This window comes from Ensifer sp. M14, assembly GCF_003355565.1.
Lineage (GTDB): Bacteria > Pseudomonadota > Alphaproteobacteria > Rhizobiales > Rhizobiaceae > Ensifer.
The window spans coordinates 1391556-1446677 of record NZ_QJNR01000004.1 but is presented as its reverse complement, the minus strand read 5'-3'; the positions used below and the strand labels follow the sequence as shown (position 1 = coordinate 1446677).

The 55122-nt window shown below is 62.5% G+C and carries 53 protein-coding genes and 1 tRNA gene (2 of these 54 running past the window's edge); 30 read left to right on the top strand and 24 right to left on the bottom strand.

Features of this window, described 5'->3' with window-relative positions; genetic code table 11:
- The 3 genes from BLJAPNOD_RS06860 to BLJAPNOD_RS06850 form a co-directional block, all read right to left on the bottom strand.
- Positions 1 to 489, bottom strand: partial view of a response regulator transcription factor gene (locus tag BLJAPNOD_RS06860; RefSeq protein ID WP_077502786.1) — the 5' portion only. It extends 192 nt beyond the left edge of the window; the window shows 489 of its 681 coding nt (coding positions 1-489); the start codon lies at positions 487 to 489; its stop codon lies beyond the left edge, outside the window.
- Positions 490 to 941: 452 nt separating this feature from the next.
- On the bottom strand, positions 942 to 2111 hold the full coding sequence (locus BLJAPNOD_RS06855) for a GTP-binding protein (RefSeq protein WP_115419324.1): 1170 nt from the start codon (positions 2109 to 2111) through the stop codon (positions 942 to 944).
- Positions 2112 to 2123: 12 nt separating this feature from the next.
- Positions 2124 to 3221: a D-alanyl-D-alanine carboxypeptidase family protein gene (locus BLJAPNOD_RS06850; RefSeq protein ID WP_115419323.1), complete on the bottom strand. Its 1098-nt coding sequence runs from the start codon at positions 3219 to 3221 to the stop codon at positions 2124 to 2126.
- 164 nt (positions 3222 to 3385) lie between these two features.
- Here BLJAPNOD_RS06850 and BLJAPNOD_RS06845 point away from each other — a divergent pair, with 164 nt between their 5' ends.
- Complete coding sequence (locus BLJAPNOD_RS06845) at positions 3386 to 4549, top strand: M20 aminoacylase family protein (protein WP_115421169.1); 1164 nt, start codon at positions 3386 to 3388, stop codon at positions 4547 to 4549.
- Positions 4550 to 4571: 22 nt separating this feature from the next.
- On the top strand, positions 4572 to 5036 hold the full coding sequence (locus BLJAPNOD_RS06840; RefSeq protein ID WP_077502818.1) for an Lrp/AsnC ligand binding domain-containing protein: 465 nt from the start codon (positions 4572 to 4574) through the stop codon (positions 5034 to 5036).
- A 57-nt stretch (positions 5037 to 5093) separates the two neighbouring features.
- Here the strand turns inward: BLJAPNOD_RS06840 and BLJAPNOD_RS06835 are convergent, their stop codons facing one another.
- Positions 5094 to 6143, bottom strand: coding sequence for an NAD(P)-dependent alcohol dehydrogenase (locus tag BLJAPNOD_RS06835; protein ID WP_115419322.1), 1050 nt, complete (start codon positions 6141 to 6143; stop codon positions 5094 to 5096).
- A gap of 221 nt (positions 6144 to 6364) precedes the next feature.
- Between BLJAPNOD_RS06835 and BLJAPNOD_RS06830 the strand changes: the two genes are divergently transcribed.
- A complete protein-coding gene (locus BLJAPNOD_RS06830) occupies positions 6365 to 7306 on the top strand; it encodes an AraC family transcriptional regulator (RefSeq protein ID WP_115419321.1) in 942 nt (313 codons plus the stop codon).
- 62 nt (positions 7307 to 7368) lie between these two features.
- Here the strand turns inward: BLJAPNOD_RS06830 and BLJAPNOD_RS06825 are convergent, their stop codons facing one another.
- Positions 7369 to 7851: an Lrp/AsnC family transcriptional regulator gene (locus BLJAPNOD_RS06825; protein WP_077502819.1), complete on the bottom strand. Its 483-nt coding sequence runs from the start codon at positions 7849 to 7851 to the stop codon at positions 7369 to 7371.
- Between the two features lie 80 nt (positions 7852 to 7931).
- Between BLJAPNOD_RS06825 and BLJAPNOD_RS06820 the strand changes: the two genes are divergently transcribed.
- Positions 7932 to 10988: an aminotransferase class III-fold pyridoxal phosphate-dependent enzyme gene (locus BLJAPNOD_RS06820; protein WP_115419320.1), complete on the top strand. Its 3057-nt coding sequence runs from the start codon at positions 7932 to 7934 to the stop codon at positions 10986 to 10988.
- A 110-nt stretch (positions 10989 to 11098) separates the two neighbouring features.
- Complete coding sequence (locus BLJAPNOD_RS06815) at positions 11099 to 12109, top strand: amino acid ABC transporter substrate-binding protein (RefSeq protein ID WP_115419319.1); 1011 nt, start codon at positions 11099 to 11101, stop codon at positions 12107 to 12109.
- Between the two features lie 375 nt (positions 12110 to 12484).
- Here BLJAPNOD_RS06815 and BLJAPNOD_RS06810 read toward each other — a convergent pair whose 3' ends face one another.
- The 4 genes from BLJAPNOD_RS06810 to BLJAPNOD_RS06795 all read right to left on the bottom strand — a co-directional run bounded on the left by BLJAPNOD_RS06810 (position 12485) and on the right by BLJAPNOD_RS06795 (position 17303).
- Complete coding sequence (locus BLJAPNOD_RS06810) at positions 12485 to 13372, bottom strand: branched-chain amino acid ABC transporter permease (protein ID WP_171986865.1); 888 nt, start codon at positions 13370 to 13372, stop codon at positions 12485 to 12487.
- Between the two features lie 27 nt (positions 13373 to 13399).
- A complete protein-coding gene (locus BLJAPNOD_RS06805) occupies positions 13400 to 14137 on the bottom strand; it encodes an ABC transporter ATP-binding protein (protein WP_244610884.1) in 738 nt (245 codons plus the stop codon).
- A gap of 90 nt (positions 14138 to 14227) precedes the next feature.
- Positions 14228 to 15391, bottom strand: coding sequence for an ABC transporter substrate-binding protein (locus tag BLJAPNOD_RS06800; protein WP_077502793.1), 1164 nt, complete (start codon positions 15389 to 15391; stop codon positions 14228 to 14230).
- A gap of 34 nt (positions 15392 to 15425) precedes the next feature.
- On the bottom strand, positions 15426 to 17303 hold the full coding sequence (locus BLJAPNOD_RS06795) for a branched-chain amino acid ABC transporter ATP-binding protein/permease (RefSeq protein WP_115419318.1): 1878 nt from the start codon (positions 17301 to 17303) through the stop codon (positions 15426 to 15428).
- Between the two features lie 178 nt (positions 17304 to 17481).
- Between BLJAPNOD_RS06795 and BLJAPNOD_RS06790 the strand changes: the two genes are divergently transcribed.
- The 5 genes from BLJAPNOD_RS06790 to BLJAPNOD_RS06770 are packed head-to-tail and all read left to right on the top strand — an operon-like array spanning position 17482 to position 22607.
- Positions 17482 to 18363 (top strand): MurR/RpiR family transcriptional regulator, encoded by an 882-nt coding sequence (locus BLJAPNOD_RS06790; RefSeq protein WP_077502794.1) that lies wholly within the window; start codon positions 17482 to 17484, stop codon positions 18361 to 18363.
- Between the two features lie 42 nt (positions 18364 to 18405).
- Positions 18406 to 19068 carry an isochorismatase family cysteine hydrolase gene (locus tag BLJAPNOD_RS06785; RefSeq protein WP_115419317.1) on the top strand — a complete coding sequence of 221 codons (663 nt, stop codon included), beginning with the start codon at positions 18406 to 18408 and terminating at the stop codon, positions 19066 to 19068.
- Between the two features lie 36 nt (positions 19069 to 19104).
- Positions 19105 to 20451 carry a glutamine synthetase family protein gene (locus BLJAPNOD_RS06780; protein WP_115419316.1) on the top strand — a complete coding sequence of 449 codons (1347 nt, stop codon included), beginning with the start codon at positions 19105 to 19107 and terminating at the stop codon, positions 20449 to 20451.
- Positions 20452 to 20466: 15 nt separating this feature from the next.
- A complete protein-coding gene (locus tag BLJAPNOD_RS06775; RefSeq protein WP_115419315.1) occupies positions 20467 to 21291 on the top strand; it encodes an N-formylglutamate amidohydrolase in 825 nt (274 codons plus the stop codon).
- Complete coding sequence (locus tag BLJAPNOD_RS06770; protein ID WP_115419314.1) at positions 21288 to 22607, top strand: aspartate aminotransferase family protein; 1320 nt, start codon at positions 21288 to 21290, stop codon at positions 22605 to 22607. Before BLJAPNOD_RS06775 ends, BLJAPNOD_RS06770 begins: the two co-directional genes overlap by 4 nt.
- Before the next feature lie 26 nt (positions 22608 to 22633).
- Here BLJAPNOD_RS06770 and BLJAPNOD_RS06765 read toward each other — a convergent pair whose 3' ends face one another.
- Positions 22634 to 25561 carry an aminotransferase gene (locus BLJAPNOD_RS06765; RefSeq protein ID WP_115419313.1) on the bottom strand — a complete coding sequence of 976 codons (2928 nt, stop codon included), beginning with the start codon at positions 25559 to 25561 and terminating at the stop codon, positions 22634 to 22636.
- Positions 25562 to 25624: 63 nt separating this feature from the next.
- Positions 25625 to 26368 (bottom strand): histidine utilization repressor, encoded by a 744-nt coding sequence (gene hutC / locus BLJAPNOD_RS06760; RefSeq protein ID WP_115421168.1) that lies wholly within the window; start codon positions 26366 to 26368, stop codon positions 25625 to 25627.
- A 138-nt stretch (positions 26369 to 26506) separates the two neighbouring features.
- Between hutC and hutF the strand changes: the two genes are divergently transcribed.
- From hutF to BLJAPNOD_RS06730, 6 genes are all read left to right on the top strand, one after another.
- Entirely contained in the window at positions 26507 to 27880 is a 1374-nt protein-coding gene (gene hutF, locus BLJAPNOD_RS06755) for a formimidoylglutamate deiminase (RefSeq protein ID WP_115419312.1), read from the top strand.
- Positions 27881 to 27915: 35 nt separating this feature from the next.
- Positions 27916 to 28950, top strand: coding sequence for an ABC transporter substrate-binding protein (locus BLJAPNOD_RS06750; protein WP_115421167.1), 1035 nt, complete (start codon positions 27916 to 27918; stop codon positions 28948 to 28950).
- 161 nt (positions 28951 to 29111) lie between these two features.
- Positions 29112 to 29969, top strand: a complete 858-nt coding sequence (locus tag BLJAPNOD_RS06745) for a proline/glycine betaine ABC transporter permease (protein WP_077502802.1) — start codon at positions 29112 to 29114, stop codon at positions 29967 to 29969.
- Positions 29962 to 30789 carry a betaine/proline/choline family ABC transporter ATP-binding protein gene (locus BLJAPNOD_RS06740; protein ID WP_115419311.1) on the top strand — a complete coding sequence of 276 codons (828 nt, stop codon included), beginning with the start codon at positions 29962 to 29964 and terminating at the stop codon, positions 30787 to 30789. The genes BLJAPNOD_RS06745 and BLJAPNOD_RS06740 overlap by 8 nt, the downstream gene beginning before the upstream one ends.
- Positions 30782 to 32269, top strand: coding sequence for a histidine ammonia-lyase (gene hutH, locus BLJAPNOD_RS06735; RefSeq protein WP_115419310.1), 1488 nt, complete (start codon positions 30782 to 30784; stop codon positions 32267 to 32269). Before BLJAPNOD_RS06740 ends, hutH begins: the two co-directional genes overlap by 8 nt.
- Entirely contained in the window at positions 32266 to 32850 is a 585-nt protein-coding gene (locus BLJAPNOD_RS06730) for a HutD family protein (RefSeq protein ID WP_115419309.1), read from the top strand. The genes hutH and BLJAPNOD_RS06730 overlap by 4 nt, the downstream gene beginning before the upstream one ends.
- 33 nt (positions 32851 to 32883) lie before the next feature.
- Here BLJAPNOD_RS06730 and BLJAPNOD_RS06725 read toward each other — a convergent pair whose 3' ends face one another.
- A complete protein-coding gene (locus BLJAPNOD_RS06725; RefSeq protein WP_115419308.1) occupies positions 32884 to 33324 on the bottom strand; it encodes an acetyltransferase in 441 nt (146 codons plus the stop codon).
- A 250-nt stretch (positions 33325 to 33574) separates the two neighbouring features.
- Positions 33575 to 34030 carry an SgcJ/EcaC family oxidoreductase gene (locus BLJAPNOD_RS06720; RefSeq protein ID WP_115419307.1) on the bottom strand — a complete coding sequence of 152 codons (456 nt, stop codon included), beginning with the start codon at positions 34028 to 34030 and terminating at the stop codon, positions 33575 to 33577.
- A gap of 186 nt (positions 34031 to 34216) precedes the next feature.
- Here BLJAPNOD_RS06720 and BLJAPNOD_RS35575 point away from each other — a divergent pair, with 186 nt between their 5' ends.
- From BLJAPNOD_RS35575 to BLJAPNOD_RS06690, 6 genes are all read left to right on the top strand, one after another.
- Positions 34217 to 34576: an energy transducer TonB gene (locus BLJAPNOD_RS35575; RefSeq protein ID WP_199565905.1), complete on the top strand. Its 360-nt coding sequence runs from the start codon at positions 34217 to 34219 to the stop codon at positions 34574 to 34576.
- A gap of 248 nt (positions 34577 to 34824) precedes the next feature.
- Positions 34825 to 34983, top strand: a complete 159-nt coding sequence (locus BLJAPNOD_RS35320; RefSeq protein ID WP_156408099.1) for a hypothetical protein — start codon at positions 34825 to 34827, stop codon at positions 34981 to 34983.
- Positions 34984 to 35077: 94 nt separating this feature from the next.
- On the top strand, positions 35078 to 35305 hold the full coding sequence (locus BLJAPNOD_RS06710; RefSeq protein WP_147294528.1) for a hypothetical protein: 228 nt from the start codon (positions 35078 to 35080) through the stop codon (positions 35303 to 35305).
- A gap of 415 nt (positions 35306 to 35720) precedes the next feature.
- Positions 35721 to 36782 (top strand): DMT family transporter, encoded by a 1062-nt coding sequence (locus tag BLJAPNOD_RS06700; protein ID WP_115419304.1) that lies wholly within the window; start codon positions 35721 to 35723, stop codon positions 36780 to 36782.
- 115 nt (positions 36783 to 36897) lie between these two features.
- Positions 36898 to 37137 (top strand): class I SAM-dependent methyltransferase, encoded by a 240-nt coding sequence (locus BLJAPNOD_RS06695; protein WP_115419303.1) that lies wholly within the window; start codon positions 36898 to 36900, stop codon positions 37135 to 37137.
- A 34-nt stretch (positions 37138 to 37171) separates the two neighbouring features.
- A complete protein-coding gene (locus BLJAPNOD_RS06690; RefSeq protein WP_115419302.1) occupies positions 37172 to 37819 on the top strand; it encodes a DUF2971 domain-containing protein in 648 nt (215 codons plus the stop codon).
- A 35-nt stretch (positions 37820 to 37854) separates the two neighbouring features.
- Here BLJAPNOD_RS06690 and BLJAPNOD_RS06685 read toward each other — a convergent pair.
- The 4 genes from BLJAPNOD_RS06685 to BLJAPNOD_RS06675 all read right to left on the bottom strand — a co-directional run bounded on the left by BLJAPNOD_RS06685 (position 37855) and on the right by BLJAPNOD_RS06675 (position 40301).
- A tRNA-Met gene (locus BLJAPNOD_RS06685) sits at positions 37855 to 37931 on the bottom strand.
- Between the two features lie 134 nt (positions 37932 to 38065).
- A complete protein-coding gene (gene mnmA, locus BLJAPNOD_RS06680; RefSeq protein ID WP_115421165.1) occupies positions 38066 to 39262 on the bottom strand; it encodes a tRNA 2-thiouridine(34) synthase MnmA in 1197 nt (398 codons plus the stop codon).
- Entirely contained in the window at positions 39243 to 39485 is a 243-nt protein-coding gene (locus BLJAPNOD_RS35145; RefSeq protein WP_147294527.1) for a hypothetical protein, read from the bottom strand. Before BLJAPNOD_RS35145 ends, mnmA begins: the two co-directional genes overlap by 20 nt.
- Positions 39486 to 39551: 66 nt before the next feature.
- The gene (locus tag BLJAPNOD_RS06675; protein WP_077502814.1) at positions 39552 to 40301 is read right to left on the bottom strand and encodes a LuxR family transcriptional regulator; all 750 of its coding nucleotides are present in this window, start codon (positions 40299 to 40301) and stop codon (positions 39552 to 39554) included.
- A 487-nt stretch (positions 40302 to 40788) separates the two neighbouring features.
- Here BLJAPNOD_RS06675 and BLJAPNOD_RS06670 point away from each other — a divergent pair, with 487 nt between their 5' ends.
- A complete protein-coding gene (locus BLJAPNOD_RS06670; RefSeq protein WP_003527546.1) occupies positions 40789 to 41064 on the top strand; it encodes a DUF1153 domain-containing protein in 276 nt (91 codons plus the stop codon).
- 216 nt (positions 41065 to 41280) lie between these two features.
- Positions 41281 to 41562, top strand: a complete 282-nt coding sequence (locus BLJAPNOD_RS06665; protein ID WP_065780887.1) for a GNAT family N-acetyltransferase — start codon at positions 41281 to 41283, stop codon at positions 41560 to 41562.
- A 156-nt stretch (positions 41563 to 41718) separates the two neighbouring features.
- Here BLJAPNOD_RS06665 and BLJAPNOD_RS06660 read toward each other — a convergent pair whose 3' ends face one another.
- A complete protein-coding gene (locus tag BLJAPNOD_RS06660; RefSeq protein WP_077502815.1) occupies positions 41719 to 42069 on the bottom strand; it encodes a flagellar export protein FliJ in 351 nt (116 codons plus the stop codon).
- Positions 42070 to 42511: 442 nt separating this feature from the next.
- Between BLJAPNOD_RS06660 and ctrA the strand changes: the two genes are divergently transcribed.
- The gene (gene ctrA, locus BLJAPNOD_RS06655) at positions 42512 to 43213 is read left to right on the top strand and encodes a cell cycle two-component system response regulator CtrA (RefSeq protein ID WP_025424706.1); all 702 of its coding nucleotides are present in this window, start codon (positions 42512 to 42514) and stop codon (positions 43211 to 43213) included.
- A 344-nt stretch (positions 43214 to 43557) separates the two neighbouring features.
- Here ctrA and BLJAPNOD_RS06650 read toward each other — a convergent pair whose 3' ends face one another.
- Both BLJAPNOD_RS06650 and BLJAPNOD_RS06645 read right to left on the bottom strand, forming a co-directional pair.
- Positions 43558 to 43920 (bottom strand): response regulator, encoded by a 363-nt coding sequence (locus BLJAPNOD_RS06650; protein ID WP_025424707.1) that lies wholly within the window; start codon positions 43918 to 43920, stop codon positions 43558 to 43560.
- 285 nt (positions 43921 to 44205) lie between these two features.
- A complete protein-coding gene (locus BLJAPNOD_RS06645; RefSeq protein WP_077500727.1) occupies positions 44206 to 44859 on the bottom strand; it encodes a histidine phosphotransferase family protein in 654 nt (217 codons plus the stop codon).
- Positions 44860 to 45136: 277 nt separating this feature from the next.
- Between BLJAPNOD_RS06645 and BLJAPNOD_RS06640 the strand changes: the two genes are divergently transcribed.
- Together BLJAPNOD_RS06640 and BLJAPNOD_RS06635 are read left to right on the top strand one after the other, a co-directional pair.
- The gene (locus BLJAPNOD_RS06640; RefSeq protein WP_115419301.1) at positions 45137 to 45727 is read left to right on the top strand and encodes an EipA family protein; all 591 of its coding nucleotides are present in this window, start codon (positions 45137 to 45139) and stop codon (positions 45725 to 45727) included.
- Positions 45728 to 45988: 261 nt separating this feature from the next.
- Positions 45989 to 47170: a hypothetical protein gene (locus BLJAPNOD_RS06635; protein ID WP_115419300.1), complete on the top strand. Its 1182-nt coding sequence runs from the start codon at positions 45989 to 45991 to the stop codon at positions 47168 to 47170.
- A 107-nt stretch (positions 47171 to 47277) separates the two neighbouring features.
- Here BLJAPNOD_RS06635 and BLJAPNOD_RS06630 read toward each other — a convergent pair whose 3' ends face one another.
- Positions 47278 to 48114, bottom strand: a complete 837-nt coding sequence (locus BLJAPNOD_RS06630) for an RNA methyltransferase (protein WP_115419299.1) — start codon at positions 48112 to 48114, stop codon at positions 47278 to 47280.
- 4 nt (positions 48115 to 48118) lie between these two features.
- On the bottom strand, positions 48119 to 48502 hold the full coding sequence (locus tag BLJAPNOD_RS06625) for a hypothetical protein (protein WP_115419298.1): 384 nt from the start codon (positions 48500 to 48502) through the stop codon (positions 48119 to 48121).
- A gap of 29 nt (positions 48503 to 48531) precedes the next feature.
- Here BLJAPNOD_RS06625 and BLJAPNOD_RS06620 point away from each other — a divergent pair, with 29 nt between their 5' ends.
- Positions 48532 to 49560 (top strand): RluA family pseudouridine synthase, encoded by a 1029-nt coding sequence (locus BLJAPNOD_RS06620; protein ID WP_077500722.1) that lies wholly within the window; start codon positions 48532 to 48534, stop codon positions 49558 to 49560.
- A 210-nt stretch (positions 49561 to 49770) separates the two neighbouring features.
- Entirely contained in the window at positions 49771 to 50676 is a 906-nt protein-coding gene (gene rpoH / locus BLJAPNOD_RS06615; RefSeq protein ID WP_077500721.1) for an RNA polymerase sigma factor RpoH, read from the top strand.
- Between the two features lie 86 nt (positions 50677 to 50762).
- Here the strand turns inward: rpoH and BLJAPNOD_RS06610 are convergent, their stop codons facing one another.
- The gene (locus BLJAPNOD_RS06610) at positions 50763 to 53054 is read right to left on the bottom strand and encodes a hypothetical protein (protein WP_115419297.1); all 2292 of its coding nucleotides are present in this window, start codon (positions 53052 to 53054) and stop codon (positions 50763 to 50765) included.
- Between the two features lie 63 nt (positions 53055 to 53117).
- Entirely contained in the window at positions 53118 to 54416 is a 1299-nt protein-coding gene (locus BLJAPNOD_RS06605; protein WP_057206594.1) for an adenylosuccinate synthase, read from the bottom strand.
- Positions 54417 to 54623: 207 nt separating this feature from the next.
- On the opposite strand from BLJAPNOD_RS06605, the gene BLJAPNOD_RS06600 reads away from it, so the two are divergent.
- Positions 54624 to 55122, top strand: partial view of a DMT family transporter gene (locus tag BLJAPNOD_RS06600; RefSeq protein WP_115419296.1) — the 5' portion only. It continues 386 nt past the right edge of the window; only the first 499 of its 885 coding nucleotides appear in the window; it begins with the start codon at positions 54624 to 54626; its stop codon lies off the right edge, out of view.

The window sequence follows — 55122 nt, the reverse complement described above, 5'->3', positions numbered from 1 at the left end:
GAGATGGCGAACGATCTGCTCTTCGCGCAGGCTCAGGCGTCGTTGTGCCTGAGACCGCCGGCGGATTTCCGCTGTTTTCATGGCCATGATGACCTTGGTCGCGAATCCCGCAGTGATGAACGTCTCGCCGTCATAGACGGTGCGTATGGCCTCATGCAGGTCGCTGGCGCTGCTGCCTTTCAGCACATAGCCAGAGACCCCGTAATTCAGGACTTGTATCGCGGTTTCAATGCTTGAATTTGCGGTGAAGACGATGATCCGCGTGTCTTTGTATTTTTGCGCAACCAGCTCGATAGCCGCAATGGCGTCGCCGGGCATGCTCAAATCGAGCACGAGAACTTCAGGTGAAAATTCTTCAACTATTTTCAAAGCATCGACCGCGTTTTCGCCCTTCGCGACGATTTCGAGGTCACTTTTTCCAGAATATAAACTGACCAGTCCTTCCAGAAGGATCGGATGGTCGTCAACAAATGCAACTGATATCGACATGGTCGTTGCTCTCCCTCCGCAACGAACATGCTAGTTCATCAGGTTCGCGTTTAAAAGAACACACTTAACTTCTAGTTAATTTAGAAAGTGAACGGATACCGTGCCGACACGGACGAAGGCACAGGTGGCACGTCTCAAACACAGCGAAGATATTCGCCTTGCGGTCTAAGAAATACACAAGCACTCCTTAGACGGGAACCTGCAAAAGCCAGACTATTTGCAATCTTTACAATTGCTTATGCGATTGAAAGGTCACTCAGTAGGGAGCAACCCGGAACAGGAGAAACGCGAGGCGGCGTTTTCTGGAGCATCTCGGTACATTTTAAGTAACGCCAGAATATTAGCCCAAAAATGTTTGCCGCCGCCGCCAAAGATCACCCGAAAGTACTACGGATTTTAACCTTCTTTCACAGAATCGGCAGAAAGATGCCGCGGACTGCCGCGTTAAAACCCTAGAACTTCATACCAGGCACAACCAAGGGATTGTCCGAAAGCGCCTGGGCATCGGGACGATCGATTCGCGGTTTGCCGGTGAAGGCATCGAAAAGGTCGCGCACGAAAGCTTCGCTCAGCCCCTTGGTGATCAAGACCATACGCGTCCGCCGATCGGCCGGATCCGGCCAGGCGGCAAGCCGCTCCGGGGTATGAAAGACGTTCTGCACGCCGTGAAGCACCAGCGGTCGCTCCGGGTTGTCGGAAACGGCGACGATCGCCTTCATCCGCAAAAGCTTCTCGCCATGGGCTGAGCGCAGGAGATCGATGAACATGTCGAGCGCCATCGGCTCGATCGGCCTGTCATGCAGGATGCTGAACGATCGAATGTCCGAACCATGGCGCGTTGCATCGTGGTGATGGTGATGATGGTGATGGTCGTGGTGGTGATGATCGCCGTCATGATGATGATCGCCGTCATGATGATGGTGACTGTGGTGCTCGTGGCCGTGATCTGCCTCATCCTGCAGCCAGCGGCCGACATCGGCAATCTTCGAAGCGGGATCGTAGAGGCCACAGGCAAAGAGCGCGCCCTTACCGGCCTCGGGGCTGTCACCGTCGACGAACGGCGCACGCGGATTGAGCGCTCGCAGGCGCGACCGCAGTTCTTCCAACCGCGCCTGATCGGCAAGCCCGGCCTTGCTGATCACGATGCGATCGGCGACCGCGACCTGCTTCAGCGCTTCCTCGTGGTTGGCAAGCGTCTGCAGGCCGTTGACGGCATCGACCACCGTCACCACACCATCGAGACGGAAGCTCTGGGCGATAACCGGATTGCCGATCACCGACTGCAGCACCGGCGCCGGGTCCGCAAGCCCTGTCGTTTCGATGACGACACGCTTCAGCGGCTTGATGCGCCCTGTCTGCATCCGGTCCATGAGGTCGGCAAGCGTGTCCACCAGTTCGCCGCGCACCGTGCAGCACAGGCAGCCGTCGGAAAGCTCGATGACTCCGTCGCTCGAGGCTTCCACCAGGAGGTGGTCGATCGAGACATCGCCGAATTCGTTGATGATGACGGCTGTGTCGGAGAGATCCGGATCCTTGAGCAGCCGGTTCAAAAGCGTCGTCTTGCCCGCACCGAGAAAACCGGTCAGGATCGAGACCGGCACCGCCGGCAGTGGGCTAACCATGGAAAACTCCGATCAGAGGCTCGGCCGCGGCACCGGGATCGGCACATTGGCGACGTCGCCCTGGCCGGCCGGATCCGTGCCGGCTTTGGCCAGTTTGTCGCCGCTGCCGGGAATGAGGCCGGCAAAGGCCAGCTTCAGCGGGCGGTTGATCTCGTGGATGAACGGCGAAAGCAGCTTCTGCCGTCCGGCTTCGTCGCGACCTTCGCTGCGCACCTTGGCGGCGGCCTGCGAGCAGATCTGCTTGCTGACGTCAGCCACCAGATCGCGCGTCTCGCCATAGGGCGCGATCTGCACCAGCGATGGCTTGGCCGCTCCCGAGGTCGTCAGCGCCATCTGCATCAGACGCGCGGATTCGTCAGCACGGGCGCCGAGGCTGTCTTCGCCAAGCACGACCGAAACGACGCTGCGGCCGTCGCGCGTCGCCGAGGAGACCTGGTTGAAGCCGGAGGCGCAGATGAAGCCTGTCTTCATGCCGTCAGCGCCTTCGAAGCGGCCGATCAGCATGTTGTAGTTCGGATAGTCCTTCTTGCCGGTGGTGAAGCCTTCCAGCGAGAAATAGGACGCGTATTCGGGAAACTCGCGCTTCAGCGTGATCGCCAGCACCGCAAGGTCGCGCGCAGTGGTGTACTGGCCCGGCCCCGGCAGGCCGTTGGCGTTGACGAAATGCGATGACGTCATGCCGATGCGGCGCGCCTCGGAATTCATCCGGTCGATAAAGGCGGGCTCGGAGCCGCCAACGGTTTCGGCAATTGCCACCGCCACGTCGTTGGCCGACTTCACCAGCATCATTTTCAGCGCGCTGTCGAGCGTCATCGCCTGGCCGGGCTTGTAGAACATCTTGCTCGGTGGTTCGGAGGCAGCGTTCTTGGTCATCACGACGGGGCTCGTCAGCGCCAGTTGTCCCGATTTGATCGCCCGGAAGGTGGTGTAGGCCGTCATCAGCTTGGTCAGCGACGCCGGATACCACTTCTGGAAGATATCCTGGTGCTCGTAAACCTTCAGTGTATTGACGTCGACAACGAGCCGCGGATTGGCAAATGCCGGCATTGCCATGAGAAGGCTCGCGCAGGCGCCAGCCACGACACCCACTGCCTTTGCCTTGCCACGCATGAAAAATCCTGCTGTCACTACCATAGACCTCGAATTTCCGCTGTTGCCTCGTCTCGTTCGGCTATTTAGCCTATATGGCGAGGAGATGGCAAAGCCCATTCATTGGCTGCTGTGCCAATCCACCGCAGATAGATGTGATCGAACAGACCGACAGGACTTATCTCATGCCGATTCTCAACCGTGCCGCCGAACTGCAAAACGAAGTCACCGAATGGCGGCGTCATCTGCACAAGAACCCCGAGCTCCTGTTCGCGGTGGAAAATACGGCAGCCTTCGTCGAAAATAAACTGAAGGAATTTGGCGTTGACGAAATCGTGACTGGCCTTGGCCAAACGGGCGTCGTCGGCCTCATCAAGGGCAATCTCGGTCCCGGCCGCACTATCGGCCTTCGCGCCGACATGGACGCGCTGCCGATCACCGAGACCACCGGCAAGCCCTGGGCGTCGGAAACATCCGGCAAGATGCACGCTTGCGGCCATGACGGTCACACGGCCATGCTGCTTGGCGCGGCAAAGTACCTTGCCGAGACCCGCAACTTCGCCGGCAGCGTCGCGGTGATCTTCCAGCCGGCCGAAGAAGGCGGCGGCGGCGGCCATGAAATGGTCAAGGACGGCATGATGGAGCGCTTCGACATCGCCGAAGTCTACGGCATGCACAACATGCCGGGCATGCCCATCGGCCATTTCGGCAGCCGCGTCGGCGCGATCATGGCCTCGACCGACGAGTTCACCATCACCATCAAGGGCCGCGGCGGCCATGCGGCCCAGCCGCACAAGACGATCGATCCGATTGTCATCGGCACGCAGATCGTCACTGCCTTGCAGACGATCGCGTCGAGAACGGTCGATCCGCTTGCATCGGTCGTCGTCTCGGTGACCACGTTCAACGCCGGCTTCGCCCATAACGTCATCCCGGAGGAGGCGGTCCTCGGCGGCACGGTGCGCACGCTGAAGCCGGAAGTGCGCGATATCGGCGAGACCCGTATCCGGTTGATCGCCGAAGGCATTGCCGACGTCTATGGCGCCACGGTCGACGTCTGGTACAGCCGCAACTATCCCGTCACCGTCAACCACGAGGACGAAACGGCCTACGCGCTGAAGGCGGCGGCGGAAATCGCCGGCGAAGGCAATATCCGTCCGTCGCTCGACCCGATGATGGGCGGCGAAGACTTCTCCTACATGCTGCTGGCCCGTCCGGGCGCGTTCATCTTCATGGGCAACGGCGACACCGCCGGGCTGCACCACCCCGCCTATGACTTCAACGACGAAGCGATCCCGCACGGGATCTCCTATTGGGTGAAACTCGCGGAAACGCGACTTGCCGCCTGAGGCGCGGGCGGGAGGCGGCACGATGCATCAGATAGACAAGATAGACCGTAGAATTCTCAACATCCTGCAGGCGGACGGCCGGATCACCAATCTGGAGCTTGCCGATCGCATCGGCCTGTCGCCGACCGCGACCAGCGAGAGGCTGCGTCGGCTGTTGAAGGAAGGCTATGTTTCGGGCTTCGGCGCCCGCCTCGATCCGCAGAAGCTCGGCTTCGGCCTGCTCGTCTTCATCGAGGTCATGCTCGACAAGACGACGCCCGATGTCTTCGACCAGTTCGCGACCGCCATCAAGCAGGCACCGGCAGTGCTCGAATGTCACATGGTCGCCGGCGGCTTCGACTATCTCGTCAAGACCCGCTTCGAGGATATGGCCGCCTACCGCAATTTCCTCGGCCAGGTGCTCTGGACGCTGCCGGGCGTCAAGGAAACCCGCACTTACGCTGTCATGGAAGAGATCAAGAACGACGGGCCGCTGCCGCTCGTCTGATGCCAGACAGGAACAGCCCCGGAGACCGATGGGATCCCCGGGGCTGTTCCCGACAGCTTACGCGGCGTCGAGCGACGCCATGTCGATGACGAAGCGGTATCGCACGTCGCTCTTGACGACCCGCTCATAGGCTTCGTTAATCTCCTGGATCTTGATCGTCTCGATCTCCGAGACGATGTCATGCTCACCGCAGAAATCCAGCATTTCCTGGGTTTCCTTGATCGAGCCGATCATCGAGCCGGAAATGCTGCGACGGGCGGGCACCAGCGAGAATGCATGCACCGGCACGGCATTTTCCGGAATGCCGACCAGCACGAAATTGCCGTCGACCTTCAGAAGATTGACATAGGCGTTCCAGTCGATCTCGGCTGCCACCGTGCAGATGATCAGGTCGAACTGGCCCTGAAGCGTCTTGAAGGTTTCCGGATCGTTGGTGGCGTAGTAGTGGTCGGCACCGAGCTTCAGTCCGTCTTCCTTCTTGGAAAGGGTCTGGCTGAGAACGGTGACGTCAGCGCCCATGGCATGGGCAAGCTTGACGCCCATATGGCCGAGACCGCCCATGCCGACGATCGCGACCTTCTTGCCGGGACCGGCCTTCCAGTGGCGAAGCGGCGAGTAGAGCGTGATACCGGCACACAAAAGCGGTGCGGCCGCATCGAGCGGCAAGTTCTCCGGGATCGACAGCACGTAGCCTTCCTTGACGACGATGCTGTCGGAATAGCCGCCCTGCGTCGCGGTCTTGCCGTCCGCTTCGACGCCGTTGTAGGTCACGACCAGACCCGGCATGTAGTGTTCGAGATCGAGGTCGCGCGTCGCGCAGTTGGTGCAGGAATCAACGAAGCAGCCGACGCCGGCACGGTCGCCCACTTTGAACTTGGTGACCTTGGAGCCGACGGCGGTGACGATGCCGACGATTTCATGGCCGGGGACCATCGGGAAGGCCGAGTTGCCCCATTCGTTGCGTGCCTGGTGAATGTCGGAGTGGCAGACGCCGCAATATTTGATGTCGATCACCACGTCGTCGTCGCGCGGCTCGCGACGTTCGAAGGTGAAGGGCGTAAGCGGTTTCGACGCGTCGGTCGCCGCATATCCTCTTGCAATGGCCATCAGTCTGTCCTTCAATTTTGGGAGATGCGAAATGGCCGGAGCGTTACCGGCAGATCGCAGGCAGGGACTATGCGTTCGCGATGGGCAAAAGCGTTATCGCGATCCTGCAAAGTTTTTGCCCGATCCTGCAAGATTGAAAAATGTATGATGGCAATAGCGCTTCGAAGCCTTATCTGAGCATAGCCTCACACAATGCTAAGCCGCTGGAAAGACCACAGAATATGACAGCCACGCGACAGACTGCCAGACAGGACATGATCGACGTCATTGCCCGGATCACCGGGAAGGACGGCGACCACCAGACCGCAATCCCAGGTTTGAGCATTCATCGCCATTCCGGCGACGCACCTGTCAATTGCGCGGCCTACAAGCCGAGCCTTGCGGTCATCGTCCAGGGCGCCAAGCGCGTGGTCCTCGGCGACGAGACGCTGATCTATGGCGCTTCCGATTATCTGCTGACGTCGATCGACCTGCCGGTGTTGTCGCAGGTCTGCAAGGCTTCGGCCGACGAGCCTTATCTCAGCTTCGCCTTCCAGATCGATACGGCCAAGATTCCGGCTTTGCTCGACTTTCTGGCGCAGGGGCACATGCCGGCCTCCGCCTCGCCGCGCGGCATGACGGTCAGCAAGATTACGCCCGACCTCGAGGACGCAGCACTCCGGCTCTTGCGGCTGCTCGACCGGCCCGACGATATCCCGGCGTTGCTGCCATTGGTCGAACAGGAAATCCTCTATCGCCTGGTCACAGGCCCTCACGGCCACCGCCTTCGCCAGATGGCAACCACCGAGAGCCAGCCCCACCAGGTCGGCCGCGCCGTCGCCTGGCTGAAGGAGCACTATTCGCGGCCATTGCGTATCGACGACCTGGCAAGTCGCGTCTCGATGAGCGTTTCGTCGCTACACCACCATTTCAAGGCGATCACCGCAATGAGCCCGCTGCAGTACCAGAAGCAGTTGCGGTTGCAGGAGGCGCGTCGCCTGATGCTGGAGGAAAGCCTGGATGCCGGCGATGCCGGCCATCAGGTCGGCTACGAAAGCCAGTCGCAGTTCAGTCGCGAATATGCCCGCCACTTCGGCGAGCCGCCGTTGCGCGATATCGGCCGCGTGCGTCGCACGCTGGTCGAGCGTTTCTCCGGTGAGACGGAGATGCTGAGCGAGGGCTGAGCGGGTATCAGCTACGCTCGATATACCCCGGGATATCACCCCGTTCGATATCCCTGGGGATATCAGCTTCTTTCGATATCCCGCCTCAGCACGATCGATGTCGTCAGGTCCTCGACATTGTCCATGGTCGCCACCTCGTTGCGCAGTTCATTCAGCGCGTTGATGGAGCCGACCTCGACCTCGACGACCAGATCGAGCTGACCGCTGACGGAAGAAACCTTGCGCACGGACGAAAAGCCTGCGAGTCGGTCAAGCACGCCGATCGACGGCGTACGCTGCAGGGTGACAAGCAGGAAGGCCTGGATCTGTCCCTCGTCCAGCTGGCCGATATCGGCACGGTAACCGCGGATGATGCCCGCCTTTTCGAGACGGGTGACCCGCTCCGTCGTCGCACTTCTGGAAAGACCGATCCGGCCCGCCAGCGACTTCATCGGGATGCGCGCCTCCCGTGACAGGATGCTCAAAATCGTTCGGTCGATCGCGTCAATGTCCTGCATGATTTCCGCCTCCGAGCGCGCCGACAAGATGACGGTTATTATAAACATAATGCCGGTGCAACCGGCATATTGCCGGATGCATGCCATGGCCGCTCGTGCAACTCTGCCCGCAAGACAAAGGGCGCCCAATGAACGACATGCTGAAGACGACACCAGACTTTTCCATCGACCAGGCATCGGCACTGCTGAAGCAGCATTACGGCCTCACAGGCACGCTCTCGCTGCTTGCCAGCGAACGCGACCAGAACTTCAAGGTCGAGGCAGAGGGCGGCGCAACCTATATCCTGAAGATCGTCAATGCCGCCGAGCCCGAGGTCGAGAGCGACTTCCAGACGGCACTTCTCGGCCATGTCGGAACCTTCGCCGGCGAATTGCCGGTGCCGCACATCCGGCCGACCTTGGCCGGCACCAGCCTTGCCGCAACCACCAGCCAGCACGGCGTCAGCCACCGGCTGCGTCTCGTCAGCTGGGTCTCGGGCCTTCCGCTTGCCGAAACCGGCCGCAGCACCGACGCGCTCCAGTCGCTCGGTCAGATGCTCGGCCGTTTCGACGCCTCGCTGAAAGGCTTCATGCACCCAGGTGCGCTGCGGGACCTCGACTGGGACATCCGCAATGCCGGCCGTTCGAAGGATAGGCTCAGCCATATCTCCGATCCTGCAGACCGGGCGCTGCTCGAGCGCTTCCTCGCCCGCTTTGCGCAGGCCGTCGAGCCGAAACTGGCGACGCTGCGCTCGGCCGTCATCCACAATGACGCCAATGACTGGAACGTGCTGGTCGACAAGGCTGATCACGACCGCATCTCCGGCCTGATCGATTTCGGCGACGCGCTCTATGCGCCCGTCATCGCCGAAGTCGCCATCGCCGCCGCCTATGCCGGTCTCGACCATCCCGATCCGATCGGCGCCACGGCCGCCATCGCCCGCGGCTACCACGCTGAATATCCGCTGCTCGAAGAAGAAGTCGATCTTCTCTTCGACCTCATCGCCATGCGTCTCGTCACGTCGGTCACGATCTCGGCCTCGCGCCGCGTGCATACGACCGACAACCCCTATCTCGCCATCAGCGAAAAGCCGGCCTGGACGCTGCTGCGCAAGCTCGACCGGATGAACCGGCGTTTCGCCACCGCGATCCTGCGCAAGGCCTGCGGTTTTGAGGCGGCGCACGGCGCGCACGGCGTTGCCACCTGGATTGCCGGCAATCGCAAAACGCTTGCACCGCTGCTGGAGCGGCCGGCCGCCACCTATCCGGCAGCGCTCGTGCCCTATGGCGACCCCAACCATCCGATGACGGTCAAATCATCAGGCGAACAGCCGGATGAAGCCCAGGCGATCTGGGAAGACCATTGCCGCGAAAACGGCATCGATCTTGGCATCGGCCCCTGGGGCGAAGCCCGCACGGTTTATGCCGGCGAGATGTTCGTCTCGCGGCTGATCGAGAACACCCGCCGCACCTGCCATCTCGGGCTCGACCTGTTCATGGCGGCCGGTACCAGAGTGTTCACCCCGATCGCCGCCACCGTCGTCAGCGTCGAGATCGAGAAGGATCCGCTCGGTTACGGCTGCCTGATCGCCCTTCGCCACGAGCCCGACGGCTGCCCGCCCTTCGTGTCGCTCTGGGGCCATATGGCGCATGAGGCCATGGGCCGGATCAAGGCCGGCGACCGGCTCGAAGCCGGCGCGCTCGTCGGCGAAATGGGAGCGCCAAAGGAAAACGGCGGCTGGGCGCCGCACCTGCATCTGCAGCTTTCCGTCGATACCAGCCTTTCGGCGACCGAAATTCTCGGCGTCGGCGAACCGCAGTATCTCGACGTCTGGGCCGAACTCTTCCCCGATGCGCGCACCTTCGCCGGCATCGCCGAGGAATTCTACGCCAAGAGCGGCCGCGCACATGACGAAATCGTCAAACTGCGCAAGGAACTCTTGCTGCCGAACCTGTCGATCTCCTACGAGAAGCCGATCAAGTTCGTGCGCGGCGAAGGCGTCTGGCTGATCGACGACAGCGGCCGCGCCTATCTCGACTGCTTCAACAATGTCTGCCACATCGGCCATGCCCATCCGGCAGTGGTCGAGGCCATGGCGAAGCAGGCGGCGACCCTCAACACCAACACCCGCTACCTGCACGACAACATCGTCGCCTATGCGGAACGGCTGACCGCAACGCTGCCGAAAGAGCTGACCGTTGCCGGTTTCGTCAACAGCGGCTCGGAGGCAAACAGCCTTGCGCTGCGCCTCATGCGTGCCCATACCGGCCGCGAAAATGCCATTACGCTCGATTGGTCCTATCACGGCACCACCCAGGAGCTGATCGACATCAGCCCCTACAAGTTCCGTCGCAAGGGCGGCAAGGGCCCGAAGCCGCACGTCCATGTGGCTGATGTTCCCGACAGCTATCGGGCGCCAGCGGATTGGCCGGCCGAGGAGCACGGCAAGCGTTTTGCCGAAAGTGTCGCCGAGCAGATCGCCGCCATGCAGGCCAAGGGCGAAGGCCCGGGCTTCTTCATCGCGGAATCGATCCCGAGCGTTGCCGGCCAGGTGTTCCTGCCCGAAGGTTACCTGAAGGAAGTCTATCGCCTGGTGCGCGAAGCCGGCGGCGTGTGCATCGCCGACGAGGTCCAGGTCGGCTTCGGCCGTGTCGGCAGCCATTGGTGGGCATTCGAGACGCAAGGCGTGGTGCCCGACATCGTCACCATGGGCAAGCCGATCGGCGACGGTCATCCGCTCGCCGCCGTCGTCACCACCCGCGAGGTCACCGACAGCTTCAACAACGGCATGGAGTACTTCAACACCTTCGGCGGAAACCCGGTTTCCTGCGCCGTCGGCCTTGCCGTGCTCGACGTCATCGAGGGACAGGACCTGCGCGGCAACGCGCTTGCCATCGGCAACTATCTCATCTCCTCCTTCAAGGCGATGCAGGCGCGTTACGAGGTGATCGGCGACGTGCGCGGCATGGGCCTGTTCCTCGGCATCGAACTCGTGACCGACCGCAAGACCAAGGCACCCGCAACCGAATTTGCCCGGGCCGTTTCCAACGGCGCGCGCCAACGCGGCGTGCTGATGGGGACCGAAGGGCCGCATGACAACGTCTTGAAAATGCGCCCGCCGATGATCTTTTCGAAACGCGATGCCGATCATCTGCTCGCCGTTCTCGAAGAGACATTTGCGGATGTGACGAGGAAGCTCGGCTAAAGGCCGGGCTCGATACCGCCGAAAAGACAACCAACTGGCCGGGACGCACACGCGCCCCGGAAGCGAAGACGCATGCCTTCATAACAGCATAACAAGAGGAGAACAGAACAATGAAACTTGGTATTCTAGCACTTGCGAGTGCGGCGTTTCTCGCCGGAACGGCTGCCAACGCCGCCACGCTCGACGTCGTCAAGGAACGCGGCGAACTTCGCTGCGGCGTCAGCCAGGGCGTACTCGGCTTTTCCGCGCCGAACGACAAGGGCGAATGGAGCGGCTTCGACATCGACTTCTGCCGCGCGGTCGCAGCTGCAACGCTCGGCAACCCGGACAAGGTTAAATACGTGCCGCTCTCGACGAAGGAGCGTTTCACCGCGCTGCAGTCGGGCGAAGTCGACCTGCTGTCGCGCCAGACCACCTGGACGCTGTCGCGCGACAGCGATCTCGGCATGAGCTTCGTCGGCGTCAACTACTATGACGGCCAGGCCTTCATGGTGCGCAACGACCTCGGCGTGAAGAGCGTCAAGGAACTCTCGGGCGCCTCCGTCTGCACGGAAACAGGCACGACCACCGAGCAGAACATGGCCGACTACTTCAGCTCCAACAACATCCAGTACCAAGTCATCGCCTTTGAAAAGCCCGACCAGACGATCCAGGCTTTCAACACCGCACGCTGCGACGTCTACTCAACCGACGCCTCGGCGCTCTATGCCCAGCGCCTGACGCTGAACGACCCGGATCGCTTCGTCGTGCTGCCGGAAGTCATCTCCAAGGAACCGCTCGGACCGGCCGTGCGCCAGGGCGACGAGCAATGGTTCAAGGTCGTGCGCTGGACATTGTTCGCGATGATCGAAGCCGAAGAGCTTGGGATCACCAAGGAGAATGCAACCAAGATGCAGGAAAGCGGCAACATCGGCCAGAAGCGGTTCTTGGGGATCGACAACGAAGCCGGCAAGGCGCTGGGTCTCGGCCCGACATGGGCCTTCCAGGCCATCTCCGCCGTCGGCAACTACGGCGAAGTGTTCGAAAAGCATCTCGGCGAGGACAGCGCGCTCAAGATCGACCGCGGCCTCAACAAGCTGTGGAGCCAGGGCGGCCTGATGTACGCGCCGCCGGCGCGCTAATCGCACAGCAGTTCCGGAGAAGGTCCTCTCTCCGGAATTGCGCCAACCACAAGACCAACCAACCAACTCGCCGCGGCCCTCACCGCGGCGTTTTTTTGTTTGCGGCGGTTGCGGCTGAAATTCACAAACACAAAGCGGCAAGATCGGGAAATCGGGAGGCGACCAACAAGGCCCCTCATTTCTGTGCTTGTCACAGAAATCCAGCCAGCCCAAGTCCTTGGGCTGGAAGGTTTTTGGGCTCGAAAGGCCTTCGGCCCGACCGACGTCGGGCCACTGGATTCCGGCACAAGGCCGGAATGAGGAAAGTGGGAAGGCCCTGCTCAAACAGCGGGATCAGTGATCCGCTAACGTTTCCAACCAGCGGGCCGCAACCCCTCAGAGCTTAACGATCGTCTTGCGCGCAAGCAGCCCCTGCGGCGCGAAGAGAAGCACGCCGATAACGAGCAGGATTGTGAAGGCATCGCGGTAGCTGAGCAGGCTCTCCGGCAGGTAGGCCTGCAGGAACACCTCGATGAAGCCGAGCAGGAAGCCGCCGGCAACGGCGCCCGACAGGCTGCCGAGACCACCGATGATCGCGGCAATGAACGCCTTCAGCACCGGCAGGAAGCCCATCAGCGGATCGACGCTGCCGCGCTGCGCCACCCAGAGAATGCCGGCAACACCGGCAAGCAGACCGGAAATGGCAAAGGCGGTCGCCACCACCGCATTGGCGCGGATGCCCATCAGCCGGACGATGGCGAAATCCTCAGACGCTGCGCGCATGGCCCGGCCGAGCACGGTCGTGCGCAGGAACAAATTGAGACCGACGAGCATGATGACGGTGACGAGGATCGACGTGCCCTGGATCAGGCCGAGATGAAGGCCGCCGATCTCGATCGTACCGGAGAAGCTCTCCGGCATCGGCACGGGCTTCGGCCGTGCCGAGATGAAATTCTGGAAGATGACGCGCAGGATAGCGCTGACGGCAAAGCTGGTGAGAAGCAGCGTCGTGCCGCTGGCACCGCGTACCGGACGGAAGGCGACACGCTCCATCAGCATGGCAAGCACGACCGCGATCATCAGCGCGCCGAAGATCGCGAGCGGAAACGGCAGACCCAGCAGCAGGGCGAAGCACAGCCCGTAGCCGGCTGCCGTCATCAGCTCGCCATGGGCGAAATTGATCAACCCCATGATCGAGAAGACGACCGCAAGCCCAAGCGCGAGAAGCGCGTAGGTGCCACCGAGGCTGAGCGCGTTGACCAACTGCTGCAGGAACATGTCCATCGTTGTGACCTCTTTGCCCGCGGGCCCTCAAGCGCCGAGATAGGCACCCTGGATTTCAGTTGAATTGCGAAGCTCGGCGGCCGTGCCGGACAGCACGATGCGTCCATTCGCCATGACGTAGCCGGCATCGGCGATTTCAAGCGACAGCGCCACGTTTTGCTCGACGAGCAGGATCGTCAGGCCTTTCTGGCGCAGACCGGCGATCAGGTCGAAGATCAGATCGACCACCTGCGGCGCGAGCCCGAGCGACGGCTCGTCGAGCAGCAGAAGGTCGGGCGACGACATCATCGAGCGGGCAATCGCCAGCATCTGCTGTTCGCCGCCGGACAGCGAACCGGCCTTCTGGCCAAGGCGTTCTTTCAGGATCGGGAAGCGCGACAGCATGTCCTCGCGCACCTCGGAGATCGCTCCGCGCGCCTTGTGCATGGCGCCGCCAAGCAGCAAGTGCTCGTCGACGGTCAGGCTTGGAAAGATGCGCCGTCCCTCAGGCGTCAGCGTCATCCCGAGCCGGACGATCTGTTCCGGCGGCAGACCGGATATGTCCTGGCCGTTGAACGACACCCGCCCTGCCTTCTTTGCCGCGAGGCCCACCAGCGCATTCAGCGTCGAGCTCTTGCCGGCGCCGTTGGCGCCGAGCAACGTGACAATCTGTCCCTTGCCGACGGTGAGATCGACACCTTTCAGCGCCTCGACGGCACCATAGGCGACCTTGAGGCCGCTGACCTCGAGCAGTGGTTTCTGCGCGGGAATTTCACTGTGCATCATCGGGGCAAAGTCCTTGCCATGGATTGCGAAACGGCCAGTTGCGGCCGAGCGGTCTCCGGCGCACTGCCGGAGACCGCATGTGGCGACAGCTCAGGGGGCCGGAATGTCGGCCGCCGCCGGAACGCCCTGGCTGATCAGTTCGCGGTTGCCGCCTCCGATGCGCACCAGCGACACCGAGCGCAATGGCATGCCCTGCGTGCCGGCATAGCTGATCGGGCCGGTGACGCCCTGCACGTTTTCGAGCGAGGCGATGGCGTTGCGGATGGCAACCGGGTCGATGCTGTTGGCCTCGGTCACCGCAGCGTCGATCACCTTGCCGAGGTCATAGCCGTTGGCGATGTAGACCGTGTCCGGCTCCTGGCCGAACTTCTCCTTGTACTTGACGTTGAAGTCGGCGAGCGGGCTGCCCTCGCTGGCAAAGCCGGCCGTCGTGAAGACCACGCCGTCGACGGTCGCGCCAAGGCCGAAGGTCGTCGGCGAGTCGATGCCGTCGCTGCCGAGGATCGGGATGGTGACGCCGGCGCCGCGCAACTGGCGGATGAAGGCCGGGAAATCGGGCTCGTAGGCAGCGGTCATGATCACGTCGGGCGCCGGGTTCATCGCCTTGATCTTGGTGACCTCGGCGCCGAAATCCTGCTGGCCCATGCTGAAGGTGCCTTCGCCCAGCAACTCGCCGCCCTTGGCCTTGAAGGCGACACCGAAGTATTCCGGGAGCTTCAGCGTATAGGCGCTGTCGGGAGACTTGAGGATATAGGCCTTCTTGTAGCCCTTCTCGACGGCGTAGGTGGCAAGCACCGAGGCCTGCACGTTGTCGGCGGGATAGTTGCCGAACATGTAGTCGCCAACGGCAAGCGGCATGGTCGGGGTTGTGGCGCAGAAAGAGAAGGCCGGGATCTGGGCGGCCTGCGTCACCTGGCCGGCGGCGATCGACGGATCGGCGTCGCAGGGCGTGATCATGATCTTGACGCCCTGATCGACCAGTTCCTGCGCCACCAGCGCCGTCTGGGCCGCATCCGAGCGGGTGTCCTTGGCGATCAGCTTGATCGGGAACTTGCCGGCGGCGCCGCCAGCCGCGTTGATTTCCTCGACCGCCATTTCCAGGCCCTTCAGCGACGGCTGGTCGTAGGGAGCAAGGCCGCCGGTCTGGGCGGTGGCGAGACCGATGACCAGGTCTTCGGCGAGAGCCGGCAGTGGCGATAGTGCAAAGCCGCCAAGAACGGTGGTGAGGCACAATGTCCTGAGGTTGGATTTCATCGGTAAGCTCCCTCTTTCTGATTTCGTTTGCGGTTCAAGCTGGATTGTGGAGGCCGCTCGCATCCGGCTGAGGACCTTCGGCCTCGACAACCTCGCGCTTCGCCTGTGCCGACGAGCGGCGGCGGCCGATATAGGCTTCGATCACATCAGGGTTGGCCTGGATCTCCGCCGGCGTGCCGATGGCGATCTGCTGACCCTTGTTGAGCACGACGACGATATCGCAGAGCCGCATGATCAGCTTCAGGTCGTGCTCGACCACGAGCAGGCCGAGGCGGTATTTTGTGCGGATACGGTCGAGCACGTGCATCAAGTCCTGCGTTTCGGCAGGGTTCATGCCGGCGGCCGGTTCATCGAGCAGCAGGTAACGCGGTTTCAAGGCCAGGGCGCGGGCGATCTCGAGACGGCGTTGCGCGCCATAGGAAAGCGTACCGGCAAGCTGGTCGGCAAAGCCGTCGAGCCCGACCTCGGCCAGCACCAGCCGGGCGCTTTCCATCGGGTCCTCGCCGTTGCCTTTCAGCGCGCTTGCCGCCACCGTGACATTCTCAAGCACGGTCAGGTTCTTGAACAGCCGGATGTTCTGGAAGGTGCGCGCAAGCCCGGCGACGGGAACAGCGTGAACAGGCAGCGATGCGATATCCCTGCCGTCGATCAGCACGCGGCCGCTCGAAGGCGGAACAACGCCGGAAACGCTGTTGATCAGGGTCGACTTGCCCGCCCCGTTCGGGCCGATGAGACCGGTGACGAGACCCGGCTTGATCTCGAAGTTGGCGTTTTCCAGCGCCACGAGACCGGCGAATTTCTTGCCTAGATTTTCGACCTTGAGCGTTCCGCCTGCAGGGATCGGCGCAATCTTTTGCGCACCATCAGATGATACCGCAGGCTTCGAGGCAAAACGCTTCAACCAGGCGAACCGCTCGTCCAGCTCCCGGACACCGAAAATCCCATCCTGCAGTCGGTACATCACCACCAGGATAGCGACGCCGATGCCGATATCGGTCAGACCGAAGACGGTCGGCAGCGTGACGAAGCCGAGGTCGACACCGCCTTCGAGTTTGCGCAGAAGCTCGACGATCAGCATGATCACCGCCGCGCCGCCGACGGCACCCGATACGGTGGTAACGCCACCGAGGATCAGCATGGCGAGCAGGACGAAAGTCAGGTTGAAGTAAAAATCCTTGGGCGAGAAGGCGCCGAGGAAATGCGCCAGCAGCGCGCCGGCAGCCCCCGCCAGAATGGCACCGAGCACCCAGCCGATGAAACGATGGAGCTTGACGTTGACCCCGACCGCGGTCGAGGCGATCTCGTCCTCACGCGATGCCCTCAGCTTCAAGCCCGCGCTCGAGTCCCGATAGAGACGGGCAACGGCAATTGCGGCAATGGCAAAAGGCAACGCCACCCACAGATTGACGGCGCGCGGAATCCCGAAAAATGTCTGGCTGCCGCGGGTGATATCGGTCGAGGCGACCAGCACCACATGGACGATGACGAGAAAGCCGAGCGTCGCGATCGACGCCGACGATCCCGCAAGACGCGCCACGGGTATGCCGATGAGGACGGCGACCAGCGCCACCACCACCAGCGCCACGGCCAGCGCCGGCAGAAACGGCATGCCGATGCCTGCCAGCCATTCCGGCAGGTGCGGCAGCGCCGTCTTCTGGACGATCGGGTTGATGGTCAAAAGGCCCGACGCATAGGCGCCGATCGCCATGAAGCCGACATGACCGAAGGAAACGATACCCGAATTGCCGGCATACATGCCGATGCCGAGCACCGCGATCACATTGATCATGAACAGCGTCACGAGGCGCTCGCCGCTGCCTGGAAAGACCGACGAGGCGACGGCAGCTGCCACCAGCAGCGGCAGCGACGTTAAAAGGATACCGACGACGGTTTCTCGCCTGACGCGAACCATCTGCATTCCCCCGAATTGTCGGCCCGCCGTTGTTTTTGGCTCGGGCCAGTTCCCGAAATGAAAGTTATCCCATCTCGATCAAATGTCAATCTTGTTTCAAAAAACATTCTCTGCTAGCAATTATGTAACAAAAATTAGAAATCGGGGTTCAAGCCATCATTTTTGGGAGGCGGAAATCGTGGCAATCCGGGATCGACTGACAGACGGAACCATCACCTTCACGCGATCGGAACTGAAGATCGTGCGGCAGTTGCTGGCGAACTATCCGGCAGCGGGACTGAATACCGTCGCCTATCTGGCCTCCTCGGCGGGGGTCAGCAATCCGACCGTGGTACGTTTTGCCAACACACTCGGCTTCGAGGGCTATCCGGAATTTCAGAAGGCGCTGCTCGGCGAAGTCCAGGAGCGCATGAGTTCGCCGCTGTCGATGCTCGACGAACGGCGGCCATCGCTGGAGCAGGAGAATTTCTACCAATACTTCCTGCGGGCCAGCATCCATGCACTCGAAGCCTCGATGCAGATGCTGCCGTCGGAGGATTTCGAGGCAGCCGTCGACGCAGCTGCAGACATGAGCGCGCGAGCGCATTGCCTGGGCGGCCGTTTCAGCGGCTTTCTCGCCGGCCTGCTCTGGTCGCATATGAAGCAGCTTAGGGGCGACACCCGCTGGATCAACGGCAGCCAGGCCGACCAGGTCGATCAGCTCGTCGACCTCGGCAAACGCGACGTGCTGTTCGTCTACGATTACCGCCGCTACCAGAACGACACCATTCGCTTCGCCAAACAGGCGGCCGCACAGGGTGCGCGCATCGTGCTGTTCACCGACCGGTGGCTTTCGCCGATCGCCGATTTTGCCACCGTCACGCTGACGGCGCCAGTCGACACGGTCTCGCCCTATGACACGATGGTGCCGGCAATCGCCCAGACGGAAGCGCTGATCGCCGCGCTCACTGCCCGTCTCGCCACCCAATCCCGCGCCCGCATTGAGAAGATGGAGGAGCTGCGCCGCGGCTACGCCATCACCGAAGACGCCCTCAATCCGAACGTCGACGACGGCCGCTGACTATTCGCCGAAAGGCCACAACCACAACCGAGGAGAAACCGAATGAGTGCCGTTACAGTGAAGGTCGGGGACGACATGCTGAGACGCGACAGCGACTATGAGCGCGGCCGCACGTCCGTGCTGTTCGTCGACATGCAGCGCATCTGGTGCGAGCCCAATCTCGACCCGACCCATCCGCAGGACGCCGACAGCTATTATCACAAGCGGCTGCGCCAGACGGTGATCCCCAACCAGGTCCGCATCCTCGAGGCTGCGCGCAGCGCCGGCTGCGAAGTGCTTCACACCATCATCGAGAGCCTGACGCTTGACGGCCGCGACCGATCGCTCGACCACAAGCTGTCAGACATGCATGTGCCGAAAGGCTCACCCGAAGGTCAGGTCATTCCGGAACTGGCGCCTATCGACAACGAGATCGTACTGCCGAAGACCTCGTCGGGCGTCTTCAACTCGACCAACATCGACTACATCCTGCGCAACCTCAACACCCGCTACCTGATCATCGCCGGCGTCATCACCGACCAGTGCGTCGACATGGCGGTGCGCGATGCGGCCGACCGCGGCTACCTCGTCACCGTCGTCAACGACGCCTGTGCGACCTACAGCGCCGAACGCCACGAAGGCGCCCTTCGCGCCTATTCCGGCTACTGCTGGACAACTGACACCGACACTGTCGTCAACCGCCTTCAGGGCCTGCGCCAAGCCTGAGCCGCCACTGATGATCTTGAGACAAGAGGGGAATTCATGACCGAGACCAACAACGGCAACGCTCATTCCGCACTGACGGAACTCGCGACCTTCGTGACCACCGACATCGCCGGCATCACCCGCGGCCGCAGCTTCGCCGCTTCGCAGATCGACGACTATCTGCGCAAGGGCGTCGGCTGGGTGCCGGCCAACCTGGCGCTGACGCCGTTCGACCAGATCGCCGAGAACAACCCTTGGGGCTCGGCCGGCGACCTCCGGCTGATGGCCGATCCGGCCAGCCAGGCGCGCGTCACCTGCCTGCCCGACGTCACGCCACTGCATTTCTATCACTCCGATATCACCGACCTCAAAGGCGATCCCTGGGAGTGCTGCGTGCGCAGCCTGCTCAAGCGCACGCTTGAAGAATTCGAGCGCGAAGCCGGACTGAAGGTCATCTCCGCCGTCGAGCAGGAATTCCAGCTTCTCGGCGTCGACTGGCCCGACGCGCCATCCTTCGGCCTGCGCGCCCAGCGCCGCGCCGAACCCTTCGGCCCGCTGCTGATGACCGCGCTGCAGGAAGCCGGCGCCGAGCCGGAGATGTTCCTGCCGGAATACGGCAAGGACCAGTTCGAGATCACCTGCCGCCCGGCGGACGCGCTGACGGCGGCCGATCGCGGCGCGACGATCCGCGCCATCACCAAGGAAGTGGCAGCGCTGTTCGGCTGGAACGCCAGCTTTGCGCCGAAGACGAGTGCCAACGGCGTCGGCAACGGCGTGCACCTGCATGTCAGCTTCACCGATCTGGACGGCAATCCCGTCACCTTCGATGCCTCGCGCCCGGGTCGCCTGTCGAAGGTTGCCGGTTCTTTCGCCGCCGGCGTCATCCGCCACCTGCCGGCGCTCACCGCCTTCACCGCCCCGTCGGTGCTGTCCTATATGCGCCTCGTTCCGCACCACTGGAGCGCTGCCTATACCTGCCTCGGGGAGAAGAACCGAGAGGCGACGCTCCGCATCTGCCCGACGCTGGATCTTCCCGGCAGCAACCCGGCCAGGCAGTTCAACATGGAGTACCGCGCCGCCGACGCCTGCGCGAGCCCTCATCTGTCGCTGGCCGTGCTGCTGAAAGCCGGTCTCGAAGGCATCCGCGCCGGGCTGGAACAGCCGCCGCTGATCAACTCGGACCCGTCGGATTTTTCCGACGAGGACCAGAAGAATCTCGGCATCCGCCGCCTGCCCGCCAGCCTGCCGGAAGCGCTCGAAACGCTTGCCGAGGACAAGGTCGTGACCGGCTGGTTCGCCAAGGACTTCCTCGATTGCTACGTCGCGATGAAGAGCAAGGAAATCGAGATCGTCGACGGACTTTCGCCCGATGAACTCTGCGCCCGCTACGCGGCCGTCTACTGATACGGATAGGCTCCCATGACTTCGACAACGGCCATCAAGGGCCCCGACGCCCGACGCGGTCGGCACGACCCTCGCCAACCGCTTCTGGCGATCGACGAGCCGCCGCCTTATGCGGTGTTCAACCCGGACGGCACGTCGCCGTTCCTGCTCTTATGCGAGCATGCGTCGAACCGCATGCCGCGCGCACTCGGCGATATGGGCCTGCCCGAACACGAGCGCCGGCGCCACATCGCCTGGGACATCGGCGCGCTGGCGCTCGCCCAGCATTTGAGCCTCAGCCTCGATGCGCCGCTGTTCTTCACCAACTATTCGCGGCTGGTGATCGACTGCAATCGCCCGCTTTCGGCACCGTCCTTCATCCCGGAAGTGAGCGAAACGACGGAGATCCCGGCCAACCGGGATCTCACCGAAGCCGAGCGAAAGCAGCGGGTGGAGACCCTGTTCAAGCCCTTCGCCGATGGCGTTTCCCGGCGCCTCGATCTGCTTGAAGCCAAGGGAGAACGGCCGTTCGTCGTCGGCGTGCACAGCTTCACCCCCGTCTATTTCGGCAAGCCGCGGCCGTGGCAGGCGGGCATTCTCTATCGCGATGCCGAGGCTTTCGCACAGTCACTGATCCGGGACTTAAGCACCGAAGAGCATCTGACGATCGGCGACAACGAGCCCTACAACATTCATCCGGATGAAGACTATACCGTCCCGGTTCACGCCGACGCGCGCAAGCTGCCGGGCGTGTTGATCGAAGTCCGGCACGACCTGATCGATACCGACGCGGGCGTGAAGGCCTGGGGCGAGCGGTTGACCCGTTGTCTCCAGACGAGCCTTGGGGAGTGCCGCCCGTGACCGAAAGCCTTTACGCCAGGGACGGACAAGCGATCGCCAACCTGCAGAAGCTGCGCTTCTTTCCGCTCGCCATCGCCGGCGGACACGGCGCACGCCTTGTCGAGGAGACCGGCCGCGAGCTGATCGACCTTTCCGGAGCCTGGGGCGCGGCAAGCCTTGGCTATGGCCACCCTGCTCTCGTCGAGGCGGTGTCGCGCGCCGTAGCCAATCCGGCGGGCGCAAGTGTGCTCTCCGCCGCCAATGCACCGGCAACCGTTCTTGCCGAAAAACTGCTCGGCCTTTTCCCCGGTAACGGACGCAACAGGGTGTGGTTCGGCCACTCCGGCTCGGATGCCAACGAGGCGGTCTTCCGGGCGGTCGCCAAGGCGACGGGGCGCACCGGCGTCATCTCCTTCGTCGGCGCCTATCACGGCTGCACCACGGGCTCGATGGCCTTTTCCGGCCACAGCGTCCAGGCGGGGGCGACCAAAGCCGAGGGCCTGATCCTGCTGCCCTACCCCGATCCCTACCGGCCTAACCAGGGCGACGCCACCGGTGAAGCGGTGCTCGACCTCCTGAAACAGCACCTCGCAACAAAGGCGCCGCCGGAGAAGATCGGCTGCGCGTTCATCGAGCCGATCCAGTCGGACGGCGGGCTGATCGTACCGCCGAAGGGGTTCTTCAAGAAATTCGCCGACCTCTGCCGGCAACACGGCATCCTCGTCGTCTGCGACGAGGTGAAGGTCGGGCTCGGTCGCAGCGGCAAGGTGCATTGCTTCGAGCACGAGGACTTCGTGCCGGATATCCTGACGATCGGCAAAGGACTCGGCGGCGGCCTGCCGCTTTCCGCCGCCATCGGCCCTGCCGAAATCATGGACTGCGCCAACGCCTTTGCCATGCAGACGCTGCACGGCAACCCGGTCTCGACATCGGCAGGCCTCGCCGTGCTCGAAACCATCGAGCGGGAAGGCCTGGCAGAGGCTGCCCGGCGAAAGGGCGAGCGCCTGCGCGAAGGCCTGCAGCAACTTTCCGCGCGTCACGCCCTGATCGGCGATGTGCGGGGGCGCGGCCTGGCAACGGGCGTGGAACTGATTGCCGACCGTGAAAGCCGGGAACCGGCGGCGCGGGAAACTGCCAAGCTGATCTACCGCGCCTATGAGCTCGGCCTCGTCGTCTACTACGTCGGCATGAACTCCAACGTGCTGGAAATGACGCCGCCGCTGACCATATTGGACGCGGAAATCGACCAGGCGCTCGACATTCTCGACCGCGCCTTCGGCGATGTCGCAGCCGGCCGTGTTTCCGACACGGTGCTTGCCGAGTTTGCCGGCTGGTGAGAGCTACCCGAGGGTAGAACGGCTCCCTACCAACCCTCGTCAAGAACACGCGTGAGCATGTCGGCAAAAAAGTCGGCGCTCTCGCGGCTGAGGCAGAGCGGCGGCTTGATCTTCAAGACGTTCAGGTGGTCGCCGGTCGGCTGCATGATGACGCCAAGCTCAAGAAGCCGATCGCAAATAGCAGCGGTCTCCTGCGTTGCCGGCTCCAGCGTCTCGCGATTGCGGACGAACTCGACGCCGAGGTAAAGCCCCATGCCGTGTACGGCGCCGACGACGGGAAACCGCTGCTCCAACGCTTGGAGCCTCGTCTTGAGATAGCTGCCGACGACGCGCGCGTTTTCCTGCAGCTTCTCCTCTTCGATGAGATCGAGCACCGTCAGCCCGACGACGGAGCTGACCGGGCTGCCGCCGGATGACGAGAAGAAATAGCCTTCCTTCTCGAGCGCGTCGGCGATCTCGCGCCTGGTGATAACGGCCCCGAGCGGATGGCCGTTGCCCATGCCCTTGGCGATGGTAATGATATCGGGCACGACGCCCTGTTCCTCGAAGCCCCAGAAATAGTCGCCGAGCCTGCCGTAACCGACCTGCACCTCGTCAGCGATACAGACACCGCCGCGCTGCCGGACCATGGCATAGACGGCATCGAGATAGCCTTTCGGCAGGGGAATGCCGCCGGCATTGCCATAGACCGGCTCGCAGATGAAGCCGGCAAGCCCTTGGGCTCCCTCCTCCAGTTCGCGCAGCTTGGCTGCCACCGACCGCACGTAAGTGTCGGTCGTATCGGCGCCACGGAATTGGCCACGATAGGTGTTGGGTGCCACCACCGCATGCACCCAGTCCGGACGGGTTTCGAGCGCCCGCGGGTTGTCGGCGATCGAGGTCGAGACCGCGTCGCTCGCCACCGTCCAGCCGTGATAGGCCTCGAGCAGGCTGACGACATTGCGCTCGCCGGAAAACGCCCAGGCGAGCCGCAAGGCGAGGTCGTTCGCCTCCGAGCCGCTGTTGACCAGGAACACCGTGTCGAGACCATCGGGCGCAAGGGCTGCAAGCCGCTCCGAAAATTCGGCGACCGAGGCGTAGTGAAAGCGGGAATTGGTGTTGAGCAGCGACCATTGCCGTCCGACCGCTGCCGCCAGCCGTGGGTGCCCGTGGCCAAGGATCGTCACGTTGTTGACCATGTCGAGATAGGCCCTGCCCTCGACATCGAACAGGTGCTCCTTCCAGCCGCGCTCGATCTGCGGCGGCTTGCTGTAATAGTTCTTCTGCGGCCTGGCGAAATGCTGCTGGCGGCGATCAAGCAGGTCGGTCGAATGGGGCGCCGGCGCATCGCAGTCGAAACCGAGAATGCCTGAGGGCGACGGGCAGAGCGCGCACCAGGCCTCGGCGTGATCGGCCGGGACAAACATCGGTGGGACCAACCCCGGTTCGCGGCAGAGCTGCACGCGCATCAGGCCAAGCCCGTGGCCGGCCTCGACCACCGTGCCGATCGGCGTGCCGGCGGCAACCGTTTCCTCTGTGTCTTCGGGCTGCTCCAGACCGGAGAGATGAAGAACGACCGCAGGACCGTTCAGGACCATCCGCCCGTCATGCCATTCGGTTCGGCCGGCAAAAGGCGCCCTGACGACGGTGCCGGCCGGCAGGCAGAGATCGACGTGCAGCGCGAAGGTCGGCGTTGGCGCCGATGCCCGAAGCGCGCTCTCAGTCAGCCGATACTCGCCATAACGCGTGGAGGCCATGCCGATCGCATGCGCAGCGGTCTGTAACAGCGAGGCAGGAAGCCCCTCGTGCTGCCAGCGCTCCTCGGGGAGCAGCGGGCTGAGGATGGAAAGATCGATCTGGCGCACGCCGGCCGGCTCGATCTCGACAAGCAGTCCTTCGCTGATCACCGGCAGCGTCTTCTCCGGCTGAGCATTGACGGCGTGCAGAATGGCCTGCTGCATCAGCGCCGGTGGTACGGAGACGGCAACGTCGAAGATCTCGCGTTCATGGTCGGCATTGCCCTGAACGTATGCATTGTCAGGGTCGATGGTCAGTTGCTGTTCGGAACTGGCGACCAGCACCGCGGCGCGCGCGACAACCAACGGCCACAACGCCTTCAGTTCGCTTTCCTCAAGCGGGCAGACCGCGTGAAAGGCCCTGATGGCAGGCAGGATGAAGAGAGGATCGCCATCGGCATGGTGCAGCAGCGAGGCGCAGGTCACCGCGAGTTCGGCCACGAGCCAGCCTTTGAGGATATCGCCGAAATCGATGACACTATCCGGAACCAGCCTGCCTGCTGGATCCAGCTGCCCGACGACGTTGTCGTCGGTGACATCGTGGTGGATGGTTTGCACGCGCAAGTCGGCAGTTAACGGTTGAAGCCGGCGCATGGACGCCACCATGGCTTCGGCAATGCGCTTCTTCAATCCCTCGTCGTTCATGGCCGCCAGCAGGTGAAGCGCGACCGGGGCGGCGTGCCTCAGGTCCCATTGCAGCTCGCGGTCGAGACCCGGATGGTCGAAATCACGCAGTGCCACCGCCAGCCGTCCGGCGATATCGCCGAGGGCTGCCACCGTTTCCGCCGTCAGATGCTTGCGCCGCGTCAACGGCACGCCGTCGAGATAGGTCAGCAGGCGAACGCGATAAGCCTCACCGCGCACCGTCACGTCGACGATGTCGCTGCCGTCGAGGGCGCGCACCACCTGCGGCGCCCGCACGGATCCGGTCTGGCGGGCGAGATGCAGCAAGGCGGCGTTCTGGGCCTGCAGTTCCTGCAGGTCATAGGCCGCCCGGCAGATTTTTAGGACGAAGCGCGTCTCGCCGGTGTCGATCCGGTAGTTACGATCCTGCTGGCTGCCGAGTTCACTCAAGAGGCCGGAGAGGCCGAAATGCTCAAGCAGGATGCGCGCAGCGTCGTCAGGCGCGACATCGGGCCTTGGCAATTCCGTGCGAAGCTTCAGCGCGTCTTGAACCATAGTGTCGCCTCCATCACATCCGGCACCATGCCGACTTCCGAATCGACCGAACGGGTCTCCCAACTATTGCGACATACCTTCAAGGCGATAGCGCGTCCCGGGATAGAGCAGGCGCGCCGTCGTCACATTGGCGGTGTCGGACCAGGTGCGACGTCGGATCATCAGGCAAGGCTCGTTGCGGTCGATGCCGAGCAGCTTGCATTCCCATGGCTGCGGCGAAACCGCCTCGACGATCTGTTCGGTGCGGGTGATCGGTGCCACCGCCGTCAGATAAGCGTTCGGCGTCATATCGCGGAAATCCTGCTCCATATATTTGGGGCAGATCGACGGGTTGACGAACCGGTCCTCGATCTGGATCGGCAGGCCGTTTTCCGAATGCACCATGATCGAATGGAAAACCCGCGCGCCGGTCACGAGCCCGAGCGCATAACCGATTTCAGACGGTGCGACCTCTTCCTGCATCAGCGTCATGCGCGAGGTGTGCGCATGGCCGCGCTCACGGATTTCGTCTGCGATGTTGCGAACCTCGAGCAGCGCGGTGCTGCCCTTGTGTGCCGCAACGAACGAGCCAACGCCCTGGACGCGGGTGATCGCGCCCTCGGTGGCAAGTTCGCGCAGCGCCCGGTTCGCGGTCATGCGGCTGACGCCGAGATCGGCGACGATCTCGTTTTCGGAAGGGATGCGGTGATGTGCCGGCCATTCACCGCTGTCAATGCGGGTGCGGATGAACTGCTTCACCGCCTCGTAGCGTGGCACCGGTCCGTCCTCGAATGCGGCCATATCGATCCTTCGCCTGAGTGCCGTTATCGGCATTTTCCCCGTCCTTTCCGGATCGCGAACAAATCATGCGTATCCGGCAATGATTCTTTTCGTTCATTTCGCGCTTGCGCGCCACAGCAAAATATCTATAGTTCCATATACAACTACGTACAGGAAAATCGCAACATGGCAACTTTTCCCGTCAACCGGCTCTTCGCCGACCATGCGCTTTTGCCGACAGGCTGGGCGCAGAATGTCGCCATTGCGCTCGATGCGTCAGGCGGGATTGCCTCGATCGCGACCGATCAGCCGATCGCCGATGGCGACGAACGCGTTGCCGGACCGCTTGTTCCAGCCCTCGCCAACCTCCATTCCCACGCGTTTCAGCGCGCCATGGCCGGTCTTGCCGAAGTCGCCGGCAGCGGCAACGACAGCTTCTGGACCTGGCGGGAAGAAATGTACCGCACCGTTGGACTAGTGAACCCCGACGACGTCGAGGCGATCGCCGCCAAGCTCTATATGGAGATGCTGAAGGGCGGCTTCGGCCATGTCGCCGAGTTCCACTATCTGCATCATACCGCCGATGGCACGCCCTATTCCGACCCGGCCGAGATGTCGCTGCGCATTCTGAATGCCGCGAAGACGACCGGCATCGGCCTTACGCATCTGCCGGTCTTCTACGCCCACGCCAATTTCGGCGGCGTCGCCCCGAATGCCGGCCAGCGCCCCTTCCTGCATGATCCCGATCGGTTCCTTGCGCTGCTGGAACGACTGGCGCCGCTCTGCCGCGACAACGGCCAGACGCTCGGCTACGCCGTCCACTCGCTGCGCGCCGCGACGCCTGAAGAAATGCGCACCATCCTCGAACGCGCGCCTGTAGCCGGGCCGATCCACATTCACGTCGCCGAGCAGACCAAGGAAGTCGAAGACAGCCTTGCCTGGAGCGGTCGCCGCCCGGTTCAGTGGCTGCTGGACGAAATGCCCGTCGACGAGCGCTGGTGCGCAATCCACGCCACCCATCTGACTGACGACGAACGGCAACGCCTGGCCCGATCCGGCGCGGTCGCCGGCCTCTGCCCGGCAACGGAAGCCAATCTCGGCGACGGCATCTTTCCGGCCGTCGACTATATGGCCGAAGGTGGGCGCCTCGGCATTGGCACCGACAGCCATGTGGCAACCAGCGTTGCCGAAGAACTGCGACTGCTCGAATACGGCCAGCGCCTGCGCGACCGCCGCCGCAACCGGCTTGCGGGCCCCGGAGCCTCCGTTGGCCACACGATTTTCGATGCGGCGCTCAAGGGCGGTGCCCAGGCCGTCGGCCAGAACACGTCGGGCATCGCCGTCGGCGCACGTGCCGATTTCGTCGTGCTCGACGGCGCCAATCCGTACATCGCCGCCGCAAGCGGCAATCAGATCCTCGACCGCTGGCTGTTTGCGCTTGGCGGCGAGACCGTCCGCGACGTCATGGTCGCCGGACAGTGGAAGATCCGCAACGGACGCCATCACCTGGAGGAAGACATCGACCGCGCCTTCGCGCGGGTGCTCATGAAACTGAAGTAGCAATCGAAGCGACCATCAAAAAAAGGGGAATGCGCATGTCGATCAGCAAACTGAAACTCACCCTCGCCGCCACGGGCCTGGTGCTTGCGGCTTCCGCCGGCAATGCCAGTGCCTCTTATTGCGGCGACGGCAAGACCGTCACCTTCGCCGGCATCGACTGGGAAAGCGGCGCCTTCATCACCGAGGTGATGAAAACCATTCTGTCCAAGGGCTACGACTGCCAGGTGGATTCGATCCCCGGCAACTCCGTAACGCTCGAGCAGGCAACCGCCAACAACGACGTCCAGATCTTCGCCGAGGAATGGCTCGGCCGCTCCGACATCTGGAACAAGGCCGTCGAAGAGAAGAAGGTCGTCGCCGTCGGCAAGACCTTCGTCGGCGCCAGCGAAGGCTGGTTCGTGCCGGAATACGTCATCAAGGGCGATGCCAGCCGCAACATCGAAGCCAAGGCGCCGGACCTGAAGAGCGTGTCGCAGCTGTCCGATGCCAAGATCGTCGAACTCTTCGCCGATCCCGAGGAGCCGTCCAAGGGCCGCTTCCTCAATTGCCCGTCCGGCTGGACCTGCGAAGGCGTGAGCACGGCCAAGCTCGATGCCTACAAGCTCGGCGGGACCTATGTGAACTTCCGCCCCGGCACCGGCACGGCGCTCGATTCCGCCATCACCTCGGCCTATCTGCAGGGCGAGCCGATCCTGTTCTACTACTGGTCGCCGACCGCGATCATGGGCAAGTTCAAGCTCGTGCAGCTGGAAGAGCCGGCCTACAACGAAGCCTGCTGGAAGGAGCTTTCGAGCGCCACCGGCAAGCGCGATGAGGGCTGCGCCTTCCCGTCCGTCGATGTCTCCTACGGCGTCAACAGCACCTTCGCGCAGGAAGCGCCCGAGATCATCGCCATCCTGGAAAAGGCGACCTTCCCGCTCGAAGCCGTCAACGGCAGCCTTGCCTACATGACCGACCAGAAGGTCGATGCGGTGGCGGCAGCGGCCGAGTTCCTGAAGACCAAGGGCGACGTCTGGGGCAAATGGGTCTCCGACGAGGCGCGCGGCAAGATCGAAGCCAGCCTGAAGTAAGTCCGTTCGGTCGGCCGGCACGGATCCGATGCGTGGCGCCTCTGTCTAAGACAGGGCGGCCCTATCGGATCCGCGTCGGCCGCAACCTTCGACACCCCGAGGCAAGCGCCATCGGCGGCGGCATCGTACCCGCCTTTGGCCCGAGCAAGGAACGACATCCGATGTTTCCGGATACCCTCAATCTCTCCATCCGCGCGCCGGTGAACGAGTTCATCCAGACGCTGGTCAGCAGCTATGGCTGGGTCTTCAAGGCGATCAGCGCGGTGATCCTCAAAGCCGTGCTGTTCATCGAATGGATCCTGCGCGGCCTGCCCTGGTGGGTCGTCATCCTCGCCTTCATGGCGCTCGCCTGGCAAAGTTCCAAGCGATGGACGCTGACGGTCGCCGTCGGGGCACTGCTGTTTTTCGTCGGCGTGCTCGGTCTCTGGGACCTCACCATGCAGACGCTCGCGCTGATGCTGATGGCGACGCTGGTATCTGTGGCCATCGGCGTGCCCATGGGCATTCTCGTTGCCAAGAGCCGGCTGGTGCGCAACATCACCCTGCCGGTGCTCGACGTGATGCAGACAATGCCGAGCTTCGTCTATCTGATCCCGGCCCTCATGCTCTTCGGCCTCGGCAAGGTGCCGGCGATCCTCGCCACGATCATCTACGCCGTGCCGCCGCTGATCCGCCTCACCGATCTCGGCATTCGCCAGGTCGATCATGAAGTGGTCGAAGCGGCAACCGCCTTCGGCGGCAGCCCCAACCAGATCCTCTTCGGCGTCGAACTGCCGCTGGCGACGCCGACGATCATGGCCGGCCTCAACCAGACGATCATGATGGCGCTGTCGATGGTGGTCGTCGCCTCGATGATCGGCGCGCGCGGCCTCGGCGAGCAGGTGCTGAACGGCATCCAGACGCTCGACGTCGGCAAGGGCCTGGAAGCCGGCATCGGCATCGTCATCCTGGCAATCGTACTCGACCGCATCACGCAAGGGTTCGGCAAGAGCCGCACGGAGGATCCCCGCAATGGCTGATATCGAGATCCGCAACGTCTACAAGATCTTCGGGCAGGACGCGAAAGCAGCCCTCGCCATGGCCAAGGACGGCCTGGACAAATCGGAAATTCTTTCCCGCTCCGGCTGTAGCGTCGGCCTCAACGACGTCAGCCTGACGATCGGTGCCGGCAAGATCTTCGTCATCATGGGCCTGTCGGGTTCGGGCAAGTCGACGCTGGTGCGCCACATCAACCGGCTGATCGAACCGACCAGCGGCCAGGTCGTCTTCGACGGCAGCAACATCCTCGAGCTCGACGCCAAGGCGCTTCGCACCTTCCGCATGCATCGCGTCAGCATGGTGTTCCAGAGCTTTGCCCTGATGCCGCATCGAACCGTCTTGCAGAACGTCGTCTACGGCCAGCGCGTGCGCGGACTTTCCAAGGCCGACAGCCGCGACATCGGCATGAAATGGATCGAGACCGTCGGTCTCAATGGCTACGACGCCAAGTTCCCGCATCAGCTCTCAGGCGGCATGAAGCAGCGCGTCGGCCTTGCCCGGGCGCTGGCCGCCGATACCGACGTCATCCTGATGGACGAAGCCTTCTCGGCGCTCGATCCGCTGATCCGCGCCGACATGCAGGACCAGTTGCTGCAACTGCAGCAGAACCTGTCGAAGACCATCGTCTTCATCACCCACGATCTCGACGAGGCTTTGCGCATCGGCTCGGAAATCGCCATCCTGAAGGACGGTCAGGTGGTGCAGGTTGGAACGCCGGACGATATTCTCGACAAGCCCGCCAACGATTACGTCGCCCGTTTCGTCCAACGTCGCCAGGGAAGGCCGGAAGCGCATGACTGAAACCATCATTCTTGATGGGCCGGCAGACTGGGCCGAGATCGCCGCCGTCGCAAACGGCGCCCGGCTGGCGCTTTCGACGGCCGCCCGCGAACGCATCGTCAAGGCCCGCGCCGTGGTCGAGGCACTGGTCGATCGTGGCATCCGTGGCTACGGCATCAACACCGGCGTCGGCGCGCTTTGCGACGTCATCATCGACAGGGAAAACCAGCAGGCGCTGTCGCGAAACATCATCCTCAGCCATGCCTGCGGCGTCGGCGAGCCGCTCGGGCGGCCCGAGGCACGGGCGGTGATGGCCGCCCAGATCGCCAATTTCGCCCACGGCTACTCCGGTGTGCGCATCGAGACGGTCGAGGCGCTGCTGGCCCTGCTCAATGCCGGCCTCATCCCCAACATCCCATCGCGCGGCTCCGTCGGCTACCTCAGCCATGCGGCGTCGATCGGCCTCGTGTTGATCGGCCATGGCTCGGTGAACGACGGCAAGGAAATCCTTGGTGGCGCCGAGGCGCTGCGCCGGCTTGGGCTCCAGCCCTTGGCCCTGCAGGCCAAGGAAGGCTTGAGCCTCGTCAACGGCACGCCCTGCGCCACGGGTCTCGCCGCGCTGGCGCTGTCGCGCACGCAAAAACTCTTCGCCTGGGCCGATGCGGCGGCGGCACTGACCTATGAAAACCTCGGCAGCCAGGCCAATGCGTTTGCCGCCGGGCCGCTGGCACTACGCCATTCTCCCGGGTTGCAGGCGGTCGGCGAGATGCTGCGCGATTTCCTGGCGGATAGCCCGATTCTGGCCGCAAGCGCCGGCACCCGCACGCAGGATCCCTTGAGCCTGCGCGCCGTTCCGCATGTGCATGGTGCGGCCCGCGACACGCTTGACCATGTGGCAGAGGTGGTGAACCGGGAGCTGGCGAGCCTCACCGACAACCCGGCCGTCTCCGGCACGCCCGAAGCGCCGGAAGTGCACTCGCAGGCCCATGCGGTCGGAGCCGCCCTCGGCCTTGCGATGGACAGCCTTGCGGTTGCCGTCGCCGAAGTCGCGGCCATCTCCGAGCGTCGCATCGACCGGCTGGTGAACCCGCTCGTCAGCGGCCTGCCCGCCTTTCTCGCCGGCGACAGCGGTGTGTCCTCCGGCTACATGATCGCCCAGTATACGGCGGCGGCACTTGCCGCGGAAAACCGCCGGCTGGCAGCACCGGCAAGCCTCGATGGCGGCATCACCTCGGCGCTGCAGGAGGATATCCTGACGCATGCCACGCCCGCCGCCTGGAAGGCGCTTGAGATCGTCGGTAACCTCGAGCGCATTCTGGCGATCGAGCTCCTCGCAGCAGCGCAGGCCTATGACCTGCAGCCACGCGGCGTGGGCAAGGCGCAACGCACCGGCGCGCTTTACGAGCGCATCCGCACCGCCGTTCCCCACTATGCCGACGACAGACCGATGAACGAAGATTTCGACCGCATGCGGCGCGTCATTCAGGAAGGTACGCCATGAAGCTCCTGCCCGCCTCCGGCCACAAGCGCATGCCCTGGAAAAATGGCGGCGGCGAAACCATCGAGATCGCGGTCTTTCCGCAGAGCGCATCGCTTTCGGACTTCGATTGGCGGGTGAGCATGGCGATCGTTGCCAGCGACGGCCCCTTCTCCGCCTTTCCCGGCATCGACCGCACGCTGTCGATCCTCGAAGGTAACGGCATGACGCTTCTGATCGACGGCCGAGACCCGGCGCGATTGACGCAGGCGGACGCACCGCTCGCCTTCCCCGCCGACGTCGCCACCTCCGCCAATCTGATCGATGGCACGATCGTCGACCTCAATGTCATGACCCGCCGGGGCAAGCTCACGCATCTCGTGCGCAGGCTGGACGTCGAGCGCGAAGGCACGCTCACCAGCAAGGCTGCCACCGCCCTGATCTTCTGCCATCGCGGAGCCGTGACGCTGGATGGCAACGGCCAGACGCTTGCGCTTTCGGCCAGTGATGCCGTGCTGGCCAACGGACCGGTTGCAACAGCGTTGAAAACGCCGGCACGGTGCGAGCTGCTTCTCATCGAAATCGACGTAGCGCAGGGCGCCTGACGCCCGGAAGATCACCGGTGGTCGGTGCCGGGATCAGGACCGCCGCAGGTGCAAAAGCGGATAGGGCCTGCCGTCGTCATCCACCGGCGAGCGGCCCGTCGTTTCAAACCCAAGACTGGCGTAGAAGCCGGCACCCGAAGCATTCTGCTCGTTGACATCGACCGTCAGCACCGGATGCAGCGCGGCTGCATGCTCGACCAGCGCGCGGCCGACGCCGCCGCCGCGTGCATCCGCATGGACGAAAAGCGCGTCGATCTGCGCCCCGGTCATGCCCATGAAGCCAAGGGCGATATCCCCGACATCGGCAGCAATCCAGAGTTCAGCTTGCGGCAGGTATTGTGTGGCGACCATCTCTTCGATGGCTGCGAAATCCTCGACCGTCAGAAAGTCATGGGTCGCCATGACGGCGCTGCGCCAGATATCGAGCGTGCGCGGAAAATCGGACGGGCGGGAAGAACGGATGGAAGTCGTCATCTGAGAAATCACTGTAGAAACGGCTGTTCGCATCCGTGAGTCACCAACAGAAGTGACATTTCTGACCAATGTCACGGGATGTAACAGCAATGGCAGGCGATAGCGCCGACGCTGAAAACGGGCGCGATGGCTCGCTACAATAGCCACGAACGCGACTTCTTCAAGCGGTGATCTCGCGTGCCGCAACAAGGACCGGTGCCGGTGCCAACGCGCGAACTCCATCCTGCCGGCCGGCAGCAGTTGACGGGCGCTATTTTTCGTCGCCCGAGGTGATCTGGTTCTGCTGCGCCACGATCGCCTCCGTCTGGACCTTGGTGTTCTGGCCGATGGCGATCATCCAGCGCTCGCCCTCCTTCACCAGGACATAGAGCGGGCTGCCCTCCACTTCGCCCGGGATCGGCGATCCATCGTCGAACACCGGGCGCTGGCGCACATTGACGGCGGCCACATCGGGCCGAAGGAAGGTGATATGCTCCGCTTCGTAGCGGGCATACTGGTTGCCGAGCGCCGGCGTCAGTACCTTGCGGGTAAACGCTGAGATTTCGTCGCGGCCGGTCAGCCGCCGCCCGAAGGCGGTCACCCAAACGGCATCGGGCATGAAGTGCCGCAAGAAATCCTCCGGCGACCGCTCGTTCTGCGCCCGCTCGACGTCGGCGATCAATTGCCGGATATGCTCGCCCTCGATCTCATCCCGTGTCTTCGTCATGGCCTCGCTCCCCGTCAGACGCATGGTCAATGCTTAGCAACATGCAACGACAGCGCAAAGCTGCAAGGCGACCTGACCTCGCACGGAAAGATTGTCGGCGGAAAAGTCGAAATCCGGCCTCGCATCGGCAAGCAAAAGCTGCTTCAAGCGCCCGGTCCACCATTACCAGCCATGTCCGGGCAGACCGTGAAAATTCTTCTTCACCTTCTCTGCATCCTCTCGCTCTCGACCATCCCTGTCATGACCGGCACGCTCTCCCCGGCGCACGCCACCTCGTCGAAGGCGAGCGATCACCAGGCCGAGAAAAAACGCGGCAAGCGCAACGCCCCGGTGGTCGAGGTGCGCTTCGTCCTCAACAGAAAGGGTGACCTGCTGTCGGTGGCCGTGCACCGGTCGTCCGGGAACAGAAAAGTCGACGCCGAGGCCATATCGGCCATCAAAAGGGCGGCCCCGTTCCCAAAGGCTCCGCCCGGCAGCCCTGCCAAAAGGGAAATGCGGATCAAGATGACCGCGCACTCGGATACGGCTGGCCGGTTCGGCAAGTAGTGCTCGTCGCACTGAGGTGCGCTACCGCTTGACGTATGCGACCGGCACCGGGAGATAGCGTCGAAGTCCGGCAAATCTGAGCGTTCTCGACGCTCCTCGCCATGACCGGCACCGACTTTATCCGTTCATAAACCGGTAACCATACGGCGTGTTACCCGGGGAACAGCTTAATTGGCGCCACACGATAGTCTCCATGCCACGGTTTGACAGTCTCTCAACAGCAAACACAAGGCTTGGAGGATACGGACATGATCAAGACCGGTTTCGGCGTTTCCATCACCGTTCTGGCCTTCTCCCTGGCAGTGATCGCCTTCATGAATGTGGCCCTGTCCCAATATAGGGCGGCAGAAATTGCCGACATCACCCTGCCCGACTACAGCACGATCACTTCGTCCATCCATCGCTAAGGCGCGCCGTCTCGATTTCCACCGGGCAGGAAACGGGTGGCTTGCCCGACACTAAGGGGCAAGAATGCTCCATCAAGCGATGGAGCCAGCCATGATGTCCCTGCTCACCCTCCACACATTGGCAGCCGCGCGCGGCGACGGTCTTCGCCCCGAACTCCTCGCCGCTATCGCCCAAGAAGACCTGATGTCCGCGGCCGGCAGGGACGGCGTTTCACTTCACGCAGGCATTGAGCGCCTTGATGGCCTCATCGGCTCCCGCGAGATCGACCCTGGTTTGCGTGGCGCCGGCCGACTGAAACGTCCGTTCAGCGCTCAACGCTAACGCCGATCGCAACGTCTCCCTGTCAGCGCCGACATGAACTGTCAGGAGATATGGCGTGCGGATATCGACCTTGTGCACCGGAACCGCCGTGCCGTCGATCCGCAAGACCAGTCTGACGCTTTTCTCCAGATCTCCCCGATAGCCGCACTCTTGGCGGCACGGCGACGGGTGAACATAGGCACGGTGATCGCCATGATCGCGTCTTGACCGCTGCGTTGTCGGTCGGCGCTGTTCTCCTGCGTCAGGCAGAGTTGGCCGATTTCCCTGAAGCTTGAACGGCCGATGCCCTGGCGGAGAAACCTCCCCTTCCCATTGTCGAAACGAACAAAGCCTTCCCATGACAAGGCTTTGCTGCTTGGATGGATCGCACCGACCGCCTCATGGTCGATGCCCAACCGTTGCCGGAAAGTCTCCGATGTCGAGCGATCATTCTCACCTCTGGCCCGGCGTTCCGCTTGCGCTGGGCTCCGCCGTGCTCTTCGGCGCCTCGACGCCGCTGTCAAAACTTCTGCTCGGCACCATCGATCCGTGGCTGCTCGCAGGCATGCTTTATCTCGGCGCCGGGATCGGTCTGGCGATCGTGCACCGCGCCCGCGCGCTGGTCGGACTCGATGGCGTCGAAGCGCCGCTGGCGCGCGCCGATATTCCTTGGCTGATCGCCGTCATCCTGTTCGGCGGCGTGCTCGGCCCGCTGCTCCTGATGTTCGGCCTTTCCCAGACCACCGCCGCCTCCGGCTCGCTGCTCCTCAACCTAGAGGGCCTGGCGACCATGGCGATTGCCTGGCTGGTGTTTCGCGAGAATGTCGACCGCCGCCTGCTGCTGGGTGCTGCCGCAATTCTATGCGGCGCGATCCTCCTGTCATGGAACGGTGCGGGCCTCAGCCTCGATCGCGGCAGCCTGCTGATCGCGGGCGCCTGCCTTGCCTGGGGCATCGACAACAATCTGACGCGAAAACTGTCCTCCGCCGATCCTGTCCAGATCGCCATGATCAAGGGTCTGGCCGCCGGCGCCACCAACCTCGCGCTTGCCCTGTCGCTCGGCGCTTCGCTGCCGTCCCTCGGCCTCACGGCTGCCGCCGCCCTCGTCGGCTTCCTCGGCGTCGGCATCAGCCTCGTCTTTTTCATGCTCGGCCTGCGCAATCTCGGCACCGCACGCACCGGCGCCTACTTCTCCCTCGCCCCCTTCATCGGCGCTCTGCTCTCGATCGCCCTCTTCCGCGACGCCATCACCCTGCAATTCCTCTCAGCCGGCCTGCTGATGGCCTTCGGCCTGTGGCTGCATCTGGCAGAGCGCCACGACCACGAACACAGCCACGAGGCGCTGGAGCACGAACACGCCCATATCCACGACGAACACCACATCCACAGCCACGACGGCCCGGTCACCGAGCCGCATTCGCACTGGCACCGGCACGAACCGATGCGGCACAAGCACCCGCATTACCCGGACCTTCACCATCGGCATAGCCATGGGTGAGGCTGCCTGACGTCGAAATTGACCACCCACTTTTTGACGTCGCCTGCTCTTCCTCACGCTCATATTCACGGGCGTTTCCGACCGGCGCGAACTGCTGGACAAACTGCGCACGAGGATGAAACCGGGAGCGGCCAACATCGTCTTCGATCGCACGATCGCTGCCAGCGGCTACGAGGCGACGGCCATGATGCGGATAGTCTGGAGTGGGAAGCTGAAGGCGGGTGTCTCGATGGCTGAAGTTGCCGAAAAAGAAATGCGCCTGGCGGGCGTCCAGCGGCCTAAAGAGCCGGTCGAGTTGGGAGACGCATCAGAGGTCTTCCGCTTCGCTGATTTTGCTGGTTGGATCATTCGATAATCGTACTGATTCGACCAACATAAAGGCCACGGCATTGCGCCTCTATTACTTTACCGGCGAACAATTTGGTCTCGAAGCTCTTCGCGATAAGCGCGTTAAGATAGCACGAATTGACGAACTGAATGATCCATTCGATGTTGTCGGACACGTAGTTGCGGACCGAAAAGAGCGCATACGGTTTGACCGCCTAAGAAGACAACTCCACCAAATGAATGGGATCCTGTGCTTGTCGTCAAATTGGTGCGAGCCACTGCCTTGGGGCCACTACGCGGACAAGCACCGGGGAATGTGTTTGGGCTTCGACGTGTCTGAGGAAAGCTGGAAAGCGGTGAAATACGTAAGCGAACGGAGCAAGGTTGCATACCTCGCACCTCTCACGGACGACCTCGCCGACCATTTGGTTCTATCAAAGTTCAAGGCTTGGGAATATGAGCGAGAATATCGAACTATCTTCGATCTTCAGGAAATGTCACCTGACCCAGTCAACGGTCACTACTTCACCGGCTTTAGCGACCGCATAACATTGCGAGAGGTCATCGTCGGGCATAAGTGCCCAGTCACAAGGGCCCGACTGAAAAGTGTTCTCGGTGAAGACGCTGCCTCCGTCGAGCAAAAAAAGGCGCGTCCCGCATTCCGAACGTTCGAGGTTGTGGAACAGCGTCAAAAGAGAATGTGGAAGTAGACGGGAGAACGGCAATACAAACTGCTTCGGAAAAATGGTAGCGGAGGAGGGATTCGAACCCCCGACACAAGGATTATGATTCCTCTGCTCTAACCTACTGAGCTACTCCGCCGGGTACCGCGTCAGGGCTTCGAAGGTGAAGCCGTCTTGACTGGACGGGCGGCTTATAAGGCCCGGTTCTGCCCAGTGTCAACCCAAGGCGCGGGGAAAATGTGAAGTTTTCCCGCGCGATCGGAAATGATGGCCTCAAGCCGCCGCAGGGGCTGCCAGAAGCACCTTCAATGCGGCTTCGGCGCTAGCTTCGCGCTCGGATTTGCGGATGAAGCCGCCGCCATAGACGCGGGCGTCTTCGCCGATGCCGGAATAGAGCGCGCAGGCCTGGCCCGGCGCAATGCCGGCCTCGCCCTCGGCAAGCTCGACATAGAGACCTTCGGCGTCGCGCTTGAGGATGGCCGGCGCCGGCTGGCGGGTGGAGCGCACCTTGGCGAAACAGTCGAAGCCTGTCAGCGCCACGTCTTCGAGATCCTCGTCGCCCAGCCAGTTGACGTCGCGCAGGTAGACACGACGCGTTTCCAGCGCTTCCTTGGGGCCGACGATGACGCGGCGCGAGCGGGCATCGAGGTAGACGACATAGAGCGGCTCGCCGGTGGCAATGCCGATGCCGCGACGCTGGCCGATGGTGTAGTGCAGAATGCCGTCATGAGTGCCGAGTATGCGGCCGTCGAGATGCACGATCTCCCCGGCAAGCGCTGCATTCGGCTTCAGCTTCGTAACGATGTCGCTGTACTTGCCCTGCGGCACGAAACAGATGTCCTGGCTGTCGGCCTTCTGGGCGACGACGAGGCCCATCTCTTCGGCCAGCACCCGCGTTTCGGCCTTCGACAGATGGCCGAGCGGGAAGCGCAGATAATCGATCTGCTCCTGGGTGGTCGCAAAGAGGAAATAGCTCTGGTCGCGGTCGGCATCGGTCGGGCGATAGAGCGCCCGCTGACCGGCATAGCGCGGGTTCGGGCTCGGGCGCGAGCGGATGTAGTGGCCGGTCGCCAGCGCGTCGGCACCGAGCTCCTTGGCGGTCGCAAGAAGATCGGCGAACTTGACCGTCTGGTTGCAGGCAACGCAGGGGATCGGCGTTTCGCCGGCGACATAGCTTTCGGCAAACGGGTTGATCACGGTTTCGCGGAAGCGCGCTTCGTAATCGAGCACGTAATGCGGGATACCAAGGGTTTCGCAGACGCGGCGCGCATCGTCGATATCCTGGCCGGCGCAGCAGGAGCCGGCGCGGTGCACGGCGGCACCATGATCGTAGAGCTGCAGCGTGATCCCGAGAACGTCGTAACCCTCGCGTTTGAGCAGACCGGCGACGACGGAGGAGTCGACGCCGCCGGACATGGCGACGACGACACGCGTATCTTCGGGCTTGCGGTCAAAATCGAGAGTATTCACGAGATCCATTCCGGCCTTCGGGCGATGGCAACAGCACCTCGCCCCCTGTTTCACGCTTCATGCGATGCAATGCCGGGATGATAGCACGCGGCACGCTGTCGGTTTCTGCGGCGTCGTGCGTCCTGATCCATCGCGCAAAGTCGCTGCAGCACTCAAATGTCCAGAACAGCTTTACCGCCTTCTGCGGCTCCACTTCAAAGCGGGGTGTCCTGATCGCCGACATATAGAAACTTGTCCGCCCGGCGGCAAGGGCGGCGCTATGACGCCTGCCCCGACAAATCGGTCCGGCTCAGATCAGCTTCAGCCGCATGGCGCGGGCGATCGCCTGCATGCGGTTGACGGCGTCGAGCTTGCGGGTCGCGCTCTTGAAGTAGCTGCTGACGGTATAGGTGGAGATGCCGAGGATGATGGCGATCTCATCGCTGCTCTTGCCGGCAGCTGCCCAGCGCAGACACTCGATTTCGCGGCTCGACAGCTTTTCGCGCGCCGAGCTGCCGGTGTCGAAGGTGCGCTCAAGGCATTCGAACAACTGCACGAGGGAAAGATAGAGCGTCGCCTGCTCGACGCCGACAGGCGCCTCGCGCCGGCCGGACAGCATGGCGACGAAGGGATCGCCGCTGCTGGTATGCAACTGGACAGCGAAATGGCGCGCCATCTCCGGATGCGAAAGCAGGCGGTGCACCATCGCCTCGTCGACCGGCTTGCCGGCAACGTCGAGCAGTTCGGCACCGCCGACGACCGGCAGCTTGGTGTTGCGCAGCCGCTCGACCAGCACGCTCGACTGGAAGGTCTCGCAGGCGTCGTACTGGCGCACCAGTTCCGACGGCCAGTTGCTGAGCACCAGCCGCTCGGAAAAACGCTGCTGCTCGGCCAGCGGCAGACGCGCGATCATGAAATGGCCAAAACCATAACGCGCGATCAGCCGCCGCAGCAAATGCAGAAGTTCGTACTCGGTACGCACGGCAGCCGTATCGATTTCGGAAATCAAGTCCGCCATCTCAGCCTCGCGCAGCAAGGCTGGTTCATTCGATTCCTTCATCTCTGATCACCACATCACCGGTGCCAACGCACCTGGTCGAGAGAATACAAACCGCCCCGAGAATCATCCGGCGCATGAACTTCACTCAGGCGCCAGAATACAGCCACCCTCTCCGGCATGCCCGCGTAAGCAACGCGACCGGTTGTGAAAATATGACGATGCACCAAGAATGAATCGGGAGCGCACAAACGTCGCTCATCCTTTATTTCGGCGTCTCGTTACCAAGAATTTTAGTTAAAGTGAAATGTGGTAATTGCATGGCTCCCATGCCAAATCCGCGATAATCCAACGTTTTCCGGGCAAGATGACCGCTATTGTTGAGCGCGACAGCTGTCGGGTTCACCGGCGGGGCGTTGCGGAAGTGATCGAGGGAGTGTCCGGAAGTATCTAAAATTATGAGTAAATTGTTACCGACGGCTTAGGCAAATGTTAAATGTGGCGGGCTAAGGTCAGCCACATATGGTCTTGAGTTTGTGTAGAGAGTCCCATGACCGAAATGATGCGACCACGCGTAAAATATGTCATCGGCCCCGATGGCAGTCCTCTGACGATTGCGGATCTGCCGCCGGCGAATACCCGGCGCTGGGTTATCCGCAGGAAGGCTGAGGTGGTTGCCGCAGTGCGCGGTGGCCTTTTGAGCCTTGAGGAAGCGTGCGAACGCTATACCCTCACTGTCGAGGAATTCCTTTCCTGGCAGTCCTCCATCAATGATCACGGTCTGGCCGGTCTGCGCACGACACGCATCCAGCAATATCGCCACTAAAAGCCCCCGACAGGGCCATAGGTTGAACGGCGGCTCCGGCATTTCCGGTGGCCGCCGTCTTCGTTTTCGGCCAAACCACACCGCCTTGTTTCCCGTCGGTGACGTTTCGGAGACAGTGCGTTTCCCCTTCGCGTTCGCCAAACCGGTTCCTGTTGCCGCGGTCATGCGATAGCATCGTCGACAACACGCAAACGTTGAATGGCAAGGGATGCTGAGATGGATATCGCCCACGAAGAAACCGGTTCGCACGGCCGCTACTCGACATCGGTCGAGGGATACACCGGCGAGATGACCTATTCGCGGTCGTCGCCAAAACTGATCATCGTCGATCACACCCTGGTTCCCGACGAACTTCGCGGCAAGGGCGTCGGCCAGGCGCTGGCAAAACATGCGATCGACGAAGCGCGCAAGGGCGGCTGGAAGATTATTCCGCTTTGCCCGTTCATGCGCGCGCAGGCGCTGCGCCACCCCGACTGGCAGGATGTCATTCAGGCCTGATCCTGCCTCTCCACGCCCAGACGGTCCCGAAATGAGAAAAACCCGCCCGACAGTTGCCTGTCGCGCGGGTTTTTCGTTCTGGTGACAATCGTGCCGGATCGGGCCATGCCATCGGCATCGCCCGACAAAGAATGAAAATCATCTGCCTCGAAACGATTACGCCCTAAGGCGCGTCGTCGTGTCCCGTTCCTCGAGCGCCGCCGCCTTCGCATATTCGGCCTGCACTTCTTCAAGCGCGAGTTCGGCAGCATCCTGCTGCATCTTCAGCTCTCGAATGGAGACCTGAAGATTGTCGGCTCTTTGACGAGCAGCCTTTGCGAAAGTGGGATAGGCAAAATGCGAGGGATCGGAAATGCCCGACTTCTTTTCCTCGAAAACAATCTGATTTTCCAGATCCTTGGTCATCCGTTCGAACTCAGCCATCATCATCTGAAGCTGGCTCAGCTGACGCTGCTTCTCCCTGACCTGAAATTCCTTCAGGCGGACAAGGCTCTCACGTGCTTTCATACGCAATACTCCCGTGGATAACGAGACCCCGGTTACTGATTTGGCCCGTCGAGCCTGCCCCAACAGGCAGAAAACGAAAAATCGACAGCGATATTAACAAAAGCCTACCGCTGGTAACCTTTCGTTTACGGGCATCGTTAATCATAGGGGTGATGATTTAAGGCTCCGTAAATGCTGAGGCACGAAATATGACGGCCCCGGCATTAACGAGTCAGAAGAGTCAGATAGCGGCATTTGCTCATGTTTCGCATGAAAAGTGCCATTTTGGATTCACGTTTGAAATCAGGGAACTGCTAAAAATATTTAACAATCTCGATACACCTTGCCAGAGTGAATCAGAATTTGTTAACCATTTGATGGCAGCCTCCAAATCAGGCAACGACTGGATCCGTATCGCGTAAGGGGGCCACGATGACCTTGGGCGGCGGAAAAGGGGAAGAATATGCGGGTTCTACTAATTGAAGACGACAGCGCAACGGCTCAGAGCATTGAGCTGATGCTGAAGTCCGAGAGTTTCAACGTTTACACCACCGATCTCGGTGAAGAAGGCGTCGATCTCGGCAAACTCTATGACTACGACATCATCCTTCTCGACCTCAACCTTCCGGACATGTCCGGTTACGAGGTCTTGAGAACACTGCGTCTTTCCAAGGTGAAGACGCCGATCCTCATTCTCTCCGGCATGGCCGGAATTGAAGACAAGGTTCGCGGTCTCGGCTTCGGCGCCGACGACTACATGACCAAGCCGTTCCACAAGGACGAGCTGGTGGCACGCATCCATGCGATCGTGCGCCGTTCCAAGGGTCATGCCCAGTCGGTCATCTCGACCGGCGAACTGATCGTCAATCTCGATGCCAAGACGGTGGAAGTCGGCGGACAGCGTGTCCACCTCACCGGCAAGGAATATCAGATGCTCGAGCTGCTTTCGCTGCGCAAGGGCACGACGCTCACCAAGGAAATGTTCCTCAACCACCTCTACGGCGGTATGGATGAGCCGGAACTGAAGATCATCGACGTCTTCATCTGCAAGCTGCGCAAGAAACTTGCCAATGCTGCCGGCGGTGCCAACTATATCGAAACCGTCTGGGGTCGCGGCTACGTTCTGCGCGAGCCGGATGGTGCGGAATACGCCGAAACCGCCTGATTTCAGGCTCTCGTCCGGGCGCGGCATGGACCCGCATATCCAGGCATGACGCCAACGGACATCTTTTTGAACGAACCCGCCCTTCGAGGCGGGTTTTTTCGTTATGGCGATGGCTCATAGGTCGCCGGTCGCACGGTCCTTCCCCCCCTTTTTCTTCCGGTTATCGAATGCCTGCTGGCGCTGCCAGCCCGCTATCGGGCAAGCGGCCGCAAGGCCTGGAGGAATTGGCGACCTGCCTGTCCTGACCTTGATCTCTGGTGCCACGCAACGGCGTGAAATCCGGGCAGCAAAAAGCCGCAGCAATCGCCGCGGCTTGTTCAATCAGGAAGAGGATGCGTCTGGCGTCAGGCCGCCATCGACTGGCTGGCAAAGACGCTGGTCAGGATCTTGCGATCGAACGGCTTCAGCAGGAAATCGTCAGCGCCCGCGCGCTTGCCGGCCATCATTTTCTTCAGATCCGCCTCGACGACACAGTAATAGATGCGCACCGAAGCACCGTTCGGCAGTCGACGGATATTGGCAATCAAATCCAGAGCACCTTCCAGGCCGGCATCGACCACGAGAATGTTGGGAAGCTCGGCTTCACAGCGCACCAGCGCCTCAAGGCCGCTCGGCGCTTCGTAGACAAGGAAGCCCATGCCCGACAGGATACGTTTTCCAACCTTCCTGACGACATCCGAGCCGTCGGCAATCATCAAGCGCCGCATGTCCAACTCCTTCATGCCTTACCTATACGCGTACTCGCGCGCCTGAAACAACCCTATACAAATCTGGCAAAGATTTCGTTACGGAGCTTGCTTAACACGGCCTTTCGGACGACTTTTAAGGCGCTGAAAATATTAATCTTTCAGCGAACCAGCGAAAAGCCTGGAATGCCAGGCACTTAAGCTGCGGCCACGCAAAAAACGGGCGCAGGGGCCATGACCACACCGCGCCGGACATGTCTCAAATCGGAAAAGACGGCTGCCCGTCCTTAGTACCAAGTCTTGATGTTAAGCGTCGGCGGGCGCCATGCGCGCGGTGAAGATGATCTCTTCGCCGGTGGAAACCACGTCGATCGCCATGCCGGATTCTTCGCCGAGCAGCACCGTGTAGTAGGGCTGGATCGAGTGCGCATCGACCGCTTCTGCCGGTGTGCCGGACAGAAGTTCGACCAGACGCGGGGGCACGCGCATCATCCGGCCCTTGCAGACCAGCGTGAACACGGCGTCGAGCTCGGGATTTTCGAGTGTGATGTCGATGACGCCGCCGCGCGGGATCGCGCCATAGGCAATCAGGAAGAGGTTCAAGAGCAGCTTGACCCGGTTCTTGGCGATGATGGCGCGCGGCCCGTGCCAGTTGACCTCGGTCTTCTTCTCGGCGGCGGCAAAATCCTTGGCCGCCCTTTCCGCTTCGCCGGTGTCGATCGACGCGCCGACCGAACCGGAGGCGCCAAAGGCGAGACGCGCGAACTTCAAGCGGACCGACGCGTTGAGGGCGCTGGTGCGAATGAGGTCCATGGCGTCGGCGTCGGCGCCGCCCTCGTCGAGAAGTTCCAGGCCGTTGTTGATGGCGCCGACCGGCGAGATAACGTCGTGGCAAACCCGGCTGCACAGAAGCGCGGCCAGATCGGGTCCCGTCAATGTCAGGTTCGGATTCGTTGCCATCGTCGTTCCTTGTTCGGTTCCATCGGCATGCGGACATGAGGCACGCGCTCGAGCAGAGCCGGTAAAGCCTCAGGCGCGCAGACGCAAGTCATGGGCTGCCCGGCGCAGCCGTTCATCAGTGGATCATAATGACACCACATTTGGTAAACCGATTGTTAAGACCATCGGTTCAAATTGCATGGAAATGGTCCAGACCCCCGCTGGCCGTGTCATCGATGCTGATGCCGGCCATAGCAAACCCGCAAGCGAGTGATTTTCGCGCCTGACGGAGGAAACGATGCAGCAGATCATGATGGCAGCCCAAACGGCCAGCCGCGCTATCCTGGCGACGATGTTCCTGATGGCGGGCGCCATATCCGCCGCCCAGGCCCAGCAGGCAAACAACAGCCAATACTCGATGCAGGAGATCGTCGATGCCGGTCACGGCTTCTTCGGCGAAACCTCCGGCGGCCTCGCCAAGGTGGTGGAGCGCGCCTTTGAGCGCTACGGCCTGCCAAACGGCTACATCCTCGGGCAGGAAGGCTCCGGCGCATTCATTGCCGGCCTGACCTACGGGGAAGGCGAACTCAACACCAAGAATGCCGGCCAGCACAACGTCTTCTGGCAAGGCCCCTCCCTCGGCATCGACTGGGGCGGACAGGGCAGCCGCACGATGATGCTGGTCTACAACCTGCCAAGCGTGCCGTCGCTCTACAAGCGCTTCGGCGGCGTCTCCGGTTCGGCCTATGTGGTGGCCGGCGTCGGCATGACCGTGCTCACCGACGAACACATCGTCGTCGTTCCGATCCGCACCGGCATCGGTGCCCGGCTCGGGGTCAATGTCGGTTATCTCAAGATGACCCAGAACCCGACCTGGAACCCCTTCTGATCCACTGCATGTTTCCTTAAATCCTATGCGATTCAAGGCTAAAAACATGCAGCAATTCAAAGTGCTACAGCGACCTTTGCGCGTCTGGTAGGACGCACGGCGCTGTAGATGGCGGGCTCGCTTCGGCGAAATCCCGCCTCAAATACTTGCAGCGCACGAAACGTCATGTTTAGTGCAGGGAAGTAATATGAAGCGCCTTGCCCTGACTGTGATGGTCGGGCCGGGCGTTTGCTTCCGGTCCAGCTTTGAAACGGCCAGCTCGTGATTGAATTCTCGCTCCTCTTTGCCCTGGGCTTCCTGACCGCGATCATCATCGGCCTTCTCGTCGCGCCGGCCATTCACCGCCGCATCGTGCGCTTTGCCGAGGACCGTTTGAAGGCCACCATGCCGCTCAGCCCTCAGGAAGTGCGTGCCCAGAAGGACGCCGCCCGCGCCACTTACGCTGCCGAGAACGCGCGTACGCTTCAGGCCCTGAAACGCGAGCGCGACAAGGGTGTCTCGTTGATGCTTGGCAACGAGAAGACGCTGCAGGAAGCGCGGCGCCTCAGCGGCGAGAATGCCGACCTGCATGCCCAACTTGCCGACATGAACGTCGAGGCGGCCGACATGCGCTCGGCGATCCGCCAGTTCGAGCAGCGACTGGAGCGCATGAAGACCTCGCTCGAAACCGTCGAGCGCGACAACGCCGCCAAGGCGGGGACGATCCAGGCACTGACCAACCAGTTGGCGCAGCATGCCGGCGATATCGACAACCTGCGCCTTGACCTTGCCGCCCGCGAAACCGAGGTCGAAAACCACAAGAGCCGGATTGCGACGCTCCGCGACGAGCGCGAGGCCCTGCGCATGGATCTGAAGACCGAAAGCGCGCATGCCAAGGAAATGGAACTGCGCCTCGCCCGTGACGACAGCCGTCTGCAGCGGCTGGAGGACAAACTTGCGCGAGAATTGGCAGCCGGTGCCGATCGCGAGAGCGCGCTCGAGCGGCGCGCCGATGAAATCGAACGATTGAAGACCAAGGTGAAAGACGTGAATCAGGATATGAGGGATGCGGCCAAGGCGCTGCGGATGGCGGGCGTCGCCTTCCCGGCGCGCAGGGATCGTCGCGCGAGCAGCAACGAGCCATCGCAGAGCATTGCGGCCCCCTCCGCCCCCCTCACCGGTCAGCCCGTCGTGTCACACTTGGAAATCACAAAACTTTCCGATGACCTCAAAAACCGCGCAACCGCCCTGTCGGAGCGGCTGATCAACTCCAGAACCTCCGCCCATGACGACGCCTTGCGCGAGGAAGTTGCCGAAATCGCCGCCGGCATGGTGGCGCTGACCGCAACACGCGAAGGGGCTGCCTCGCCGATCCCAGGCCTGCTCGCAGGCGAAGCGCCGAACGGTGCTGCAGGCCGCAAGAGCCTGGCAAAGCGGGCGAAGCAAATCCTGTCGAAAGATTGAAGCCTGTCGTTCAGACGCGTTTGGCGGTTTTGTGCAACCTGCGCAAACCCGGAAGCCTTCGGCGCAGCAGGTGAACGCCGGAGAGCGCGGTGCGCTTGACGCGCGGTTCAGATCCGGTCGTTGATCAAGGCGACCTGGTGCAGCGCGATGCCGGCCGCCATTGAGACATTAAGGCTGTCGAGCCCGGGCCTCTGGCGAATGCGGGCGGTGCGGACCGATTTCAGGATGGCCGGCGGCAGTCCCTCGCCTTCGGTTCCAACAAGCAAGGCGGTGCGCGTGGCCGGTGGTATTCCGCCGATATCGGTTTCGCCCGCCGGCGACAGGCCCCAGATCGCAAAGCCCTCACGCTGCAGCCGTTCGATCAGCGCCGCCGCCGACCCCTCTCGCGCAAACGGCACGGTCAGCACCGAGCCGACAGAAACGCGGATCGCCTTGCGATACATCGGATCGCAGCTCGTCTCGTCCATCAGCACCGCATCGACGCCGAAGGCGGCGGCATTGCGAAACAGCGAGCCCATATTGTCGTGATTGGAGATGCCACAGGCGGCGAGCACAAGGCTTGAAGTGGGAAGCGAGGCGATGAGCGTGTCCCTGCCGGAGACGCCGTCCCGCCGCCCAAGCGCCAGCACGCCGCGGTGCATGTTGAAGCCGGCAATGGCGTCGAACACTGGAGCCGCCGCAACATAGACGGGCACGTCGGCGGGAAATTCTGCCAGAATAGTCTCGACGCCGGCCACCCGGCTTTCGAGAAGCAGGATAGCCTCTGCCGCAAGCCCGCGGCCCGCGTGGTGCGCCGCCGCCAGCATGCGCAGCACGACCGTGCCTTCGGCGATGAAGCGCCCCTCCCGCCCCGTCAGGTCGCGCTCCTTGATCGACACCAACCCGGCGATGCGCGGATCTGCCGGATCGTCGATGCGGATCGGAGACGGGGCGCTCGCAGCCATGCCGTCAGTTGGTCCTGACGGTGATGTCGGCAACGATGCGGCCGGCGGTAATGTCGAAGACGATCGCGCGCGGCTCGGCGCCGGGCAGATTACCGTAGAAAAGCACCTGCGAGCCCGACAGCGCGACGTTGGTCACTGTGAAGCCGGCCGGAAGGGCGGCAACCGCATTGACCGGCGCCTCACTCGGAACCGCGATGGCTGCCGACTGCGCCGGCACCTTTTCGTCCGTGCGGGTCAGCTTGTAGACAATCGTGCCGAGGACAGCCATAAGCATGACCAACATCACGCCTGCCGAGACGAGCTGCAGCCGCACCATCTTGCGGCGAACATTCTCCATCGCCGGGTCTAGCGGCTTGTCTTCCTGGTCATCGGGCGCGGTCGCGGTCATGATTGGCCTTTTATCGGATAAAAAACGGAATGAACGACCCCTTTAAACAAGCAGCAGCCAATAGGAAAGTCCTGACGGCGGGCGAGGATGCCGCAGGGCGGCTCGATTCCTTCCTGACAGAGGCGCTTTCCGGCGAGTTTTCGCGCAACCGCATCAAGAGCCTGATCGAGCAGGGCGCCGTTTCGATCAACGGCAAGCCAGTGACCGAGCCGAAGAAGAAGGTCCAGCCGGGCGACCATTTCGAGATCGACCTGCCCGAGCCGGAAGATCCGGAGCCGAAGGGCGAGGACATCCCGCTCGAGGTGCTCTACGAAGACGACCACCTGATCGTCCTGGTCAAGCCGGCCGGCCTCGTCGTGCATCCGGGTGCTGGCAACTGGACGGGCACGCTGGTCAATGCACTGATCCACCACTGCGGCAACAGCCTCTCGGGCATCGGCGGCGTCAAGCGCCCCGGTATCGTCCATCGTCTCGACAAGGAAACGAGTGGGGTCATGGTCGTCGCCAAGAACGACGCTGCCCACCGCCACCTGTCGGACCAGTTTGCCGACCATGGCCGCACCGGCCCCTTGGAGCGCGCCTACCGGGCCGTCGTATGGGGTCGCCCCCGGCAGTTGAAGGGAACCATCGACGCCCCGCTCGGCCGCGCCGGCGACCGCACCAAGCGCGCCGTCAAGCGCGAGGACAGCGACGACGCCCGCGAGGCTATCACCCATTACGAAGTGGTCGAGCGCTACCTGGAAAAGCCTGATGGTACTTGCCTTGCCTCGACGGTCGAATGCCATCTCGAAACCGGACGCACCCACCAGATCCGCGTGCACATGGCGCATATCGGCCATCCGCTGATCGGCGATCCGGAATATGGCGCGGCCTTCCGCACCAAGGCCAATCTGCTGCCGGAGGCGGCGAAAGCCGTGGTCAACCAGTTTCACCGTCAGGCACTGCATGCCTTCATGCTGCAGTTCGAGCACCCGGCAACCGGCGAAACCATGCACTTCGAAGCACCGATGCCCGATGACATGGCGGCGCTGGTCAACGCGCTCAGGGCCACGACATAGCGCCGGCTCTTGAATTTCGGGCACAGAAGCCCAATCTTGACTGCGCCTCTATTCGTGATCTGTCTTGCCTCCGGCGTCACATGTAAGTGAAACCGGACTCCTTGAATCATGCTTTTGCCGTACTTATTTCATAGCCTCGTGGGGTCTTGACGAAGACCCACATGCCCGGCCTGCCGCCCGGAGGCCGGAGACTATTAAGGGGGGTGCTTCATGGCCCGAAACAATTTACCGTCCATTGCCGCTGGTGAAGGCGGCCTCAATCGTTATCTCGACGAAATCCGCAAATTCCCGATGCTCGAGCCGCAGGAAGAGTACATGCTCGCCAAGCGGTATCAGGAGCATGACGACCGCAATGCAGCTCACAAGCTCGTCACCAGCCACCTGCGCCTCGTCGCCAAGATCGCGATGGGGTATCGCGGCTATGGCCTGCCGATTGGCGAAGTCGTGTCTGAAGGCAATGTCGGCCTGATGCAGGCCGTCAAGAAGTTCGAGCCCGACCGCGGCTTCCGCCTTGCGACCTACGCGATGTGGTGGATCAAGGCTGCCATCCAGGAATACATCCTGCGCTCGTGGTCGCTGGTCAAGATGGGCACGACTGCCAACCAGAAGCGGCTGTTCTTTAACCTGCGCCGCCTCAAGGGCAAGATCCAGGCGCTCGACGAGGGCGACCTGAAGCCGGAGCACGTCAAGGAAATCGCCACCACGCTGAAGGTCAGTGAGGAAGAGGTCATCTCGATGAACCGTCGCCTCTCCGGCGACGCTTCACTGAACGCGCCGATCAAGGCGAGCGAAGGCGAATCCGGACAATGGCAGGACTGGCTCGTCGACGACCACGACAACCAGGAACAGATCCTGATCGAGCAGGACGAACTCGACAGCCGCAAGGCTTTGCTCGCAAACGCCATGAAGGTTCTCAACGATCGGGAACGCCGCATCTTCGAGGCACGCCGCCTCACCGAAGATCCGCTGACGCTGGAAGACCTGTCGAGCGAGTTCGATATCAGCCGCGAACGCGTGCGTCAGATCGAAGTCAGGGCCTTTGAAAAGGTCCAGGACGCCGTCCGCAAGGCGGCGCTGGAACGTGCCCAAGCTCTGCGCGTCGTCGAGGGCGCGTAATCCCGGACTGATACAATCGAAACGAAAAAACCCGGCGAGATTCTCGCCGGGTTTTTTGTTGTCTTTCTGTTTCGACTTGTAGCGACCTATTGCCCGGTCGCTGCCGTGTTGCCTGACGATCCCCAGGCGCGCATGGCCTGGCTGAATGCCTCGTTGCCGCTCTGCCCCTTCTCGAGCGTCAGCAGCGCGCGGCGGCCGTTGCGGTAGGTCAGCGGGATATCGATCCAGCCGCGGCTGCGCAGCAGTTCGGTGTTGCTGCCGACCGCCTCGGCGAAATCGTTGAGCGCGATCATGTGGAAGTCGTCGGTGATCTTGGCGGGCACCGCGATCAGCGCGTCGCCGCGATCCTGCTCCGTCCGCTTCATCGAGACACGCTGCACGCCGTCGATGGCGCCGCCTTCGAAGTTCTGCGGCAAGGAGAAGACGAACTCGATCACATGGCTCGCCGGCAGGGACGGATCGGCATTGCGCTTGATCGTCATCAAAGCCGTAAGCCCACGGTCAGGCACGGTGATCTGGGCCTGAATTGCCGGCTCCGGCTTGGCATCACCCCCCGGAGACTCCTCCTTGACCGACCATGCGACCGTTCCCGGTATCGCCGTCGGAGAGGATTGGCCGAGCCGTTCTTCGTAAAGGAACATCTTTTCGCCGCTGGCGACGGCAACGTCCGGCTGTGCCGGCTGAGCGCCGGGCTGTTGCCCGGCAGCGGGCGCTCCGGCTTCCGCACCCGGCGTGGCGGCTGCATCTTCCTGCAGCCTTCCCGCTTCAGTCTGCGGTGCGACCGACTTGCCTTCCTGCGCAACGCTTTCACCGTTCACCACGGCCGGCCCGGCATCCGTCTCCGAGCCGTCGGCCAGCAGACGCTGGGTAAATTTCGTCGATGTGTTGGCAGGTACGGCTGTGTCGTCGTGCGCGCCGGGCTGTTGTTGCGTGGTGGCCTCGTCAGTCTGCGCCGGGGGCGTGCTCTGTTCAACGGGCGTCTCGCCCGTCCCGGAAACAACCGACGTTACCGACGCCACCATGCCGGAAATCCAGGCATTGCCCGCTTCCCGGTTCTGCCAGTAGGCAAATCCGCCACCACCGAGCACGAGCAGCAAGCCGGCGGCAATCGCCAAGCGCTTGACGCTGAAGCGCGGAGGCTTCGGCGTCGTGCGGTAGGACGTGGGCCGCGAAGGGGCCGCCGACGGCATCTCGACGCCGCGATCGGTCTCCTTGGCGGTTGCCGCTCCCGCTGCAGCACCTGCCGCAATGGTCGCACCGCCTTCCAGCCCCAAAAGATCGTCAATATGGTCCCAGGCGGTAACCGCACGCTCCTGCTGGCTTGCAGGCTCAGTCGCGCTTGCAGCCGTCGCTGGCGCAGACTTTTCGACCGGCCACGACCAATCGGAGATTTCGGCGTCGCTGGCCTTCGGCGCAGGGCGCTCGGTAATCGAGGCAAAGGGATCGTCGTCGTCGAACGACCACGATCGGCTGGCGTCCGCTTTCGCAGCCGCCGGTTCGATTTCTACAGGCTTTTCCTCGACCGGGTGCATGCCGAGCAACTCAGGCGCGCCGGCGTCGTCGACCACGTCGTGCGGCCCCGCATCCAGCGAAGCGGGCGCAGGAGCCGGCTTTGTGTCTTCCCAGTCGGGCAGTTCCCATTCCGAACGCGCCGGCGCTTCCGCGACGGGCTCGACGGACGGTGCATCCCACGTCGCTTCCTGAACCGGTTCCGGCTCGATTGCCGGGACCACGGGCGCGTGGTCATAGAGCTCTTCAGCGGCCGGCTCGGCGGTCGCGACCATTTCCTCGTCAGGCGCGTGCGCCACGGCTGGCAACTCGTCCTCAACGGGCGGCTGCCACGTCGGCTCGTGCTGCTCTTCGACCGCTTCGACGTATTCGGCTGCTACCTCGGCAGGCTCGGCCGGCGCTTCAACCGGCAAAGGCTCTGCATAGGTCTCCGGCTGCTCGTCATGCTCGGCAGGCGCGTCGGCGTAAACTGGCTCGGCATCGCCAACGACTTCCGTCGGCTCTTCCGCAGCAGCCGTTACCGGTTCGCTCTCGACCTCAGGCTCGGCCTGTTCGGCCGGCGTTTCGACGACATCGTCGCGCTCCGGCTCCTCAACGACGGGCGTGACCGCTTCCACGACTTCGGCCTCAGGCGCGACCTCGTCGATCGCCGGAAGCGCCTCAGCATATTCGCTGTCGACCTCGACGATTGCGTTTTCGAGTTTCGCCAGCTGACGATTGATCATGTCGTCCGACGGACGCGGATTCATGTTCTCGAGCTGGCGACGCACGGCGGCGCGCGCCTTCTCGTAGACCTTATCCCGCATTTCAGGTGTGTTTTCCGACAGGCCGTCAACGGTCCTGCGAATAACTGCAACAAAATCCGCCATCAGAACTTTCTCATACGCTCAGGCATGTGTTTGCGATCACGACGCAATGTCAGTCCGCCGACACTAGTCCTCAAAGGGGTCCGTCACAAGTATCGTGTCGTCCCGCTCCGGGCTGGTCGAAAGAAGAGCCACCGGTGCACCGATGAGTTCCTCGACCTGGCGAACATACTTGATCGCCTGTGCCGGAAGATCTGCCCAGCTGCGTGCGCCGACAGTCGATTCTTTCCAGCCTTCGAGTGTAATATAGACTGGCTTTGCCGAAGCTTGCTGCGCCTGGCTTGCCGGAAGATGATCGATCTGCTGCCCGTCGAGAGTATAACCGACGCAAATCTTCAGTTCATCGAGGCCATCGAGCACGTCGAGCTTGGTCAGCGCGATGCCGGTGATGCCGTTGGCGGCAACCGACTGGCGCACGAGTGCGGCATCGAACCAGCCGCAACGGCGCTTGCGCCCGGTGACCGTGCCGAACTCGTGGCCGCGTTCGCCCAGGAACTGACCGATCTCGTCGTGCAGTTCGGTCGGGAACGGACCCTCGCCGACGCGCGTCGTGTAAGCCTTGGTGATGCCGAGGATGTAGCCGAGCGAGCCCGGGCCCATGCCGGAACCGGCAGCGGCCTGGCCGGCAACCGTGTTGGACGAGGTGACGAACGGATATGTGCCGTGGTCGATGTCGAGCAACGTGCCCTGTGCGCCTTCGAACAGGATGCGCGCACCCTTGCGCCGCGCCTTGTCGAGCAGCACCCAGACGGTCTCCATGAACGGCAGGACCTTGTCGGCGACCGAAGACAGCTCGAGCATGATCGCATCATGGCTGATTTCCGGCTCGCCGAGGCCGCGACGCAGCGCGTTGTGGTGCGTCAGCAGGCGATCGACCTTGGCCGGAAGGGTTTCGAGATCGGCAAGATCCATCACGCGGATCGCGCGGCGGCCGACCTTGTCTTCATAAGCCGGGCCGATGCCGCGGCGGGTGGTGCCGATCTTGGTGCCGCTGTTGGAGGCGGCGTCTTCGCGGAAGCCGTCGAGCTCGCGGTGCAGCGAAAGGATCAGTGTGGCGTTGTCGGCAACGCGCAGGTTCTCCGGCGTGATCGTCACGCCCTGCTTGCCGAGCTTGTCGATTTCAGCGATCAGCGCATGCGGGTCGATGACGACGCCGTTGCCGATGACGGCGAGCTTGCCGGGACGCACGACGCCGGACGGAAGCAGCGACAGCTTGTAGCTGACGCCGTCGATCACCAGGGTATGGCCGGCGTTGTGACCGCCCTGAAAGCGCACGACGATGTCAGCGCGTTCCGAGAGCCAATCTACAATCTTGCCTTTGCCTTCATCACCCCACTGGGATCCGACCACCACGACATTCGTCATAATTCTCTTCCTGTTGACGGGCGCAAGCGGGGTTGCGCTGTTCTCAAAACCCGCGCATCTATACTGTGTTGTCTCCGGGAAAGCGACCCCGTTATGACGGGCGTTCCGGCCTTTTTGCATGACAAGCGCTGGATTTAGCGCCTATATCTGGCGTCTCTCCCGCCCTCGCGGCCATCGATCCCCGTCATCCCAGCAGGTTGCAGCATCGTGAATTCCAGGGCCTATTTCTATCTCTGCGTCACAGCACTCTTCTGGGGCGGCAATTCCGTGGCCGGAAAAATGGCCATCGGGCATGTCAGTCCGATGATGCTCACGACCCTGCGCTGGGTGTTTGCGCTTCTCATCATCCTCGTGGCAATGACCCCGCAGATCCGTCGTGATTGGGACAAGATCAAGCAGCATTGGCTGCAGTTGCTGGCCTATGGCGTGGTCGGCTTCACCACCTTCAACGCCCTGCTCTACTCCGCGCTGAAATATACGAGCGCGATCAACGCGGTCATCCTCCAGGCCGGCATCCCGATGCTGATCTTCCTGTTCAATTTCATGCTGTTTCGCACCCGCGCTTCGATCGCGCAGGTGATCGGCTTCACCGTGACGCTGCTCGGCGTGCTGATCACCGCCGCGCACGGCGACTTCGCCAGCCTCCTGCAGCTGGAATTCAACTTCGGCGACGCCCTGATGATTGCCGCCTGCATCGTCTATGCCG

What these genes read in the sequence shown, in the direction of transcription:
- BLJAPNOD_RS06750 (WP_115421167.1), top strand. Translation starts at nt 27,916, where the DNA reads ATGTCGATCAGCAAACTGAAACTCACCCTCGCCGCCACGGGCCTGGTG.
- BLJAPNOD_RS35320 (WP_156408099.1), top strand. Translation starts at nt 34,825, where the DNA reads ATGATCAAGACCGGTTTCGGCGTTTCCATCACCGTTCTGGCCTTCTCC.
- BLJAPNOD_RS06700 (WP_115419304.1), top strand. Translation starts at nt 35,721, where the DNA reads ATGTCGAGCGATCATTCTCACCTCTGGCCCGGCGTTCCGCTTGCGCTG.
- BLJAPNOD_RS06730 (WP_115419309.1), top strand. Translation starts at nt 32,266, where the DNA reads ATGAAGCTCCTGCCCGCCTCCGGCCACAAGCGCATGCCCTGGAAAAAT.
- BLJAPNOD_RS06620 (WP_077500722.1), top strand. Translation starts at nt 48,532, where the DNA reads ATGAACGACCCCTTTAAACAAGCAGCAGCCAATAGGAAAGTCCTGACG.
- BLJAPNOD_RS06765 (WP_115419313.1), bottom strand. Translation starts at nt 25,561, where the DNA reads ATGGTTCAAGACGCGCTGAAGCTTCGCACGGAATTGCCAAGGCCCGAT.
- BLJAPNOD_RS06840 (WP_077502818.1), top strand. Translation starts at nt 4,572, where the DNA reads ATGCATCAGATAGACAAGATAGACCGTAGAATTCTCAACATCCTGCAG.
- BLJAPNOD_RS06720 (WP_115419307.1), bottom strand. Translation starts at nt 34,030, where the DNA reads ATGACGAAGACACGGGATGAGATCGAGGGCGAGCATATCCGGCAATTG.
- BLJAPNOD_RS06835 (WP_115419322.1), bottom strand. Translation starts at nt 6,143, where the DNA reads ATGGCCATTGCAAGAGGATATGCGGCGACCGACGCGTCGAAACCGCTT.
- BLJAPNOD_RS06785 (WP_115419317.1), top strand. Translation starts at nt 18,406, where the DNA reads ATGAGTGCCGTTACAGTGAAGGTCGGGGACGACATGCTGAGACGCGAC.
- BLJAPNOD_RS35145 (WP_147294527.1), bottom strand. Translation starts at nt 39,485, where the DNA reads ATGTCGGCGATCAGGACACCCCGCTTTGAAGTGGAGCCGCAGAAGGCG.
- rpoH (WP_077500721.1), top strand. Translation starts at nt 49,771, where the DNA reads ATGGCCCGAAACAATTTACCGTCCATTGCCGCTGGTGAAGGCGGCCTC.
- BLJAPNOD_RS06815 (WP_115419319.1), top strand. Translation starts at nt 11,099, where the DNA reads ATGAAACTTGGTATTCTAGCACTTGCGAGTGCGGCGTTTCTCGCCGGA.
- BLJAPNOD_RS06675 (WP_077502814.1), bottom strand. Translation starts at nt 40,301, where the DNA reads ATGAAGGAATCGAATGAACCAGCCTTGCTGCGCGAGGCTGAGATGGCG.
- BLJAPNOD_RS06695 (WP_115419303.1), top strand. Translation starts at nt 36,898, where the DNA reads ATGAAACCGGGAGCGGCCAACATCGTCTTCGATCGCACGATCGCTGCC.
- BLJAPNOD_RS06780 (WP_115419316.1), top strand. Translation starts at nt 19,105, where the DNA reads ATGACCGAGACCAACAACGGCAACGCTCATTCCGCACTGACGGAACTC.
- BLJAPNOD_RS06820 (WP_115419320.1), top strand. Translation starts at nt 7,932, where the DNA reads ATGAACGACATGCTGAAGACGACACCAGACTTTTCCATCGACCAGGCA.
- BLJAPNOD_RS06650 (WP_025424707.1), bottom strand. Translation starts at nt 43,920, where the DNA reads ATGCGGCGCTTGATGATTGCCGACGGCTCGGATGTCGTCAGGAAGGTT.
- BLJAPNOD_RS06645 (WP_077500727.1), bottom strand. Translation starts at nt 44,859, where the DNA reads ATGGCAACGAATCCGAACCTGACATTGACGGGACCCGATCTGGCCGCG.
- BLJAPNOD_RS06710 (WP_147294528.1), top strand. Translation starts at nt 35,078, where the DNA reads ATGTCCCTGCTCACCCTCCACACATTGGCAGCCGCGCGCGGCGACGGT.
- BLJAPNOD_RS06725 (WP_115419308.1), bottom strand. Translation starts at nt 33,324, where the DNA reads ATGACGACTTCCATCCGTTCTTCCCGCCCGTCCGATTTTCCGCGCACG.
- BLJAPNOD_RS06855 (WP_115419324.1), bottom strand. Translation starts at nt 2,111, where the DNA reads ATGGTTAGCCCACTGCCGGCGGTGCCGGTCTCGATCCTGACCGGTTTT.
- BLJAPNOD_RS06605 (WP_057206594.1), bottom strand. Translation starts at nt 54,416, where the DNA reads ATGACGAATGTCGTGGTGGTCGGATCCCAGTGGGGTGATGAAGGCAAA.
- ctrA (WP_025424706.1), top strand. Translation starts at nt 42,512, where the DNA reads ATGCGGGTTCTACTAATTGAAGACGACAGCGCAACGGCTCAGAGCATT.
- hutF (WP_115419312.1), top strand. Translation starts at nt 26,507, where the DNA reads ATGGCAACTTTTCCCGTCAACCGGCTCTTCGCCGACCATGCGCTTTTG.
- BLJAPNOD_RS06745 (WP_077502802.1), top strand. Translation starts at nt 29,112, where the DNA reads ATGTTTCCGGATACCCTCAATCTCTCCATCCGCGCGCCGGTGAACGAG.
- BLJAPNOD_RS06810 (WP_171986865.1), bottom strand. Translation starts at nt 13,372, where the DNA reads ATGGACATGTTCCTGCAGCAGTTGGTCAACGCGCTCAGCCTCGGTGGC.
- BLJAPNOD_RS06775 (WP_115419315.1), top strand. Translation starts at nt 20,467, where the DNA reads ATGACTTCGACAACGGCCATCAAGGGCCCCGACGCCCGACGCGGTCGG.
- BLJAPNOD_RS06740 (WP_115419311.1), top strand. Translation starts at nt 29,962, where the DNA reads ATGGCTGATATCGAGATCCGCAACGTCTACAAGATCTTCGGGCAGGAC.
- BLJAPNOD_RS06805 (WP_244610884.1), bottom strand. Translation starts at nt 14,137, where the DNA reads ATGATGCACAGTGAAATTCCCGCGCAGAAACCACTGCTCGAGGTCAGC.
- BLJAPNOD_RS06850 (WP_115419323.1), bottom strand. Translation starts at nt 3,221, where the DNA reads ATGCGTGGCAAGGCAAAGGCAGTGGGTGTCGTGGCTGGCGCCTGCGCG.
- BLJAPNOD_RS06610 (WP_115419297.1), bottom strand. Translation starts at nt 53,054, where the DNA reads ATGGCGGATTTTGTTGCAGTTATTCGCAGGACCGTTGACGGCCTGTCG.
- BLJAPNOD_RS06670 (WP_003527546.1), top strand. Translation starts at nt 40,789, where the DNA reads ATGACCGAAATGATGCGACCACGCGTAAAATATGTCATCGGCCCCGAT.
- BLJAPNOD_RS06830 (WP_115419321.1), top strand. Translation starts at nt 6,365, where the DNA reads ATGACAGCCACGCGACAGACTGCCAGACAGGACATGATCGACGTCATT.
- BLJAPNOD_RS06825 (WP_077502819.1), bottom strand. Translation starts at nt 7,851, where the DNA reads ATGTTTATAATAACCGTCATCTTGTCGGCGCGCTCGGAGGCGGAAATC.
- BLJAPNOD_RS06795 (WP_115419318.1), bottom strand. Translation starts at nt 17,303, where the DNA reads ATGGTTCGCGTCAGGCGAGAAACCGTCGTCGGTATCCTTTTAACGTCG.
- hutH (WP_115419310.1), top strand. Translation starts at nt 30,782, where the DNA reads ATGACTGAAACCATCATTCTTGATGGGCCGGCAGACTGGGCCGAGATC.
- BLJAPNOD_RS06800 (WP_077502793.1), bottom strand. Translation starts at nt 15,391, where the DNA reads ATGAAATCCAACCTCAGGACATTGTGCCTCACCACCGTTCTTGGCGGC.
- BLJAPNOD_RS06630 (WP_115419299.1), bottom strand. Translation starts at nt 48,114, where the DNA reads ATGGCTGCGAGCGCCCCGTCTCCGATCCGCATCGACGATCCGGCAGAT.
- BLJAPNOD_RS06845 (WP_115421169.1), top strand. Translation starts at nt 3,386, where the DNA reads ATGCCGATTCTCAACCGTGCCGCCGAACTGCAAAACGAAGTCACCGAA.
- BLJAPNOD_RS06660 (WP_077502815.1), bottom strand. Translation starts at nt 42,069, where the DNA reads ATGAAAGCACGTGAGAGCCTTGTCCGCCTGAAGGAATTTCAGGTCAGG.
- BLJAPNOD_RS06625 (WP_115419298.1), bottom strand. Translation starts at nt 48,502, where the DNA reads ATGACCGCGACCGCGCCCGATGACCAGGAAGACAAGCCGCTAGACCCG.
- BLJAPNOD_RS06640 (WP_115419301.1), top strand. Translation starts at nt 45,137, where the DNA reads ATGCAGCAGATCATGATGGCAGCCCAAACGGCCAGCCGCGCTATCCTG.
- BLJAPNOD_RS06665 (WP_065780887.1), top strand. Translation starts at nt 41,281, where the DNA reads ATGGATATCGCCCACGAAGAAACCGGTTCGCACGGCCGCTACTCGACA.